Here is a 57,671-nt window from a genome sequence, read left to right as displayed (position 1 = left end):
CTTCCAAAGAGGGCTGTGCATCAATTCCGCCTCTTTTGGTGGTAGTAAGCGCGCCTGCTCCATTCGCAAAGCGAACCATCTGCTCCGCCTCCTCCAGCCGCAGCTGCTCCGGCGTTTGCCCACTCCTGATTAGCAAGGACAAAAAAGCCCCCATAAATGCATCGCCGGCACCCGTGGTATCAATGGCCTTTACTTCATAAGAAGGCATCGCAATCTGTCCGCCGGCATGGCCGACAATCGTTCCCTTTTCTCCCAAGGTAACCAAAACCAGATGAATCGTAGGAAATTCGTCCAACAGACGCACCATTCCCTGCTCAGGCTCTTGGCAGCCTGTAATAAACTCCAGCTCTTCTTCTGATACCTTCACCACATCCGCATAGGGAAGCGCCCTTACGATCTGCTCCTTCGCCGCTTCCTCCGAATCCCACAAATTTCTGCGCAGATTAGGATCAAAGGCAATTCTGACTCCCTTTGATTTAGCATACTCCATCATTTGAAAGCAGCTTTCTCTAGAGCTTCCCTCTGCCATCATCACAGAGCTCATAAATAAATAACTAGCATCTTGAATCAGCTCCAGCGCCTCTTTGCTGACCTCGAGCATTGTATCGGCGCCTCCATGCCGATAAAAGCTAAAGCTCCGTTCTCCATTTTCAGCCCAATGAACAAATGCCAGCGTTGTTGGATATTTCTCTGAAAACGAAAGTGCAGACACATCTACCCCTTCGCTTGCAAGCTTCGCCGCCAATTTCTTTCCAAAGGCATCCGCCCCCACCTGTCCGACAAAGGCTGTCTTCATCCCCAGTTTTGCCGCCATACACACCATATTGGCAGGGCCTCCGCCCGGATTGTACTGAAACCCATCCTGCTCCAGCGGTGTAAAATCAACTAACAGCTCCCCAACCGATACTAAATCTAATTTGCTCATCGTTTTCCCTTTCTCTTCGCATAACGCGGTGTATGTTTAACTTTTCTTTCCTCTCGAATCCCTTTTTCTTTTCTTTCTGCTTTCCTGCCGTCAGGCGGCACTAAGCACTTGGGACCTAGACCAATAAGGTCCTCTCGGTGCGCTATCCGCAGCGCCTTTCTTACGAGCTCGTGGTTCTGCGGATTTCGGTATTGCAGTAGCGCCCGCTGCATAGCCTTCTCTTCATAGGTTTTAGGTACATATACCTTTTTCATTGTCATAGGATCATAACCAGTATAATACATAGTTGTCGCTCTAGTTCCCGGCGTTGGGTAAAAATCCTGCACCTGCTCTGGATGGATGTGATGATCCCGCATGTATTCAGCCAAAAGGACCGCTTCTTTTAAAGTACTTCCAGGATGACTGGACATAAAATATGAAACCATGTACTGATCCTTGCCCAGTTTTTCATTTACTTGTTTAAACCGGTCTTCAAACGCAGAAAACACCTGACATTCCGGCTTTCCCATCAAATTCAGCACTGCCGGTGCAATATGCTCCGGTGCTACCCGCAGCTGGCCGCTGACATGATTTCGACATAGCTCCCAAATAAATCGATCAGAGGGATCCAATAGCGCATAATCAAAGCGCACGCCTGAACGCACAAATACCTTTTTAACGCCCGGCAGCTTACGCACGGCCTCCAGTGCCTGTAAATATTCTCTGTGATCCACCTTTAAATTAGGGCACGGCTTTGGCGATAAGCACCGTTTTCCTCGGCAGCTTCCCTGCGTCAGCTGCTTATCGCATGCCGGCCGCATAAAATTAGCCGTTGGTCCGCCAATATCATGAATATAGCCTTTAAAATCCGGCAGCTTTATCAGCTCTTTGGCCTCCTCCACGATGGATTCTACAGAACGTGACTGTACAATCTTGCCCTGATGAAAAGCCAATGCACAAAAGGCGCATTCTCCAAAGCAGCCGCGGTTGGCCGTGATAGAGAATTTGACCTCTGCAGCTGCTGCAATACCGCCAACCTCATCATAATCCGGGTGCCATGTCCGCATAAATTTCAGTTTTGCAAGCTCGTCCAGCTCCTGCCGGTTTAGCGGCATCGCCGGCTTTTCTACTATGACATATTTATCTCCGTGACGCTGTCCCAGACTTTTCCCCCGAATCGGATCCTGCTCTAAATATTGCATTGCAAAGCACTCTGCATAGATTTTTTTATCTGATGCTACTTCTTCATAAGAAGCGATCTCCGTTACATGCTCCGGAAGCTCATCCGTCATATAACAGGTTCCCGGCACGCCTCGTATCTCAGAAAGCCTCTCTCCTGCCCGCATCCGTGCGCATACTTCCTTTGTCGCCCGCTCTGCCATACCGTATATCAGCATATCCGCACCTGCATCCACCAGCATAGAACGACGCACCTTATCTTCCCAATAATCATAATGCGCAAACCGCCTTAGGCTAGCCTCCACGCCCGCAATAATAATGGGCACATGTGGAAAAGCTTCTCGCACACGATTGCAGTATACAATTGTCGCTCTATCGGGTCTATGTCCTGGCTCCTTGTTTGGCGCATAATAGTCCTGACGGCGGCGCTTTTTAGACACCGTATAATTGCTGACCATACTGTCCATGTTGCCTGCGGCAATCATAAATCCTAGCACAGGACGCCCTAAGCGCATAAAATCTGCTGTGGTATGATACTCAGGCTGTGCGATAATTCCGCAGCTATAGCCTAGCTTTTGCAAATACCGACCAATCAGCGCCGTGCCAAAGCTCGGATGATCCACGTAAGAATCTCCCGTTATTAAAATATAATCCAGCGGACCATCCAGATCCTCCGGCTGCGTGGGAATAAAATCACTTCTCATCCGCTACACTCCTTTATAAAATGCGTCTTTATGATTATAGTCGCCTTTTTTCATAATGTCAATTGACATCCCCTATGCCATTGCAGTAAGATAAAATAAAAACTTTAGGAGATTATGTATGCAGGATTTTAAAACCTTTCTTAAAGAGGCGGCCTCTGTACACCCCACTGAAAATCAGCTGCGCTGGTTCGATACTGAATTTTACGCTTTTGTGCACTTCAGTCCTAACACCTACACTGGCTTAGAATGGGGCACCGGCCAGGAAGACCCTGCTCTTTTTAACCCAACCGAGCTCGATTGTGATCAATGGGTACGTGCCATCCAAAGCGCTGGCATGAAGGGACTCATTTTAACGGCTAAGCATCATGATGGCTTTTGCCTCTGGCCTTCTGCCTATACTGAGCACAGTGTAAAAAACAGTCCTTGCCAAAAAGACGTCGTAAGGGAAGCCTCCGATGCTTGCCGGCGTGCCGGCTTAAAATTTGGGTTTTATCTTTCTCCTTGGGACCGGAACTCAAAGCTTTACGGCAGCCCCGCTTATAACGATTATTATTGCAACCAGCTTACTGAGCTGCTCACACAATACGGCGATATTTTCTGCGTGTGGTTTGATAATGCCTGCGGCGAAGGCCCTAATGGAAAAAAGCAGGAATACGATTTTGATCGCTATATCGCTCTTATCCGTCAGTATCAGCCTCAGGCCGTCATTTTCAATGACTATGGCCCCGATGTGCGCTGGTGCGGCAATGAAGCCGGCAACGCACGCTATGCGGAGTGGGCGGTGGTGCCTTCTGAGCTTTGTCACCGCAGCCCCATCCAAAGCGGCCCCGGTCCTTTAAGCGGAAGCTTACGCCATATGTATAATCCGGATCCTGATATTGGCTCCTTATCGAATATTTTGTATTCCAAAGGACTTGTATTTTGTCCGGCAGAGGTTGATATGTCGATCCGTCCCGGCTGGTTTTATCATCCGGAGGAGCAGCCCCATTCTTTGGACCGCCTTTTTCAGACCTATCTTCACACTGTGGGCGGCAATACCTGCTTTAATTTAAACATTCCGCCCATGCCTTCAGGGCTTTTTGCAGAAGAGGATGTTGTGCGCCTGCAGGAGCTCGGCTCTCAAATTCAAACTGCCTTTTCTCATGACTTAGCTCCTCTGGCAATTTCCAGCTATGAAAGACTGAGTGACACGCAGGCAATGTGGCATCTGGAATTCCCACACGAGTATGAATTTCATTATATAACGCTGATGGAAGACATCGCTCAAGGGCAGCGCACCGAGAGCTTTCAGCTTCGTATTTTGACTGATCAGGGAATCGATACTGTCATCTATCGCGGTACAACAATTGGTCACAAAAAAATTTGCTGTTTATCTAAGCCGGTAAAGGCGAAAAATTTAACGCTCCTGATTACCGGCGCGCGCGATCAGGTACAGCTTCGCTGTATACAAGTTTTTTAATCTATATATGAAAATCCGACAGCCAATCACTTCACTAGCTGCCGGATTTTTTTATTTCTGCTCTTTTAATTGCTTTATTTTTTCTTGCTTTACAATGCGGGACTGCGTGATGATCACTGCCGTACTGCTCACAATCAGCCCGCAATAATAATTAATGCCCCGTGTCAAAATCAGTGCGGGAATCAAACTGGCTCCGTAAATCGCTCGGTACAGCATTGTAAATATACCCTCCGTAGCCCCGATTCCTCCAGGAAGGGGCAAGGAATCAATCGCCATAGCAATCAGCGTCTGCAATGCCATCATATCATATAAATTATATTTTTGTCCTCCCATCGCCTTATAAATCCAATAGGAGATCGAAAACATAGCAATGCGCTGAACAAAAGTGATCACTAAAACCCTAGCTACTAAAAACCAGTGTGAACGAATGTACTCTGCTCCCGTTTCATATTCTTTTAACGATTTTGTAAGCCGCTGAATGGTCTCCTCTGGTTTTTTAACCATGTGAAGCTTTACTCCCAAATGAATGATTCCCATCGCAATTTTGTGAATCACTTTCTGAGAAAACATCGCCAGCAGGCAGACAATGATCACAATCACATTGATAATAAACCCTACGACAAATAAAAGCTTCACCGTCCAGTTTCCTTCTGCAAAAAATGACCATTTTGCCATAAGAGCCCAGATGCCTAATAGCAAGAGAATCAATTTATACACAACGGTATGCAGCAGCATCGCTAGCCCAGAAACCGACACCGGTATATGATCTTTACTCATATAATACAGGCATACAGGCTGACCGCCTGTGGCTGAGGGCGTAATGGCGCTAAAATAAAAATCTGTACAAGCATACACAAAGCCTCTCCGCCGTTTAACCGGATAGCCTAAGGATTTTGTGATAGAGCGAATCGCCTCTCCTTCTGCAGCCAGATATAGCAGCAGCATCATAAAGGCCAGCAGCATATATCCCGTATCCGCCTGTTCAACCGCCTTGATCAATCCCTTTATGCCAATATCTTTTAACAGAAACGCAAAGGTGCCTATGATCAAAACGATTAAGAATGCAAGACTGAGCGCATGTTTCTTTCCGCTCATTTTCCCTGCCTGACTCATACTCATCTCCATTCCGAAGCGTTACATTAGCTTCCTGCTTCCTTTCTCCCGATCAACTCTTCTATGCGTTCTGCGGCTTATAGGAGCTTTTAAGTGCCACAATTCGATTGACAACCAGATGTCCCGGCTTAGAATCTGAAGGATCTGTAATGAAATAGCCGTTACGGACAAACTGAAATCTCTGTCCCAGCTCTTCCTCTAAAATAGAGGGCTCAATCACAGCCTGTTCCATAATCTGAATAGAATCTGGATTAGGCACATAATCCTCCTGCTCTTCATCATACTGGAAAAGATGCTCATAAAGCCGCACTGTTGCCGGCACCCCTTTTTCTGCACTCACCCAATGAATGGTTCCCTTTACCTTCCGTCCATCCGGCGCGTTGCCGCCCTTGGTCTGCGGATCATACACACAATGAATCTCCGTAACATTTCCGTCAGCATCCTTAATCACTTCTTCACAGGTGACGAAATAGGCTCCCATCAAGCGTACTTCACGTCCGGGAGACATCCGGAAAAACTTTTTCTCCGGTTCCTCCATAAAATCACTGCGTTCAATATAAAGCTCACGGCTAAAAGGAACCTCGCGCGTTCCAAGCTCTGGGTTTTCCGGATTATTATCCACCGTAAAATATTCAATCTGCCCCTCCGGATAATTGGTCACCACTACCTTGATGGGGTCCAGCACCGCCATAATCCGCTTGTTATCCAGCTTCAGATCGTCACGAATACAGTATTCCAAATACTGATAATCAATTGTCGATCCGCGGGATTTAGAAACTCCCGTACTTGTAATAAAGTTCTTAATAGAGCTGGGCGTAAAGCCTCTCTTACGCAGGCCTGCCAGCGTAGGCATCCGCGGATCATCCCATCCTTCTACAATCCCGCCTTCCACAAGCGCCCGCAGCTTTCGCTTACTGGTTACTACATTTGTAATTTCCATGCGCGAAAATTCAATCTGACGCGGAGGATGATCAAATCCTCCCACCTGTTCAATAAACCAGTTGTAAAGCGGACGATGATCTTCAAACTCAAAGCTGCACAGAGAATAAGTAATCCCCTCCAGTGCATCAGAAAGCGGATGTGCAAAATCATACATCGGATAAATACACCACTTATTTCCCGTCCGATGATGATGTGCATACGTAATTCGGTACATCGCCGGATCTCTCATGTTGATATTCGGCGATGCCATATCGATTTTAGCCCGCAGAACCTTCTCGCCTTCTTTAAATTCTCCATTTTTCATACGCGTAAAGAGATCCAGATTTTCCTCCACGCTGCGGTCGCGATAGGGGCTGTTCTTGCCTGGCTCTGTCAGAGTTCCGCGATATTCACGCATCTCCTCCTGCGAAAGATCATCCACATATGCCACACCCTTTTTAATCAGCCTCACTGCAAACTCATACAGCTGATCATAGTATTCGGAAGCATAAAACATTTTATCCCACTGAAATCCCATCCAGCGGATATCATCCATAATGCCTTCCACATACTCGGTTTCTTCTTTAGAAGGATTGGTATCATCAAAGCGCAGATTGCACTTCCCCCCATATTTCTCCGCCGTGCCAAAATCCACACAGATTGCTTTAATATGTCCAATATGCATATATCCGTTTGGCTCGGGCGGAAACCGCGTATAGACCTCTGTGTTAATCCCCTTTTCCAAATCGCTGTTGATTTCACGTTCAATGAAATTTTCTGCTTCCGGTAATTCTCTTCTTATTTCTTCGCTCATCGTAATCTCCATTTCAATTATTTATTAAACTCCAATAATTTCAAATCGTCATTATGCTGATAGGCCCAGTCAATATTCCATTCATTTGCGAACAAAAGCAAATAATTTCCTTTTAAATCCTGCACGATCTTAGTGTCTGATGTCAGCGTTAAGGTCTGCGGATCCAGCTCCTTATTTTCAATCCAGCGAATATGCTCATAAGGCAGCATCTCCATTCGGATCTCGATATTATATTCATGATTGAGCCGATATTTCAAAACATCAAACTGCAGTGTTCCCACTACCCCGACAATGACCTCCTCCATGCCCTTGCCCGGCTCCTGGAAGATCTGGATAGCACCTTCCTGTGCAATTTGCGTTGTCCCTTTAATAAATTGCTTGCGCTTTAATGTGTCCACCTGCCGCAAGCGGCAAAAATGCTCAGGGGCAAAGGTGGGAATTCCCTGATATTCCACAATCTGTCTAGCATCACAGAGTGTATCTCCGATGGCAAAGATTCCCGGATCGAACACGCTGATAATATCCCCTGCCCAAGCTTTATCCACAATAGAACGATCCTGCGCCATCAGCTGCGTGGGCTGAGATATTTTGATCTTCTTTCCTTCTTGTACATGAAAGACTTCCATTCCCTTTTCAAAGGTGCCAGAACAAATTCTCATAAAAGCAACGCGGTCACGATGGGCTTTATTCATATTGGCCTGGATTTTAAACACAAAACCTGAAAAATGAGAATCAAATGGATCTACAACGCCATCCTTACTGGTTCGCGGCAGGGGCGAAGTTGTCATCTGCAAAAAATCCCTCAAAAAGGGCTCTACACCAAAATTGGTTAGCGCAGAACCGAAAAATACCGGTGATAATTCACCGCGGTTCACCATGTCCATATCCAGCTCATGACCAGCCCCATCCAGTAATTCCAGCTCTTCTAGCAGCTTTTCCAATGCGGCTTCTCCAATATGCGCCTTCAGGTCCGGATCGTCCAGACTCAGCTGAATCGCCTGCACTTCCTTATTGCCGTTTCCAGCTCCTTCCGCATTCATAAACTGAATGAGCTCGCCTCTTTGCCTATCATAAACCCCTTGGAATCCTTTTCCTGATCCAATAGGCCAGTTCACAGGGCAGGTTTCAATTCCTAGCTCTCCTTCGATGTCTGCCATCAAATCGAAGCTGTCCTTTGCCTCCCGGTCCATCTTATTGATAAAGGTAAAAATCGGGATGCCGCGCATACGACAAACCTTAAAAAGCTTCCTCGTCTGCGCCTCAACGCCTTTGGAGCCGTCAATCACCATCACGGCCGAATCTGCCGCCATCAGCGTCCGATACGTATCCTCTGAGAAATCCTGATGACCCGGCGTATCCAAAATATTGATACAATAGCCCTCATATCTAAACTGCATAACAGAGGAAGTCACCGAAATACCACGCTGCTTTTCAATCTCCATCCAGTCGGACACCGCATGGCGCATATTCTTTTTACCCTTTACCATTCCGGCTTCTGCGATAGCGCCTCCATACAGCAGCAGCTTTTCTGTCAGTGTCGTCTTGCCGGCATCCGGATGGGAGATGATTGCAAACGTCCTTCTTTTTTCAATCTCTTCCCTGTCTTTTTTAGAAACCAACTCTGCCATGAACTTAGTTTTCCTCCACTATCAAACATTAAAACGGAACAATACGACATCTCCGTCTTTTACTTCATATTCCTTTCCTTCTGAACGCACCAATCCTTTTTCCTTTGCCGCTGTATAGGATCCACAGGCAATCAGATCCTCATAAGCCACAACTTCGGCGCGAATAAACCCGCGCTCAAAATCTGAATGAATCTTTCCAGCCGCCTGCGGCGCAAGCGTCCCCCGCTCAATTGTCCATGCACGGCTTTCTGTCGGCCCTGCTGTCAGATAGCTAATCAACCCCAAGAGCCGGTAGCTGGCAACGATCAACCGATCCAGCCCTGACCTGCTGATTCCCAGTTCTTCTAAAAAGAGCTGTTTTTCCTCCTCATCAAGAGAGGAGATCTCTTCCTCGATCTTGGCACATACTACAAATACCTCTTCGCCCTGCTCCCGTGCATGAATGCGTACCTTTTCTACATTGGCATTAGAAGCGCCGTCATCCGCCAGATCATCCTCCAGGACATTCGCTGCATAAATCACCGGTTTAGCACTAAGCAGCTGGAAGCTGTCTAAAAGTGCTTTTTCTTCTTCCTCCAGCTCTATGTTTTTAGCGCGGACTCCCTGCTCCAGCGCTTCCTTCACCTTTTCAATTAGGTTCAGCTCTTGCAGCAAGCTTTTATCTCCCTTTGCCTGTTTCGCCACTTTAGCCTTACGCCGCTCCAGCATTTCAAGATCAGAGAAAATGAGCTCTAAATTGATTGTTTCAATATCCCGCAGCGGATCTACGGAGCCATCGACATGAATAATATCGTCATCCTCAAAACAGCGCACGACATGCACAATTGCGTCGACTTCACGAATATGTGATAAAAACTGGTTTCCAAGTCCTTCTCCCTTACTGGCTCCGCGCACCAGTCCGGCAATGTCGACAAATTCAATAATCGCCGGTGTTGTTTTCTCTGACTGGTACATCTTCGTGAGTACATTCAATCTTTCATCCGGCACAGCCGCCATGCCAACATTGGGGTCAATCGTACAAAACGGATAATTAGCGGCAGCCGCCGCTCCTGCTTTTGTCAAACAATTAAATAAGGTACTTTTTCCAACATTGGGAAGTCCTACGATTCCTAGTTTCATATATGTTTTATCCCTTTCCTAGAGTACGCCGCACAGCCATGCCTGCGATCATCCTTCAAATGAATGTTTACAAAAAATCTATTGGCATATTTCATTATTTGATGTATACTTGTAACATTGTATCATAAAAAATGGAAATTTCAAGTTCTTCCTGTCGGAGCAGGCTTTAAGTTTGCTTACTTTCAGATTAAAGTTTTTTTAAGTTCTTGTTATTTCTTGAATGGAGGATTATTATGCCCGATATTTGGTTTCCTTATTTAGGAATCGAAATTTCTCATTTAAGCAAGACCGCTTTCTCATTGTTTGGCCTTGATATTGCTTGGTACGGCATTATCATTATGCTTGGCGTTATTGCCGGACTTCTTTTGGCCAGGCGGTTAGCTAAAAAATCCGATCAGAATCCCGATTTATATTTAGATTTTCTGATTTATGCCCTGATCTTCGCTTTAATTGGCGCCAGACTTTATTATGTCATTTTCTCTTGGGATCAATACCAAAACGATCTCTGGAGTATTTTCAATCTTAGAAATGGCGGACTTGCTATATATGGCGGTTTTATCGGTGCCGTTCTCACTGCCGCCATCTTCTGCAAAATTAAAAAATATTCTCTTTTACAGCTTTGCGATACTGCCATGCCGGGCTTAATTTTAGGACAGGCAATCGGCCGCTGGGGGAACTTCTTTAACCAAGAGGCATTCGGCGGCTATACCGATACCTTTTTTGCCATGCGGCTTAATGTTGAGACAGCCGCCTACACAACAACTGAGCTTACCCAAAAGGCGATTAAGGCTGGCGGCGTTCGCTACATTCAGGTACATCCCACCTTTTTATATGAATCTCTTTGGTGTCTGCTGATTTTAGCCATCATGCTTCTGGTTTGGAAGCATCGTAAATTCAAAGGGCAGGTTGCCTTTACTTATTTAATCGGCTATGGACTTGGCCGCGCCTTCATCGAAACCCTGCGCACGGATCAGCTTTTGCTTTGGAATACCTCTGTACCGGTCTCGGTAGTCGTCTCTATCTGCCTCGTTTTCTTAGGTGTTTTGCTGATGATCATCTATTCCTTCCGATATCGAATTGAAAAACAAAAGCAGCAGCTATCAGAGGAAAAATTTGCTCCCGAGGTTGAGACAGAAGCTTCTCTTTTAGATGAACTCTCGTCTGTTTCTTCTTCCAATCCGGATTCAAAGGACGATCCCAAAGAGGAAGATGATGATTTATGGGACTAAGCAAAAAGCTCAGAAACAAGACTTCTTGTTTCTGAGCTTTTCTTTATCAATTTTTCTGGTCATCAAATTTCAATACACTCATAAATGCTGCCTGTGGCACCTCGACATTTCCCACCTGCCTCATTCTCTTTTTTCCTTCCTTCTGCTTTTCCAGAAGTTTTTTCTTACGACTGATATCGCCGCCGTAGCATTTTGCAAGCACATCTTTGCGCATCGCTTTAACAGTTTCACGCGCAATCACTTTTCCGCCTATGGCGGCCTGAATGGGAATTTCAAACAGATGCCTCGGAATCTCATCCTTCAGCTTCTCTGCAATCCGTCTTCCTCTTTCATACGCTTTGCTCTCATGTACAATAAAGGATAGCGCATCTACCATCTCCCGATTAATCAGCATATCCAGACGTACCAGCTCTGAACGTTCATATCCTAATAATTCATAATCAAAGGAGGCATATCCTCTGCTTCTGGACTTTAGGGCATCAAAAAAATCATAGATAATCTCGTTGAGCGGTAAATGATAGGTGAGCATTGCTCTTGTATCTTCAATGTATTCCATCTCCTGATATACTCCGCGGCGATCCTGACACAGATCCATAATCGTGCCGATATATTCTGTCGGCACCATGATCTCGGCCTTTACAATCGGCTCCTCCATATAATTAATCTCGGCGGGATCGGGCATATTGGAGGGATTGGAAAGAAGAATCAGCTCCCCGTCTGTTTTATGAACCTTATAAACAACCCCTGGCGCTGTTGTCACCAAATCAAGATTAAATTCTCTTTCTAGCCGCTCTTGAATGATCTCCATATGAAGAAGACCCAGAAAACCGCACCGAAAACCAAAGCCAAGCGCTATAGATGTTTCCGGCTCAAAAAAGAGCGACGCATCATTAAGCTGCAGCTTATCCAGTGCATCCCGAAGATCGGGATATTTAGCACCGTCTGCCGGATATAGACCGCAGTAAACCATAGGCTGAACCTGTTTATATCCGGGAAGCGCTTCTTTCGCGGGATTTTCAACACTTGTGACCGTATCGCCCACTCTTGTGTGACTTACTTCTTTAATGCTCGCTGTAAAGTATCCTACCTCCCCTACCGACAGCTCCTGTGCTGGAATCAGCGTACCGGCGCCCATATAGCCGACTTCGACAATCTCATATTCTTTATTCGTAGCCATCATCCGGACCTTCATGCCGGATTTCATATACCCCTCTTTAACCCGGCAAAAAACGATCACCCCCCGATATGAATCATACAGAGAGTCAAAGATCAGAGCCTGCAGCGGCGCCTCATGATCTCCCTGCGGCGGCGGAATGACTTCCACTATTTTTTCTAAAACTTCTTCTATGTTAAGCCCTGCTTTAGCAGAGATCAGAGGTGCATCCCCCGCCTCCAGTCCAATCACATCTTCGATCTCCTGCTTTACCCGCTCTGGCTCTGCGGCAGGCAGATCGATCTTATTGATTACAGGTAGAATCTCCAGATCATGCTCCAGCGCCAAGTAAACATTAGCCAGCGTCTGTGCCTCTACCCCCTGAGCAGCATCTACGACTAAAACAGCCCCTTCACAGGCAGCTAGGCTTCGTGAAACTTCATAGTTAAAGTCCACATGTCCTGGTGTATCAATTAGATTAAAAATATATTCTTCTCCATTTTGGGCTCTGTACACAAGCCGTACAGCCTGTGCTTTGATCGTAATGCCTCTTTCTCGTTCCAGATCCATATTATCCAGAACCTGATCCTGCATTTCACGTTCTGTCAGCAGTCCTGTTTTTTGTATGATTCGATCGGCCAATGTCGATTTACCATGATCAATATGCGCAATGATACTAAAGTTCCGTATCTTTTGTTGATTCGTCAAATCTATTTCCCCCTATACTCCGTGTGCTCTTTGTTATTTTTAATTATATTTATCGTTGTCACGCCTTTATTATAGCAAATCCCGGCAAATAAGCAACCAGCTTTTCAAACGGAATTTAAAAATGTTTCATCCTCTGTTTTAATTTCCACTATTCATTTCCTCATTATTTACAATACCTTTTATTTCATCAACGATTTGCTGAACACTTTTATGATCTGTATTGATAACATAATCACCTTCATATGGTTTCAGATGTAGCCAAAAAAAAGAGCACTCAGTTTCATCGCCCCGCTTTTTATGGCGTTCCTGCAAGGTTTCCTCTGAGCAGGTCAGAGTAATCCCAATAACAGCATATTCTTTTGCCGTTATATCTTTCAATATCGCTTCACGAATTGATTTATCAACAAGAACTACCGACGAAAAAAAGACATAATCAAAACCAGAGTTTAAATATGTAGATAACGCGAATGACATTGTTTTATCGCCATTTCTCAATCTCGGATCGTCAAGTGAAAATGGATTGACGCACCATGCCCAATCGCCATCAAAATAAGCACTGTTTTCATAGGAAGTAAAAAGCTTCTCTGTCACCGTCGTTTTCCCCACACAGGGAGAACCCGCTATCATGATCAATTTTTGCATCTATATGCCTCTCCTTCGTTCTTTAAAACCCCTACGGAATTCTTGTACAATATCGGACTTATAAGGCAGCTTAAGGACTTGATTAGCCAAAATATATCTGGCTGCGCTTAGTATACCACAAGTTCAGCTCGTTCCTCACTGAACTTGGCAAGGAATCCCTGCGGGATTCTTGCGGTCATTCTGTGTCTGTATTATACCATAAATTGCGGACATGGGCTAGCCAGAGTTTTTATATTCTCCCACATAAAAGGAAGCCATCCGGCTTATACAGCCAACCGATGACTTCCCAAACCTTTCATCAAATCATACTTTCGACTCCTTTATCCCTGATCTGATAAAACCGTAACTAAAGTACGTGCAAACGGAATCATAGCCGCTTTCGCCTCTTCTAATGTATTCGTCTGTGCCCCCACCTCCAGCAGCATAGACCTTGGTAGCATATAAGTGCTGTATCGCCAGCTGGAAAGATATAACTGACGCATAAATCCGGGATACAGCGTATCAGCCGCCATTTTTAGCTGAAAGCCTAATGACAGTACCGAATGCAAATTCTCATTTGGCAAATATTCAATCGGCTGCAAATCTCCATTTTCATCAAAGCTTCGGCTCACACCCGTCACCAGCATCACCTTTGCTACCTCCCGGCCATCCACATTACTGACAAGCCGCGTATTTTCTCCTACGCCATCCCGGTGCATATCAATGGCAATCTGAATCGAAGGATGCTCTGCCAGTATCTGCGGAATTTCCTCGCCCATCCGTGTATAAGCGCCATTCACGCCTCCCTCATCATAGATTCCTTTATGATGAAGCACCTGGATCCCGTAATTTTCCTCTAATATTTGTTCCAGATAATCTCCTACATCTAAAATCCCATACTCTTCTTTTCCAATATAGCCCTCATGGCCGTGGGTATGAAAAATCAAAACAGTCGGTTCATCCCCCAAATCCTGCAGATTCAAAGAAAGATCCTCCTGCATAAACGCCTCTCCATTGATAAACTCCGGACTTGGGCGCATGGACTCCGAGTCATAATTATACAAACTTACCGTTTTAGCATAATTTTGAATAAGCTCTTGATTGTACAAGCCTTTTAAGCTAGAAATACTCGTATCAATCTGTGGTTTTTCCTGTATGGTTACATAATAATCCGTTGGTATTCCTGTAAACTGGTTCTCTCTTGATATTGCTGCCGCATCCAGCACCGCTTCATCAAGCTCACTCGGCCAAGTCACCGGGTCCTCTTCCTCCTGCCCGTCCTTTCCTGTTCCAATCAGGCCTGCTTCCTCCCAAGGCAGGATCGCCTCCACCCAGTCTTCCAGCATTTCCTCTGACAAACCCTCTTTGGTAATCAGGCTCCGCGCCTGCTCAAAAGGATATGCCCTGTCCAGCATTGATATAAAAAAACCTCTCATAGAACCATCCTGCGTCATTGGCAAAGCAGCCAAAAACATGGTCATACACAGTCCCAAAATGACCTTTCGCATTACTTCACCGCCCTTCTGTACTCTTTACAGAATATGCGCAGTTAATATAAATATGCCTTTAGTTCTTCTGGTGATAAACGATGCAGCGCCCTATTCAGACTGCTGGCAATCATCAGACTAAGCCGTTTCATCACTACATCCATATCTTTCGGCGTCACATAGTAGGCATCCATATCTTCCTTTTCAGCAATATCTGATGCATCCACCACGGTAGGCACCCCCACCGCAAGCACCGGTACGCCTAAAGTCTTCTCCGACAGCTCACGTCTGCGGTTTCCCATCCCCGCTCCTGGCTGAATGCCTGTATCGCAGATCTGAATCGTATTCACCAGACGCTCTATAGAACCTGCCGCCAAAGCATCAATCGCAATCACAACATCCGGACTAATCGCCTTCACTAGCGCCTCAATGATCTCTCCCGTTTCTATTCCCGTCTGTCCCATCACACCCGGCGCCAGCGCCGAAACCACTCCCAAATTCCCCTTCCATTCCTTTGGCAGCTGCTCACGGATATGTCTGGTTGCCAGCACCTGATCCACAACCTGCGGACCCAGCGCATCGGCCGTCACCCTTCGGTTTCCCAGCCCTACCACCAAAATAGAATTTGCTTTAGAAAAGGTATCTAAAAAGTCCTTCCAAATCTTAGTCAGGCCCTCAATAATTCGTTCGTGGATTTCCAACGTATTCTCTCTCAAATAAGGACATTCCAGAGTAATATATTTTCCCATCGGTCGGCCTAAACGTTTTGCGCCCTCTGGCGTAGTAATCTTCACAGTGGACACAACGACCTTGTCTTCCCCGTTTTCCTGTGTCCACTCCGCCCCCGTTATTTCTTCCGCTGCGTTTAAACATGCTTCCAGCGCTATATCTGTTCTCATCGATCTAGCCTCTTTCCTTTCATATATATGTCTTCTATTCTTGACGAAATATAAAAAAATATACAAAAAACACCCTTTAAGCCTTTCGCTTAAAAGGTGCTCTTTAGCAGCTTTCACCGCTTCGTTTCTATTTTTACATAAAACTTAGGCGATTTTGTTAACCATCTTGGTTAAACGCGAAACTTTACGCGCTGCGTTATTTTTATGGTATACGCCCTTGCTCTTCGCCTTATCAATCGCAGAAATTGCCTGAGTAAGTGCTGCTTTAGCTGCTGCAGCATCCTTTGCCTCACAAGCAGCCGTTACTTTTTTAATAGCAGTCTTTACACTGGATTTGATCATTTTGTTACGAAGAGTTTTAGTACGAATAACCAGAATACGCTTTTTGGCAGATTTAATATTAGCCATTGTTTGATGAAACCTCCTGAGATTCTTATTGCACGCATATACATGATATGATATATGCATTGTAAAAATAGAATGGACAAACTAAGACACAATTGTCATTATAACTGTTTTTATGGGTTTCGTCAATCCATTTTAGGACTTTTAAAAAATTTTCTTATTACTGCACAGATGGCTTGGCATACTGCAGCATAATCAGATCGGCCGCTTCCTCTGCGCTCATCTCTCCTGTCTTGATCGCTACATCCATTTCCAACAGATGTCTCAGCAGCTCTTTTAAACGCACCTGACCAAACCTTTTAGCCTGTATCTGATAATTGCCTGCTGCAAATCCCGGTACCCCCAGCTCCTTCGCTACCGCAGCCGCATCTGCATTTTGCATCAAAGAAGCTCGGTACAGCAACCGAAACTGCCGAATAATCATATATAAAATACGCTGTACCGGCTCATTATCCTCAATCAATTGACGATAGATCTGATAGGCCGCTGCCGGTCTTTGACTGCCCAAATAATCGGTCAATTTAAAGATACTATTTTCAATCGTCGGGGTAATCATGGCGTCAATATCCTGTCGCTCGATCACTCCCTTTTCTTTAACATAACTCAGCAGCTTCTCCAGCTCTGTATAGATGTGTGTCATATCATTTCCTGTACAGCTTAAAAAATATGACGCTGTGCGCTGATCGATCTGCGTTTTTTTCTGCCGTGCTTCCTTTTCAATCCAAAGAAGCAGTTCCCGCTCTGTCAGACGTTTAAACTCAATCACACGGCCATATTTTTGTACAGCCTTGAAAAGCTTGGAGCGTTTATCGATTTTTGTCTCAATCCAAATCAGTACTGTCGTTTCCGGCAGCTGCCCTATTCTATCTGCTAGCTCTATCAGGCGTCCCCCTTTATCAAATGCTCCGCTTTCTTTTACAATCACAAGTCGTTTTTCTGCCATGAACGGAAGCGTCTCTATGCTCGCCTCTATCTGCATGAGGTCCTGCGGCGATTGCAAAACATCCAGATTCATCATTTCATCTTCTGGCTGCAGCAGGGCTCGTTTAATTCTTTTCTCATATATGTCAATTAAATATCGTTCCTCTCCGTAAAATAGATATAAATTGCCAATGTCCTTTTTCTGGATCTGTTCTTTTAACTGCTTCACTCTGTGCCTCCCTCTTTAAAGGTAGAATAACAAACCTTTCCCCATCGATTCTCAACCCAAACTGCTCCTGCATCATCCGTAACAACACATTCAATATTCTCTTTCTGCAGCCGCTCAAGCACTTCCGGATGCGGATGGCCATAGGCATGCTGACGTTCACAGCTGATTACGGCTAATCTAGGATCTACTTTAATTAAAAACTCTAAAGAAGAAGAGCTTCGGGAGCCATGGTGTGCCACTTTGAGAATCTGTACCTTTTCCCATAGACCAGCCTGATCTGCTTCTGTATATACATCTATATCACCTGTAAAAAGAAACTTTATATCTTCTATTTGAAACTGCACAACCAGAGAGCTTTGGTTGATATCAGGATATTCCTTAACCGGCGATATCGCTTTCCAGTGCATTCCGTTATAGGACAGCTGATATCCGGCCCTGATTTTTCTGATTTCTCCGCCTTGCCTGCTGATATTTTGCTCCAGCTGCTGCCGATATTCGGTCTCCTGTACTTTCTCCTGCGCTTCCCACAATCCTTTAATCTTAAAATTCGAATCCTCTGAGAGTGCAAGCAGCCCCTCTATATGATCCCAATCCGGATGCGACAAAATAATTCCCTCAATCTCTTTAATACCTCTTTGCAGCAAATATGGCTTTAAAACCGAATCATACTGCGGACCTGCATCGATAATCCACACCCTGTTCTTCCATTCTATCACAGCACAGTCTCCTTGTCCAACATCCAAATAGATAATGCGCCAAAAAGAAACCCGATAAAACAAAATAAACGTCAGTACGGATAGACATAGACCATACACCATCCTCTTGCCGTACGGGGATGGCTTTGAAAAATAATAAATCACACTGCCTAAAAGCAAATAATAGACGATCAGCTTGTACCATGACGGCTGTCCGCGCAGCATTCCTCCCGGTATTTGCAAAAAAAGTTCGCTTCCCTTTTGAAAACTCCATAAAATAAATCGTACCACTTCTGAAAAACCAGCCCCCAGCGCCGGATGAATTGCTCCCAGCATAAGAGAGGCCAGTCCTATTGGAATAACAGCCCCCATTGCCGGCAGCACCCAAAAGTTTAAAACAAATCCCCAAATAGAGCTCTGATAAAAAAACCATAATGAAATGGGGGTAACCATAAGACTTACCGCTAAGGATGCCGCTATTTTTCTCCTGATTCGATAAGGAAGAAAAGGCAATGACATAATCCATACTCTTCCATACCGGAGCGCCAGTACTGCTGAAAAAGACAGCCAAAACCCAGCCTCCAAAAGATATAATGGTTGTATCAGCAAAAGAATCCCTGCTGTTAAAGCAAGCGTGGTCGGCGTATCCTCCTCTCGGTTTAAAAGAGCTGCCAATGTTTGGATGGTAAACATCAACGCTGCCCTCAGCGTCGCTATGGCACCGCCTGTAAAGACCACATACAGCCATATTACAGCCATGGTTTCTGCTTGAGCCGTCCTAATCCTTTGAAATCGCTTTAAAAAACAGAATACGGCCTGCGACAGCACGGTTAGATGCAGCCCTGAAATGGCAATCACATGGGCAATCCCGGCCTGACTCCACGTATCCTTAATCAGTGGCTCTACTTCTCCTCTTTGCCCCAATAAAATGGATTTCATAATGCCGCTCCATGGCATGCTCCATTGTCTGTCAATACCATCCGAAAGCTGCTGCTTCCACAAAAAAAGCAACCTCTGCAAGCTTCTTTTTCCTTTTTCTATCACTTGTATCTGCTCGCCCTGCATATAAAAAGAAAAACGGTGTGTTCTTGCGTAAAGCTGACCATCCCACTCCCCGGGATTGGCAGGCGGCTCTGGCCATCGCACTTTTCCTTTTAGCTTAATCGTATCTCCGGGAAAGACCTGCTTTTCTATCGGCACTATTCCGATACAAATAGTCCCATCCTGCAGTCTGATTCTGATTTGATACTGCTGCTTTTTGATTTCTACCGATAAAACCTCTCCTTGTATTTCACCGGTATTCACATACCGCTTCTTTACCTCCTCTTCTGCTGCGCTCCATCTAAAAAGAGTCTCTCCCCATTCAGGCTTTACAAGTAAAATGATCAGCAAAAAAACAATATATCCAAAACATGTCCAGACAATAGGACGCTTCTTCATCTTTTTTCCTCAAATCATAAAGGCCTCCAATCCGTTTTACTTACCGGTTGGAAGCCTTTCTCACGACGGGTTCACTCCACCAATGTCATATCCCCTGTTAAGAACGTATCAATTTTCATATATGACTTATAGTATTCCAGTTTTCTCCCTTCGACCAAAAACTGCACATAATGAATCCCGCTAATGTCCTGCAAGGAGTTCACAATAGAATAAATCGTCAGCGTCTCTTCTAATTCTCCTCCCAAATGATTTTTTTGGAATTCAGCACTTAAGTCCACATAGCATACACTGTCTTTAATAAATACATCTTCTATCATTGTCCCCTGCGGAATCACAGAAGTCATTCCTTCTTCAACCGGCCCGGCAAGCAAGGCTTTCATAATTGCTGTTGGCAGAGGATCTGTCATCGTTAGCGTAAGCGTCCTCGTTTCTGCCTTAAGTGCTGTTTTGTCTGCATTTCCAAAATACAATGTTACATTGATATCATCTGTATAAAAATCCCGGCTATATTGATTGATAATGACTTTATCATCAGCGGACAGGGTATCCATGAGCTTCTCTCCGCCCCCTTCCTTTGAAATAGGGGCCCAAAATTCTATTTGATCTATAATGCCGGCAGAGAAAATACTTCGGCTTACTCCCGTCCTTAAAACAACCATTTCATTTAAGCTCATCTCATGATAGAGCTTGGTCATATGAAGCTCGACAATATTACATGTACTACCTTCCTCTTCTGCCATCTTTACCTTTTCTTCCGAGCGAACAACGATCTCATCCAGCACTCCCGAAGGAAAAATAGATTGCAGACTAGATTCTTTTAGGCTTTTATCCTCCAGTCCTTCTGCAGTCTCCAGATCATGCAAGATCGTCCAGACAATCTCTTCACTGCTCTTCTCAGAAAAATCATATCCCTTTTCTTCCTTATAAAGCGATGTGGCCGTAGGATTTGTGTAGTAAAGTATAATTTCTTCGTTCGCCACTTCTTCTGTGTTTTTAGCTGTTTTTTCTAAATAAGCAGATTCTGTCAGCTGCTCCTCGCTATTCATATCTTTCGTAGCGGATGTACAGCCCATAAGGAAAGCCAGCAACGCCAACAGCCCTATTCTCCCCCATTTTTTCATTCCTCTTCCTCCTGTTCAATCACTTGAATCAAGGGAAGCTTCACTAAAAAGCTCGTGCCCTCTCCTAATTCGCTTTCTACTGAAATGGTTCCCTTATGCAAAGTAATAATCTGCTTTACAATGGAAAGCCCCAATCCAGAACCGCCTGCTTCTCTATCTCTTGCCTTGTCTACGCGATAGAAACGCTGAAACAATTTATTAAAGTGCTCCTTCTCAATTCCAATTCCTGTATCGGTTACCGTAATTAACGCATTCAAATGATCACTGTCAATCACCACTTTGACCTGGCCGCCCTCTTTATTATATTTGACTCCATTTTGGATTAAATTAGAAAGCGCCAGCGTTAATTTTGTTTCATCAGCTTCCAGCTCTACTTCACGAATACTTTCAATCACAAGCTCTACATTCTTTCCCTGAGCAAGCGGTTTTAAACGCTTTAAAATATCCTCCGTCATGTCATTTAAGACAAAGGAACTGATATTGAGCGCATTCTCTCCTTCCTCCAAGCGCACTAAAGTAAGCAGATCATTGACAATCGTCGTCTGCCTGTCTATTTCACTGTTGATATCCTGTAAAAATTCTTTGTACATAGGCTCCGGAACACTTTCCTGCAGAAGCAGGGACTCCGTCAATACCTTAATTGAACTGAGCGGCGTTTTTAATTCGTGAGATACATTGGACACAAATTCCTTACGAGAACGATCAATCGCAATCAAATCATGCGTGACATCCTGTATGGCTTCCACCATCAATCCGTAATCATCCTGTCGCTGCAGATCAATCGGCGCCTCCGCATTTCCGTTTGATACCTGCCTTAGCCAATTTAAAATAGATTTAAAGGGTCTGGTAAAGACAGCAATCAAGGCATAGAATATAGCGCAGACCGCAACGCCAATCGCGAACTGAAGCAGCGTAATATTGCCTTGATTGATGGAAAGCGATTCCAAAAGCGTGTCCACGGAGAAAAAAACATATACCACACCATCGACCGTACTCCCTGAATAATCCGTCACCGGAATTGCCAGGCGAACAAAGGAATCCTCCTGAATATTCGCAATTTTACCGGATAGAGCCATCAAAACATCATCGTTTACAATATATCTTCCCATTTTTGTTTGAGAAGAATCCTGAATCACCATAGCCTTTTCATCTAAAATCATGACTCTTGCGTAGCTGTACAGACGGCTAAAGCTTTGAAGCTCGTGATTCAAATTCTGATCTGGATCTTCTTCTGATGTCAGCCGGTTGATTGCAATATCACTTGCCAGAAAGTTAGCATAGCGGCTGATTTCTGTGATCTTCTGATTCACCCAGTAATTTTCCCATACATGATACAATAGATTTCCAAAAATGACGGAGGATACGATGTATATGAGCGTTATGCAGGCAAACAGCTTGAACTGAACACTCCGATACCATGAAACTTTTTTTGATTGTATCATTCTCGTCAGCCCTTAAAATAATATCCCACGCCCCATTTGGTCTGAATATACAAGGGGTCTCCGGGGTTTGCTTCTATTTTTTCTCTCAATCGCCGAACATGCACATCCACCGTCCGCACTTCTCCTGGATAATCATATCCCCAAACTACATCCAAAAGCTTTTCTCGGCTGTAGACCTTTCCAACATTTTTAGACAATAGCTCTAGCAGATCAAATTCCTTGGCTGTTAAATCTGCTTCTCCTTTATCCTTAATAAATACCCGGCGGCTGTCATAATCAATCTTTAGATCGCGGAATTCCTGTACGCTGCTCTCCTTTTCCTCATGATGGCGGTAGCGCCGCAGGATCGCCTTAATCCTTGCTTTAAGCTCTAAAATATTAAATGGCTTTGTCATATAATCATCGGCTCCGTACTCAAGCCCTAATATTTTATCCATATCCTCACCCTTTGCTGTCAGCATCAGAATCGGAACCGCAGAAAATTCCCGTACCTGCTGGCACACCTGTACGCCATCCATCTTGGGCAGCATCACATCTAAAATAATGATATCATAATTTTTTTCCTGAATGAGATTATAGGCCTCCTCCCCGTCATAGGCGGCATCTACTTCCATCCCATCCTGTTCCAGACTAAATTTTATCCCTTTAACAATAAATTTCTCATCATCTACGACCAATACTTTTGTAGCCATCTTCATACCCCTTTACTCGACTGTAATTCTATCTTTTAACTCCGCGAATTTGCTCTCGCCGATTCCTCTCACCTTCATAATGTCCTCGATGGTTTTAAAAGGCCCGTGCTCTTCACGATAATCTAAGATTCTTTGCGCATAGGTCTCCCCTATTCCGGGTAAACTCAATAATTCTATTTTAGTTGCTAAGTTGATATTGGTCAAGAGGTTTTGAGGATTTTCCTCTGCGCTATTTTCACTCTCTTCCCATATCTCTCCTTGACGCGGTACGTAAATTCTTTGACCATCATGAATATAGCCTGCCAGATTGAGACGGCTTAAATCTGCTTCCTTTTGCGCTCCTCCTGCTGCGCCAATCGCATCGCCCACCCGTGCTCCTTCCTGCAGGTAATAAATCTGATCCGGGAAGCAAACGGCTCCTGTTACGTGCACCCCCAACCATGCCTCGCTCTGCTTTTCTTTTTCCTTTAAGGAATCCTCCTCTTCATTAAAGAGTATGGACCCTGGTTCTGTTTCTTCTTCAAAAGATATTTCTTCATTTTCTGAATGATTATACCAAATCATACCCATGCTAAGAATCAGGATCAGCAAAACTACTTTTTGAAGCCCCTTTTTTGAAATATATATCTTTTCCACACATGTTCCTTTCTTTTATTGTCTATTCCATTTACGGAGGTGTTGTTTATGAAAAAAAAGTGCCAGCTTATCTGCGCATTCTTATCCATTTTTTTCAGCTTCCTTTTTCCCTACTCTGTATCTGCCGATTTTCCCCCCTCTTCCTCCTCTGCCGTCATATTGGGCTGTCTGGAAAACGACCAAATTTTATACGAATTAAATAGTGATATTCAGATGTATCCTTCTGGCTTTATGAAGCTGCTGGCCGCCATTGTGATTGCAGAGCATACGGCGCCGCTTGAGCAGGTAACGGTAAGCGAAGCTGCGCTGCGTTTAAATGATTCTGCTCCTCGCATGTATCTCGAAATAGGCGAAACGCTTCCGGTTCAGGACTGCCTGGCGGCCATGCTGCTTTCTGATGCTGATGATGCGCTGCGTGCTTTAGCGCTCCATATTGCCTCCTCCTTTGAAGATTTCATCGCGTTAATGAATCAAAAAGCAGAAGCGCTTGGAGCCGTTCATACGCATATATCCTCTTTGGCTGCTTCCCCTTCTGCCTGCTCTACCACGCCCTCAGATCTTCTAAGGATTGCAAAGGCCTTTTGGCAAATCCCTTGTCTGCGTTCTATTTTACGGACACCTCAATATGAAATTCTTCCTACCAATCAAACTTCGGAATCCCGCTTTTATAATCGCACCCATCCCCTTACGCTTCCAGAAGAAGCTTCCTATATGCCCACCTGTTTAGGCGGCTATCTAAACAGCTCCTTTAAGGATGGTACCTTTTTGCTTTCCTATGATCAGCAGAAGGATCTTACCTTGATTGCCATCACAGTCAATCAAAAAACAATTTCTGAAAGCGCACAGGAGCATTCCCGACTTCTGCAATATGCTCATCAAAGCTTTTCCCCTGTTATTTACCCTATTAAAGGCACGTTAGTCAGCAAAATTCCGATCTATCAAAACGCTTCTAAATTAGGATATGCCGATATTCTCACGATGCAGGATCTTCTATATATCAGTCCTGATGCTTCCTCCCCCTCTGATCTTGAAATGCACCTGCTTCTCCCTGCCACCTTATCCTTGCCCCTTTTATCCCAGGAGCCCGTTGGCTATATTGAGTATTATCAAAAGCAGGAGCTCATTGCCTCCATTCCATGCAGGGCCTCTGTTTCTCCTCTGCTTTTCCAAATCGTACTGCATCGTCTTACTGCTCCTCTTCTTCAGATCACCTCCCTTTCAGCGGCTACCCCGCCCCTCTCTCATACGCATTTCTTTGATGCAGCTTTAGTGATGCTCCTCCCCATACTATTAGTATCGTACTTTTTTCGCCGAAAGCCTACTCTTTTCTAAATTTTGTTGAATCAGCCTGTATTTTGTGGTAATATAACGAGTGGAAATTTTGACTCATTTTGTATCGAATAATTAAGGAAGGTTTTTATGTTAGATCAAACAAAAATTCGTAATATTGCTATCATCGCTCATGTTGACCACGGCAAAACCACTTTAGTAGATGCATTATTGGCGCAGAGCGGTATCTTTCGCGAAAATCAGGAGGTTGTCGAACGCGTTATGGATTCCAATGATCTGGAACGCGAACGCGGCATCACAATTTTAGCTAAGAATACCTCCCTGCACTATGATGGCTTTAAAATCAACATCATTGACACGCCCGGCCATGCTGATTTTGGCGGTGAAGTCGAGCGTTCGCTAAAAATGGCCAACGGTGTCCTTTTGTTAGTTGACGCCTATGAAGGCTGCATGCCGCAGACTCGTTTTGTGCTGAAAAAGGCCTTGGATCTAAACCTGACGCCAATCATCGTCATCAACAAGGTAGACCGCCCTATGGCTCGTCCGGATGAAGTCGTAGACGAGGTCCTAGAGCTTTTACTGGATCTGGGGGCCTCCGACGAACAGCTGGATTCGCCTGTGATCTATGCCTCTGCTAAGGAAGGCTGGGCTTCTACTGACTATACACAGCCTGGTCAGGATATGAAACCCCTCTTTGATGCTATCATTCATACGATCCCTTCTCCGGAAGGACATATGGACGGTGATCTGCAGCTGCTTGTTTCCAATATTGATTATGATGCCTATACCGGCCGTATTGCCATCGGCCGTATTGACCGCGGACAGATCCATGTGGGTGATACAGCCGTCATCTGCCGCAAAAACGGTGTGTCGACCACCATCAAGCTCACCAATCTCTATGTATATAACGACATGCAGCGTGTACCGGTAGAGGAAGCCGGCGTTGGTGAAATTGTGGCCGTATCGGGCATTAAAGATATCAACATCGGCGAAACCATCTGCTGCCCTACTAATGTAGAGCCGCTTCCCTTTGTTGCCATTGATGAACCCGTTCTCTCTATGACCTTTACCGTTAATAAAAGCCCCTTTGCCGGCAAAGAAGGCGACTATGTGACATCCCGCCATTTAAGAGACCGGCTTTTCAAGGAGCTTGAATCCAATATCTCCCTGCGGGTAGAAGAAACGGATTCTCCGGATTCCTTTGTCGTTTCCGGCCGCGGTGAGCTGCATCTCTCTGTACTGGTTGAAAACATGCGGCGCCAGGGCTATGAATTTGCTGTTTCAAAACCGCAGGTCATTACAAAAATCGTCAATGGGCAGGTGTGGGAGCCCTATGAGGAATTAGTCGTAGATCTGCCCGATGAATACACCGGTGTTTTAATGGAGGGCGCCAGTCTGCGCAAGGCAGAGCTGCTCAATATGATGCCCACACAGGGCGGCTACAGTCGGCTGGAATTTTTAATTCCTTCCCGCGGCCTCATCGGATACCGCTCTCAGCTAATGACAGAAACGCGCGGTACTGCCGTCATCAACCATGTATTTCATAGCTTTAAACCCTTTAAAGGTGAAATTGCCCCCAGAACGCGCGGCTCTCTGATCGCCCATGAGCCGGGTGAAGCCGTTACCTACGGCCTGTTCAACGCTCAGGAACGCGGTTCTCTTTTTATCGGCCCCGGCGTTCAGGTTTATGAAGGCATGATCGTTGGCGAAAGCTCACGCGCCGATGATATTGTTGTCAACGTATGCAAGAAAAAACATGCAACCAATATGCGCTCCTCTTCCGCAGATGAATCTCTGCGTCTCACCCCTGCACGTGAGATGTCTCTGGAAGAATGCCTTGAATTCATCGCCGATGATGAGCTGGTGGAGATCACCCCCAAGAGCATTCGCATGCGTAAGCAAATTCTGGAAGCAGGGCTGCGCGCTAAGGCCCGCAATCATACAAATGCAAACAAATAAAATGAATTCATTTACCAAAAATATCACTACCATCAGCCGCTGTGCCATGCAGTTCCATACAGATCATCTGGCCGGCACAGGGCTGCGTGGAGGATGGCATTCGATCATTACCCATATATGCCGTACGCCTGGTATTTCGCAGGAGCAGCTTAGTAAGCTCATTTATATCAATAAAAGCAATATTGCCCGTCAGCTGGCCCATTTAGAAGAAAATGGCTTTGTCACCAGAGAATATTCAGCCACAGATAAGCGGGTTTTGCTGGTCTATCCCACGGAAAAGGCGCTGGCGCTTTTTCCTGTTATTCTGGATATTCATCAGTCCTGGCGAGAATACCTAACAGACGGATTCACCGAAGAGGAGCTCTCTCTTCTGTCCTCCTTATTAGACCGTGTGGCCAACCGCGCGAAAGAATATGTAGACAGCCGCGAATCCAAGTCTTCGCATGCTGCAGGTGATCCGTCATGTCAATAGATGAGCGCTTTTGCCGCTCCTCCTATCTGCTGGGTGAAGAGGCCCTTTCTTTACTGCAGACCAAGACCGTTATTCTTTTTGGGCTTGGCGGTGTCGGCTCTTATGTAGCGGAGGCGCTTGCTCGCACCGGTATCGGACGGCTCGTTTTAGTTGATCATGATCATATTGCCCGTTCCAATATCAACCGTCAGCTTTTCGCCCTTGAATCTACGGTTGGCCATCTCAAAACGGACGCTGCCAAAGCGCGCCTGCTGGATATTAACCCCCGGCTGCAGCTAGAGCTCTATCCTATCTTTTTTTCTGAAGAAACGGCTGCGCAGCTCCCTCTTGCAGAGGCCGATTATCTTGTGGACGCCATCGATACAGTAGCTGCTAAGCTGTTTTTAGCTGAATACGCCTATCACCATCAGATTCCCCTGCTTAGCGCCATGGGCGCCGGAAATAAGCTGGATCCTACTCAATTCAAAATAACAGATATCACCAAAACTTCTATGTGCCCCTTGGCCAAGGCGATGCGCACGGCCCTTCGCAAACGCGGCATTCCTCATCTAAAGGTTGTCTATTCGCCTGAGCCTCCTACGGCTCCCTTTTTGCCGGCTGACCCGGAAAAAAAAGGGACGCGTCCGGCCCCCGGCAGCTTAGCTTATGTTCCCTCGGTCATGGGCCTCATCATGGCCTCAGAAGTCATCCGTGATCTGTGTAATGGAGCGTAAATATGCATACCCATCCAAGAAAAGCAATTTTTTCTCGCGATACTCTTTTTCTTTTAGCGGCGCCGCTTGTCACCGCTTTATTTTTATTATTTTTTTACGCCGGTGCAGACTTCTATCCATTTGGCGAGCACACGATCTCCTGGTGCGATATGAATCAGCAGGTAGTCCCGCTCCTGCTGAATTTTAAGGATATCCTCTCCGGCCAGGGCAGCCTGCTCTACAGCTTTCAGAATGCCGGCGGCATGAACTTTTGGGGCGTTTTCTTCTTTTTCCTTGCCAGTCCGTTTTCTTTGCTGACGCTCTTTGTCCCCAAAAGCCATATGCTGCTTTTCATGAACATTCTCGCCTTGCTCAAGCTTTCTACCTGTGCGCTGACAGCTACCCTCTATTTCCTGCGCAGCCGCCATCGCATCTCCCCCTCGCTGGCCTTTCTTTTTGGCCTGTTCTACGCCTTTTGCGGATACGGCCTTTTATTTTATCAAAACATCATCTGGCTCGATATGATGTATCTCTTTCCGCTTCTTCTTCTTTCCTTCGAGCGCCTTGTCTATCAGAGGAAATGCCTGCCCTACATTGCCGCGCTCAGTGCTATGATGGTCGTCAATTACTATATCAGCTATATGATCGTCCTGTTCACGCTTCTTTATTTCGGCATTGTTTCCTTAGGGCTTACCGGCGAGCGCCGGAAAGAAACGGCGATCCGCTTCCTGTCCGCTTCGTTCATCGCCGCGCTGCTCACGTCCGTCGTCTGGCTGCCCTGCTTTTTGCAGTATCTTTCCTCCGGCCGTGATATCAATATGCTGACCTCTGTTGCGCAGGCCGGATTCTTTACACCGCTGGAAACGACGCTGCCCATTTTATTCCCCTCAGCCTGTGTCTTGACCATTATGTTCTATGGCCTGCTGCATGCGCCACTCAAGACCAGATTGCTGCGTAGCTACTTTTTGCTCTTCCTGTGTATGCTTCTCCCCATCCTGCTCGAACCTATCAATAAGATGTGGCATACCGGAAACTATCAGGCCTTTCCCGTACGCTACGGGTTTATCACCATTTTTATGGCAATGACAGTGGCTGCCTCCTTTTTGGATGACCTGCCCAAGTCAAAACCCTTATCCAAATCAAAATCTACAGCTTTATGTTTAAGTATTCTTTTTCTGATTGTCGGCTATGGTCTTTTTATCCATGCCTATCTAAACACGCATATGGATACGCTGGCTCACTATTCTCATACGCTCTGGGGCGATTCCGAATCCTTCAAAGGACTTTTAATTCTCTTTTTGCTTTCTGCTTTTCTCTACTTTTTGCTTTACCGAAGCCTCTATAAACGCTGGCTCACTGTGCGCCTGTTTACCATCCTCTGCACCGTCCTTTTCTTTATTGATGCCTACAGCGGTGTTTCCGTTTATATGCTTTCAGCAGACTATAGCGGACACCAGCAGACCTTCTCTAATATCATCGACTTAGCTAATTTTAAGCCCGAGAGGGAGCAGCAGGGTGAATTCTACCGCGTAAAGCTCCGCCAAAAATACTTTGACGTCAATTTAGTCGGCGCTCTTGGCTATCCCTCCTTTAGTCATTATACCTCTCTTACCTCACAGGACTACATGTTCGCCATGAAAAAGCTGGGCTATTCCTCTTATTGGATGGAGGTTGGCGGCTATGGCGGTACCCTGCTGTCTGATGCTGTCCTTTCGGCGGCCTACGAAATTCATTGGAATGACGCCGAGCCCTCTCTCTATCATAATCAAGCATACAGTATTTCTGCCCTTCCCGCTGCACTCTCGCTGGGAATTCCTACAACAGAATCCTTAGCGGACACGAATCAGCTGGATGACCTCACTCGCCTGGAAATTCAGGAATTATTATTTGCTAAGCTTTTCCCTTCGCTGTCTTCTCCTTTGATTTCTTATCCTTATGAAAGGGCTGAGCTGATCTCCTGCCGCATTAGCCAGGACCAATATCAGCAATATCAGCTGGAGAAAATCAGCTCTGAGCTTTCGGGGCATATCTATTATGAAATTCCGGTTGAGGAAGCTCAAACACTGTATTTTGACTGCTTTGACCGCCTCAGCAATCAGCTCACAGAACATATCAATGACAGCTTTCAGATCTCAGTCAATGGCACAATACTAGAGACCGATTACCCCTCCCGGCAAAATAATGGTCTGCTCTGCCTGGGTACATTTGAAAATGAAACGGTACTAATCGATATTGAGCTGCTTCAGAGCGTAACCTGCCGTTCCTTCGGCCTGTTCGGCATTCAGCAGGCGCCTCTGCTGGACGCCCTCTGCCAAAAGCAGTCTCTGCATTTAACCTCTGCTGATCGCTGCCTTTCAGGAGATACCCAGACCTCTGCCGATCAGACCATCTTCCTCTCCATTCCTTATGACAAAGGCTGGTCCCTGCAGATCGATGGAGAGAAAGCCGTGCTTTCTAAAGCCTTTATGGGCTTCTCCTCCTTCTTTCTTCCGGCTGGAGAACATCACATCGAAATGCGCTATACGCCGCCCGGCTTTACTCTCGGCCTTTTGGCAAGCATCCTGGGCCTCGTGCTCGCTCTCTTTTTCCTTTTTAGGCCTGCGGCTAAAGAGCAGCTTTTTTCTTCTGCTATTATGCAGAAAACGGCCGCCTATTGCGTCCGTCTTCTGTTCTTATTCGTGATTCTGTTTATCTATGTGCTGCCCCTGTTTTTAAATTTGCTGGAAAAGGTCTCATAAGATGCTCTGCTCGGTCACTCGGCCCTGCTTCCATGCAAAGCTGACCTGTTTACCGCCCGGAAGACACAGCCCGCTCACACGTCCCTCCTGCCAATCCGGCGGCAGACATGGCAGCAGATTGATCTCCCCCTCTTTTTCCTCTGCCAACATATGGGCAATCGCAGCCGTTACGCCAAAATTTCCATCAATTTGAAACGGCGGATGCTTGCTCCACAGATTGGGATAAGAGGATTTTTTTATCAGCTGCTCCAAATATCTCTGTACGCTCGAAGCATCCTTTAGCACCGTATATAAATTTAAAACCCAGGCCAGGCTCCATCCCGTATGACCGCTGCCGGCAGCCATACGCTTCTCCAGTGACTTTTGGGCCGCTTGCTTCATCCCTTCATCTTCCCGCCATAAATCCGCAGGAAAGAGCCCATACAGATGCGACAGATGCCTATGCCCCGGCTCTACCTCCGCCTTTTCCTCATACCATTCGCAGACAGAGCCGTCTGCATTTTTTTGTATGGGATATAAGCGCGCTTTTTTCTCTTCGATTTCCTTCAGCAGCTCTGTCTCTCCCAGCTCCTGAGAAGCTCTTGCAAAATTGCGAAAAAGCTCGCGGATTAGCGTCATATCCATAGTCGTTGCCAGAGATACGCTGATGCGCCCGCCCTCCGACCAGAACTGATTTTCCGGCGTTGTAGAGGGACAGGTCACATAATATCCCTCATATTCTGTCAGCCAGTCTAGGCAAAATAATACAGATTCTTTTAACAGAGGATATACCGTCTCTTTTAAATACCGCTGATCCGGATGATACCAATAGTATCTCCAGACCTCCTGATCCATCCATACCTGCGCCATCAGCCAGAAGGCCCACATCAGGCAGCCCTTTTCTCCTCCGGTCTCGCCTCTGGCGATCCCCACCGGATGCGTGGTGCCCCATCCGTCTGTATTATGCGCGCAGCAGGAGCCCCGGCAGCCAAAAGCGGCCGCCGTTTTTCTTCCTTCCATGCATAATCGGCGCACCATATCGATGTAAGGCTCATCGCATTCCTGCAGATTCACAGAAAGCGCCGGCCAATAATTCATTTCCAGATTGATATTGGTCGTCCAATTGCTACTCCACGGCGCCCTCATCTGCCAGCTCCAAATGCCCTGCAAATTAGCTGGCAGCCCTCCCTGTCTCGAAGAGCTGATCAACAGATAGCGGCCATATTGAAAATATAGGGCATACAGCCCGGCATCCGGCTGCGCCATCCATTCATCAGTGGGCAAGGCATCCTTCCCCGGCATCTCGAGCTCCATGCGGCGGTACAGCGCCTGATAATCCTCCAGATGTGCCCTTTCATAAGCCTCATAGCCCCCTGTGAGCGGTACAAATGAATCCAGAATCGAAACAGCAAATATGATTTTCTTTGTTTCCTCAAAAATCAACGTCTCATTTTCTGTATGCCAGCTGCCATCTGTCTCCAATACATGAATTTCCACCGGAAACTGCATGCCGCGGCTGCCCCATATAATGGCCTCTTCACGCTCGCCTAAATAATTGGGATCTACATGCTCCGGGCACTGCATGCCAAACGACATTCCCCATTCCTGCTCCTCAAAACATCGTTTTTTTAGTTCGCTTTGATAGCAGATCTCTATCCGGCTCACCGGCTTTTGAGCCTCAAGCCGTATGATCAGTGCCTTTTGCAGATAGCTTACAAAATACTGCTTTTGCACCGTATTTCCATCTGCCATATAGCTCACCCGAGCCTCTGCCGTATCCAGCACCAGCTCCCGCTGATACTGTTGGATCTCCTTTGCAGGAGGACAGTCAATCCAGAGCTCTCCGGCCGGCATATAGCTCTCCGTGTATTCTCCCAGAAAATACTGCTCCATGATCCGCTCCGCCTTCTCATACTGCTTTTCAAAGATAAGCCGTCTGACCTGCGGCAGATGGGCAGCCGCCTCCTTAGGCGTATGATCTGCATAATATCCGGACCAAAGGCGCTCCTGATTGAGCCCGATCCGCTCATGCTGCGGATCTCCCCAAACCATAGCGCCCAGGCTGCCGTTGCCCAGCGGCAATGTCTCCTCCCATGCCGCGGCCGGCTGACGGTACCACAATCGTTTCAAAAAAACACCTCCTCACAAGGATCATCTTCCATTTTTCAATTTCTGTGATATACTAGTAATATCTATCATTTTGTTAATCAGATTGGAGCTTTCTATGTTTTATCAGCTAAACCGACCATTTCAGGCTCATCCTATCTACTTTGACCTTCCGGACGATCTCCCGCTGGCGGCTCTGCTGCCCTCTTGGTTTGGTCCGGCATGGCAGCCGGCCGATCCTTCCTTGCGCGCCGGCGCGCAGCCGCTCCTGACCCTGCGCATGGACGATGAAAATCCTCTGGGGCAGATCCAAACCTTTGTGTACGAGCATACCACCTGTCGTGAGCCTTATTTTATCTTTCATGGCGGCGCAGTGGCGGATGCCTCGGGCGCCTATCTTTTTCTGGCGGCCACTACCACAGGAAAGACAACGCTCATTGCCTATTTGTCGCAGCTGGGGTATACCTATCTAAATGATGACTGCCTTTATCTGGATATGGATACGCTGCAGGTTATGCCCTACAGTGCTCCGATTCATCTGCGGGACGGCGGATATGATTATCTACAAGGGGTTTTCCCTGCTTCTATGCCGGCTTGCGTGCACATGGGACCTCGTCAAAGTCCGCGTCATGTCTTTTTTCCTGAGAAACGAATGCTTGCGCCCGCTTCTCCAAAGGCTATTTTCTTTTTAAACCGCACGGAGGACGCTGCTGTGGCAAATCGCTGCTGCCCGCTTTCGGCGCCTGAGGCGCTTAACCGCCTCTTCACCAGTGCTTTGATTCCCTATCATATGAGCGCGCGCTATATCCAGTTCTTTCAGAAATTAACGCCGCTTTGCTATGATCTGACGTATCATGATGCCGCTTATGTGCAGGCTTTGCTGCAGCAAAATTTCAAATAGGAGGAGTCCTGCCGTATATGGAACCATCTGTTAAAACACTTGCCTTACTTCGCAGCCTTCAGGGAAAGCCATTTCCCGTATCTGTACACGGTATCAGCATGAATCCTACGCTTTGGGAGGGCGATGAAGTGCTGGTGCAGCGCTCTCCTGCTTATACGCCCGGCGATATTCTGGTCTATGACTATGGCCACGGCGGCCTTTTGATTCACCGTTTTCTTTATTTTGAGCATGGCCTCTATCATTGCCGGGGAGATAATAGCGTGCGCATTGAACGCATTACTCATAAACGCATTATTGGAAAGGTCCTTTCCTTTTCAGATGGTCGTGCGCTTCCTCCCTGTCCGGAGCATATCTGGAAAAAACCAGAATAGCTCACAGGCGTCATCGTTGTATACGCTATTCACCACTGTTAGAGAAATTTAGAGAATAGCGTATAAATTTCTATCCCTTACAGGGTCTTTTAAAAAAATGACGGAATTTTTTCCGTCATTTTTTATTTAAGAATGTTCGCTAGCTGATAATCTGCGCTATTTTATTCAAGTTCAGCTATGCGCGGCTGAAAAAATTCAGCTATATCATCTATTTCCGCCATGGGCGGTGGAAAATGGCAAAAGACGAAAGAAACTGCACCCTCTGCCCTTAAGCTTCCTTCTCTGCCGCTGCGGCCATGAGCTCGGCTTCCTTTTGCTTCCATGGCTCCCTCCATTTGCCCTTGAAATAGTAAATAATATAGCATAGCGAGGAAAGCGTCCAAGTCATTGGATAGCAGACTAGAACCAGATAGTAGTTTTTCCAGATCGAAAGAATGATTGTCAGCCACAGGATTCGCACGATACACATATTAAAAATGGAAATTGTCATGGGCACAACTGCATTTCCGGCTCCGCGGATGACGCCGGCTAAAATATCATTAAACACGAAGGTAAAATAGGTGCCGCCCAGTACGAGCACGGAACGGATTCCATAATACAGCACCTCTTCTTTATCCGTAAATAAGCCAACCAATGGTCTTGCCAGCAATGCAGCGCTCCATCCGAGCGCGATAGTAGAGATCAGTCCCAGCAGCATCGCGGTTTTTGTACCGCGGTGAACGCGGTCAAACTTGCCTGCCCCCAGGTTCTGCGCGGTAAAGGTGGTCATTGCCAAAGAAAAGGCATTCAGCGGCATATACACAAAGCCATCAATACGCTGCGCCGCAGCCTGTCCGGCCATCGCATCGGAACCGAAAATATTGATTTTAGACTGAATCACAATATTAGAAAGTGAAATCACCATGGACTGTACGCCAGCAGGGATTCCAATTTTAGCGATCTTAAGCAAAATTTCTTTATGAAAACGAATCTTGCGAAGCTCCAGCCGATAGGATTCCTGCGTTCTCATCAGATCCCGCACGACCAAAACAGAAGACAGCAGCTGAGAGGCAATGGTTGCCAGCGCCACTCCGGCTACGCCCAAATGGAAAACAATGACAAAAACCAGATTTAAAACTACGTTGGTAATGCCGGAAATCACCAGATAATATAAGGGTCTTTTCGAATCCCCTACTGCGCGCATGATACCGCTGCCGATGTTGTAGACCGTCAGCGTAATCACGCCGCCAAAATAGATTCTCAGATAGAGCACGGCCTGATCCATTACATCATCCGGCGTGTTCATCAGCTTCAAGAGCCCTGGTGCAATCAAAATTCCAACCACACCTAAAACAATGCCAAAAAATATCGCCAGCGCCATAGCGGTATGTACACTTTTTGAAACCTCCTCCGGCTCCTTAGCGCCATAATGCTGGGCAATAATCACGCCCGATCCTGTTCCGAAGCCCATAAAAAAGCCAATCACCAGAAAGCTTAAAGAACCCGTAGAGCCAACTGCGGCCAGCGCTGTACTGCCGACAAACTGCCCCACCACCAGAGAATCCATCGTATTATAAAACTGCTGAAACAGATTGCTGGCCATCAGCGGAAGCGAAAATAATATCAATCCCTTCCAAATAGAGCCCTCAATCAAATTAACCGTTCTTGCCTTACCCCTCATCGAATAAACTCCTCTCCTGAATACACTCTTTTTAAACTTATTTTAAAAACAATATCTAGTATATCATTGGAGTTCACTCTAAGTCAAGCGTTTTTCCGGAAACAAATTTAAGAATTTTTTTCGGCAGAAAACTTTTCTGTCTCCTCCTGAATCGGCGTTTGCAGCAGCCGCTCGCCTTCGTTTCCGTTCCACGCCTCCAGTGTCTGCGCCATAAGCCTTTCAGCCGCCTCCACCTCCTCCTGAAACTCGCGGGCCGAAATGCGAAAAGCGCCGTGCCCCAGCACAATCATCTGCTCCGCATGGTCAGAGGTAGCCACCCGCACTCTATGCTTCTTCCCCATCTCATAAGTCGCCCGCTCAATATAGGTATCCGCTGTTTCGGCTTGCTTAGTATAGACAACATAAATATTATGATAGGAAAGCGTCTCCGCGATATCCCGCGCTATGCGGTAGGCATCAAACACCAAAATGCACACGCATCTTTTAATGCTCTGATACGCGCATAGCCTGTCCATCAGCATTTGCCGCGCCAGATCCATATTCTCCTTGGCGGCCCTTTTCAAATCCTCCCATGCATAAATGATATTATAGCCGTCCACCAGCAGATATTCCTCCTCCGGCTCCTGCTCCTGCATCACAAGCCTGTCCGTCTGCGCGCTCGGCTGAAACAGCTCCCGGCTCCGCCGGATATCCTGCTGCTTAATCGGCCCATAGGTCCGTTCAAAAATGGCCATCAGCTCCGCATCCTCCGCTTGTGAGAGCCTGCGCTCGCGCACCGGCAAGTCTGCAGTCCGTTCCGGCGGCTTTTGCAGCTGCAGATGACTGCTTACATGCATATAGGCATCCGCCTCATTCCACTTGACCGTAAAGCCGGCGCCATGGGCGCAAAACACAGAATCTCCCGGATTGTCCAGGTCCTTCTCGGCATTATAGGCGATCTTCGCTATGACCTCGTCTGCATTATGACAGGGCGCATAGCCCTCCGGCAGGCAGATCAGACGACCCAGTCCCTTTGTGTAAGCAGCGACCTCCAGCGCATAGCCCTGCAGCTTGGCTACCGGCGCTGTGCCACTGATAAGCGCTGCATTCTGGTGCGTCTCCGGCTGCTCAAACTCTGCGCTCATACGCTGCAGGTCCGCTAGCGCGCGCCCTACCTGCTGACTGGGAATCTCCAGCTGAAACGCATACCACGGCTCAAGCAGCACACTTCTGGCCTTTAAAAGCCCCTGCCGCACAGCGCGGTAAGTAGCCTGCCGGAAATCTCCGCCCTCGGTATGCTTGACATGGGCTCTGCCGGTCAGAAGCGTAATCTTCATATCCGTAATCGGCGAACCGGTAAGCACGCCCGGATAGCTGCGCTCAGCCAAATGTGTCAGGATCAGCCTCTGCCAGTTCTTTTCAAGCACATCCTCGCTGCAGTCCGTTGCAAACACCAGTCCGCTGCCCCGCCTGCCGGGTTCCAGCAGCAAATGCACCTCCGCATAATGCCGCAATGGCTCAAAATGCCCCATGCCCTCAACCGGCTCTTCAATCGTTTCCCGGTACACAATATTGCCGGGCCCAAAGTGAATCGCAAGGCCAAAGCGGTCCTGTACCAATCTCTGCAGCACCTGCAGCTGGATCTCGCCCATCAGCTGCACATGCAGCTCCTTGAGCTGCGCATTCCAAATCACATGAAGCTGAGGATCCTCTTCTTCCAGCATCCGAAAATACTGCATCGCCGTATGCGGCTCACAGCCTTCGGGCAAAATAACCTGATAGGTAAGAAAGCTATCCAGCAAAGGGGCCTGCGAATCCTTCTCCGCTCCCAGCCCTTCCCCGGGATAGGTTTTGCTTAAGCCCGTCACCGCGCATACAGCTCCGGCAGCCGCTGCCTCTGCCGTTTCATATTTGCTGCCCGAATACAGCCGGATCTGATTGACCTTCTCCTCGCCGCCGGCTGATAAAATACTGTCCCTTACTTTTAATATGCCGCCTGTTACCTTCAGGTAGGTCAGCCTTGTGCCCTGAGGGTCATAGGCAATTTTATACACCTTAGCGCCAAAGGTCTCCGGATATTGTCTGCTTTTCGTATACAGCTGCAGCCCTTCTAAAAATTCTCCAACTGCCTGCAGCTTTAATGCGGAGCCATAATAACAGGGAAACAGCCTGCGCCTCTGAATGAGCTCCTGAACCTGCGACACTTCGAGCCTGCCGGTCTCTATATACTCACCGAGAGCTGTCTCATCGCACATGGCGACGCTCTCCCAAAAGGCCTCGCCCTGCGCCTGTGAAAAGCAAACGCAGCCCTCGCTTAGCTGCTCCTGCAGCTCCTTTTGCACCGCTTCCTGACTGCTGCCGGCAAGATCCATTTTGTTAACAAATAAAAAGGTAGGGATCTGATACCGCTCCAATAGCTTCCACAAGGTCCGCGTATGGCTCTGCACGCCGTCTAAGCTGCTGATGACCAATATGGCATAATCCATCACCTGCAGGGTGCGCTCCATCTCACTGGAAAAATCAACATGACCAGGCGTATCCAGCAGTGTGATTTCCGTTTGCCCCAGCGGCAGGATGGCCTGTTTGGAAAAAATCGTAATCCCGCGCTCCCGCTCCTGCGCGTCATGATCTAAAAAAGCGTCCTGATGATCGACACGGCCCAATCTTCTCAAACGCCCGCTTTCAAATAGCATTCCTTCTGATAAAGTTGTCTTGCCCGCATCCACATGCGCCAAGATTCCAACCACTAGCTTCTTCATTCATCCACCCATTTTCAAATCTAACTTGCTTTCCTACGTTTTATTATACTGTAGAGAATATCGAGAGTCAATCCGAATTAGCTGTGCAAATACTGCAACAAAAAACTTGCATTTTGACTGACACTGTGATAGAATAATTATAGTTAGACATATTTCGGATGCTTAGCTCAGCTGGTCAGAGCGCTGCGTTCACATCGCAGAGGTCACAGGTTCGAACCCTGTAGCATCCATTCCATCATCTCCGTGATTTTCTTCACGGAGATTTTTTAACGGAGGATCTCTTATGAAGTCTTTTCAGTTTATTACGAAGGAGCCTGTTTGCAAGGGCTGGTCCGGTGATCAGAAATATCGCGTTGCCACAGCAGACGGCGCCCAGTATCTTCTGCGCATAGCGCCAAAAGCTAAGGGCAGCCGCCTATCCGACATGTTCCGCGTGCAGCAGCAATTAGCGCCGCTGGGAATTCCCATGTGCCAGCCGGTGGCAATAGAGGAGCATCCTGACGGCACTTATCTTCTGCAAACCTGGATTGAAGGATGCGATGCTGAGGATGTGATTCCTTCTCTTTCCGATGCAGAGCAATATGCCTATGGCCTCACCGCCGGTCAGATTCTGCAAAAAATCCACTCGCTTCCGGCGCCTGCTTCTTTACCCGACTGGGCAACGCGGTTTAATGCTAAAATAGACCGCAAGATTAAGCTGTATCAGGCATGCCCCATTGAGTTTGAAGGAGCGCCCCAGCTCCTTTCCTACATTCAGGCTAACCGCCCGCTTCTGTCCGGTCGCCCGCAGTGCCTGCAGCACGGTGATTATCACATCGGCAATATGATGATCGAAAACCATCAGCTGATCATCATCGACTTTGACCGTTTTGATTTTGGCGATCCCTGGGAAGAGTTTAATCGCATTGTCTGGAGCGCGCAGGCTGCGCCCTCCTTTGCTTCCGGCATGGTAGACGGATATTTTGCTGGGCCGGTTCCTTTGCTCTTTTGGCAGCTGCTGGCTCTTTATATCAGCAGCAATACGCTCTCCTCTATCGCCTGGGCCGTTTCCTACGGCGATCAGGAAATTGCCACCATGCGCAAACAGGCGCATGATGTCTTAAGCTGGTATCACGATATGCAAACGCCCATCCCTTCTTGGTACCGCCCGCGTACCACCTGACTCAGCACATGCCCATGCAAAACAAAATCCGGTACTCGTCTTGCTGATGAGTACCGGATTTTCTATGCTCTCACATGCTTATTCAATTGGCTCAAAATCAGCTGCGCCATGCTTGCACAGCGGGCAGATAAAGTCCTCGGGCAGTACATCGCCCTCATAAATATATCCGCAGATTTTGCAGACAAAGCCTTTTTTTCCTTCTGTCTGTGGTTTTGGCTTCACATGATTCTGATAATAGGTGTAGGTCATCGTCTCGATATCCGAAATCACCCTTGCCTCTGTGATGGAACAGATGAACATGCCATGCGTCCCCAGATCCACATATTGCTCTACCTTCAGCGACATAAAGGAATTGATATAGCGCGGTAAAAACGCCAGTCCGTTATCGCTGCGCAGCACTTCCTCATAATTTGCAAACTTGTCTACCGTGCGCCCGCTTTGGAACCCAAAATTCTCAAATACCGAGAACGGCGCTTCTGTCGACAGGCAGTTGATGTTCATCATTCCCGTCTGTTTAATGACATGATGAGAATAATTTTCCTTATTGATGGCTACGGCAATCTGATTGGGCGTATTCGTCACCTGTGTAACCGTGTTCACAATCAAGCCGTTATCGCGCTTTCCATCATTGGATGTGACCACATATAATCCATATCCAATATTAAACAGCGCGGACATATCATTTTTATTGGCCGTTTCTGCATGCTGCGCAATATAATCGCGGCAAAGCTCTGCGGCCAGCTCTTCCAGCTGCTGAGTGCTTTCTTCATTTAAAGCAGATTTAATCTGTACCACCGTATCGGCGACCGTCAGCTTTTTGCTCTCTGAAAGCATTTGCTTCATCACCTTTGCCGCCAGCGGCGCCCAGCTGCCATTTTCTATGAAGGCAACCGTTCTGTTCTGATAATTGCGCTCTGTCAGGTGATCAATGAATTCGCGCATAAAAGGAAAGATTCCTGCATTATAGGTCGTGGTTGCCAGCACCAGCTTGCTGTAGCGGAAAGCGTCGGCCACTGCCTGCGCCATATCACAGCGCGCTAAATCATGCAGTACAACCTTGGGGCAGCCCTTTTCCTGCAGCTTCTGCGCCAGCAGCTCTACCGCCTTTCTTGTATTGCCATAGATGGACGTATAGGCAATGACAATGCCCTCTGTCTCCACGGCATAGGAGGACCAAGTGTTATACAGATTCAGATAATGGCCCAGATTTTCTTTGAGTACAGGGCCGTGCAGCGGACATATCATCTGAATATCCAGTCCAGCCGCTTTTTTAAGCAGATTCTGCACCTGCATGCCGTATTTGCCTACGATGCCGATATAATACCGGCGCGCCTCATCATCCCATTCTTCCGTCACATCCAGTGCTCCGAATTTGCCAAAGCCATCGGCGGAAAACAGTACCTTATCCGTCTGATCATAGGTCACGATCACCTCCGGCCAGTGCACCATCGGCGCCGCAACAAAGCTCAGTACATGACTGCCGAGCTCCAGCGTATCGCCCTCTTTGACCACAATGCGCCGGTCTGCGAAATCGGTGCCGAAAAACTGCTGCATCATAGCAAAGGCCTTCGCTGAGGAAACAATCTGCGTCTGCGGATATACCTTCATAAAATTCGCAATATTAGCCGAGTGATCCGGCTCCATATGCTGCACAATTAAGTAATCTGGCTGCCTTTTCTCCAGCAGATTCTGAATATTGTCCAGCCATTCATGGCCAAAATGAATATCAACCGTATCCATCACGGCAATCTTTTCATCCATGATCACATACGAATTATAGGACATGCCGTTTTTAACCGTGTACTGTCCCTCAAACAGATCCACAGCATGATCATTGACGCCTACATATTGAATGCTTTTTGTAATTTCCATAAGATCCTCCCTGTGCATATTCATAAGGCGGCATATTCTGCCGCCTTTATTTTACCACAAACTGGTTAGAATTTAAACTTATTGTTTCCAAAAAGCATTCGAATTATCACATTTTGTTGACCATTTCCGGCGTAACAATGCCTTCAATTTCCATCGCATCCGGCTTTAAGGAAAGACAGTGTGCCAGATTTTCCTCATCTGTGGCTGTCCAGAGTCCAATCGAACCATACGCACGGCAAAGTGCAATTGTCTCCTCATCAGCCGGGGGATATGTCAGCCATGATTTTTTCTGCGCCGGCAGCCAGATGGTAAGCAGCTGCTTTGCTTTTAGACTGCCTAGCTGCTTTAAGATGTCCTGATCCACCGGTCCGTCATAATGCAGCTCAGAGTCCGGGAACTGGGCCGCCGCTCTCTGGGCAAATTCAATGGATTTGGCAACGAAGCCTACATAGGCCTGTGCCTGCTCGTCCTTTACGATTTGAAAGGCTTGTTGCTGCTGCTCCTCAGAAAACCGCTCCAGCACATTATCCACCTTGATATGCGCCTGATGCTCACGGGCAAACCGCACGGCTTCTCTAAAAAGCGGAATCTTCGTACCGGCAAATTCTTGAGAAAACCAGATGCCAAAATCCAGCTCTAAAAGCTCTTCATAGGTCAGTTCCTCTGCACGAATCTCTTTTTCTAAAATGCTGCCATCCTTTTTTCTCCCTGTCCGGTTGATGGTAAAGTCGTGCAGCATCACACACTGATTATCCTTGGTGAACTTGGTATCCAGCTCAATAATCTGATAATTTTCCCGGATCGCTCCCTCATAAGCAATGATGGTATTTTCCGGATAGTGACGGCTTGCTCCTCTGTGTGCCTGTAAACGTATCATCCTGTTTTCATCCTCTCTTATCCTAATTTAATTTCATCTATAATGCCCAGATCCCAAGCCAGCCGCGAAGCAATATACTTATCGCGGATATCCTTGGTCGCCTGAAAAACCTGCGGCAAAAGCGCTTCTTCCTGTCCTACCTCTCCTGCCGACAAAGGCCCGTGAATTGTTTTCAGGACCTTCTCTATCTCCTGACTGGAGGGCACCTCTTCCTCTATGATCTGCAGAATCTCCGGCCATAGCCTGATGATTTTCTTAAGGCGCTGCGCATGCTTCTGCCGGTCATATTTGCCTTCCTTTACCTCGAGGGCTATCATGCTTTTAGCGCCTTTTCCTACTAAAGTGCCCAGTACTTCCTGCCATGCCGCTGTATCAAAGTGCTCCACATAGGCCAGCGCCCTTTGCTCATCCGGCTTAACCTGCTTAAGCTGCTCATAGATCCTTGCCGAGAGCAGCGTTCCTACTGCACACTGCAGGCCATGAAGCGCGACCGGTGTATGAAAGGCCAGCCCTCTCATATCCCAAATATGAGAAAAATAATGCTCTATGCCGGATGCCGGCCGTGATAATCCGGCATACATCATAGCCTCGCCTCCTTTGACTAAGCCTTCAAACACAGCTGCGATCGCTTCGTCCTCTCTTTTTAACAGGCCGCCCGCATTCTGTACACATTTGGCAAGAGCTTCTCGAATCATCTGTGCAATGGTCTCACAATAATATTCCCCCACCAGCAGATGCGCAATCCTCCACTCACAGATGCTGATATATTTGGCTAGCATATCGCCGAGACCCGCAATAAGCATCTGATCCGGAGCCGTTTTTAAAAAATCAATATCGCCGATAATCACATTCGCACATTTAGAAGGCAGCGAGACCTTAAGGCCATCCAATGACATCGACGATGTGGCCGAGGCATAGCCATCCATCGAGGGCGCGGTTCCGACGATCATGTAGGGAAGATCCGCCATGCTGCTGACAATCTTTCCAATATCATTGATTACCCCAGACCCAATGCCTATCACAAGATCGCAGCTTTGATCAAAATGCATCACGGCGCTGCCCACGGCCGCCTCATCAGGCTCCAAATGGCTCTCTTCAAATACATATTGTGAGTAAGCGATCTGCGCTTCGCTCAGCAAAGCGGCCACGCGCTCTCCTGCCGCCTTATAGGTATTCAGATCCGCAAGCAAAAATACCCGTTTAGCCTGATACCGCTTTACGATCTCCGGAAGCTGACCGATCACGCCCTTCCCTACCAGCACCTGATCCACTAAGGATACATGTGTTTTTCCACAGGTACAGACAAATGAACTTCCCATCGGATTCCTCCTTTTCTTTCATTGACTTGTCGATTTCCTCATGCTACAATTATAAAACCCGATCAACTATTGTCAATATCCCTGTAAAATATTGGATAATCAATCAGCAATTGATCGTATTTTAGATTTTATTTTGATTTTTTGAACAAGGAGGATCTGTCCATGCCTTTTTATGAAAGAGAACAGCAGCTACTCACGCTCATTATGCAAAACGGCCGTATCAGCGTCGATGAATTATCTCAACGGCTCTTTATCAGCAAGCCCACCGTCCGCCGCGACCTATTAAAGCTTGAAAAAAAGGGGCTCATACTCCGCACGCACGGCGGAGCTGAGCTCCTAAAAAAATCTGCTGATGAAACGATTCCCTTTTTTCTGAGAGAACAGGAACAAAATGAAGCCAAGCAGCAAATGGCCGCCAAAGCAGCCAAACTCATTTCAGATGGCGATACGCTCATGCTCGACGGCACCACCAGCGCCTACTGCCTCATTCCCTATCTGAGCGGCTTCCAGAATCTAATTGTCATTACCAGCGGTCTAAAAGCCGCCTATCTGCTCAGCAGCCTGAATATCAAGACCATCTGTACCGGCGGCGAGGTTTTAAGCCGTTCCTTTTCCCTCATTGGCCCTGAAGCACTGCGCACAATTCGGCATTATAACGCTGATCTCTGCTTTTTTTCCTGCCGCGGCTTATCCCATGATGGTCTTCTGACTGATAATTCTATCGAAGAAAATGAAATCCGCAAGGCTATGCTATCCCGCAGTCAAAAGAAAATTTTGCTTTGTGACCGCAGCAAAACCGGCCATACCTTTTTAAACACCCTGTGCACACTTGATGACATCGACACCGTCATTACCGAGGATTAATCCTCTATTTCCTCCCGAATCTCCGGCGTTGTCAGCACTCCTTCCTCACAGATCTGATAATCATAGCACCAAAGATCTCCTTCCGTGCGCCAGGCAATCGGCCCGATCCACCGTGCCTTCAGATCTGTCAAATGCACCGGTCCAAAGGCATTGCGCCTATGGCCATACAGCGTCAGCTCTATCCGGTGCTCTCCGGCTGGCGGCGCCCCCAAGTCGACTGTATACGGCGAATAAATCACGGATACTTCCTCACCGCCGTCCAGCGCTGCCTTTTGCAGCACGCCTCTATACTGCGAGGAACGCAGCGTCAGCCTTCCGCCATGCGTTGTAACCGGAATCCGGTAGGTCACATTGCCTCCATAAAACGGAAATCCCTGCCGCGTAATATCTCCAAAACACAGCTTTTCCGGCAGCGGCTGAATGCATGTATAGCGCCCGCTAGCCTGCACGCCAAAGTTTCCCAGCACATACATCCATTCCAAATTGGTCCGGCGGCCAAACGGCAACACCGCCTCCAGCACATTTTCTCCCTTAACGATCCCCGGCAGGCGCACCGTGCGAATGGCCTTATCCGCGTACCATCCCGTAATCTGCTTATCTACCGGCTCTCCATTGAGCGTCAGCTCTGCCTGCTCCGCATCCTCCAAAGCCAGACAGGCCTCCGTCACCTCCATCTGCGAATCAAACCGAAAACGCAGCCGCACACGGTGTACAGGCGGCTCCGGCGGCACGACCCAAGGCTGCGCGACCGCCTCCTTTCTGGTTGGCCACCCCAGCCGCTCACGGCACACGTTATCCAGACGCAAAATTTCCTCTCTGCTCTCCCATGCACCATCATCCAGCGCATATTCCGCCTGATCCAGCAGCAGCACATTCGGCTCATCCAGCGTATACGCTACCCGCACCGGCACAGCCACAGAAGCGCTGTGCTTTTTTTCTGCTTTCGGCGCTGCATAGCTCTCCTGCCCGCAGGGCTCCAAAAAAAGCAGCAGACTATCATATTCATACATCCGGCAGCTGATGATCGTCTCGTCGCCCCTTGCCTCAAAGTCAATTCTTTCCGTAGTCCCATCCAGCGTTTGATAGACAAGCGGTCTCCACTGCCCCCGCAGCCGAATCCGCAGATCCTGAACCTGCGGTGCATCCGGATTATACGGCTCCTTGCCATGCGCAATAAACAGCCAGCGGCCTGTCTGATCCTGCCGCAGTTGATGCAACAGATTCCTCGTAAGCTTTCCGGCTCCGTCCCGGATCTCCACCATCCGCACCGGCTCCAGCGCCTGCAGCAGCGCCCCTTCGCTCAGCGCTGCCTTCTCGCAGGTCTCTGCCAGCTCTGCGACTCTCCTGCTCGGTCTCGCATCCACCAGAGCCGGAATGCGGCCGGCAAAAATTAACTTTCCGCCCGCGGCGGCAAATGCTTCCAGTCGTTCTACGGTTGATGTGCGCAGGGTCTCGCAGCCGGGCACCACTATGACGTCATAGTTCATCTGCCCTACGGCAAGAGGCGCACCGCCGTGCGCGCACAGCTGCTGCAGCAGAGACTCGCTGATGAAGTCAAAATCGATGCCGCCAAAGAGCAGCCACTGCGTCATATTTTGAAAGCTTTGATCCAGTTCATCTCGCACCATGGCTGTCTGCTCTGAGGGGCCCCAGTGCAGCCAGTAGCTTTCGATGGGATGAATGACGCCTACGCGCACTATGGCCTTGCCGCGCGTCATGGCCGTATTGACGCGGGCAAAATGATCTTCCACCAGCGCATACTGCTGATGCCAGGGTGACTGATAGTTGATCGAGGCGGGATAATCGCGCTTGGCCTCGCCGGCCATGGATACCCACGAAAGATGCGGCACGCGAATCGTCACTCCCAGCGCTGCCTGCCAGTCGCCGTGCAGCTTATGTCCGCGAAAATCAAAATCCCAGTTGGTCACGCCATATAACTCGCTGGTCATCCCTTCATAGCCAAACTGATGCACTGCCGACTGTGTCTGCTTGGCCGTCGTGTACTCAAAGCGGGCGCAGAGCATGTCGATGCCCGGCAGATCAAAGCCGCGGTAGGACCGCATGGCCTCACCCAGCGCTGCTGTCTGACTTTCCAGCGTGGGCTCCTCCATCATGTGCCCTGTAAGCGCCAGCCCATGGGCGCGGCACCATGCGCCGCACTGATCGGCGAATGCCTGTGCAAACCGCTCACAGATATGATCATGATAGTGATAGCGCGTAACTGACGGCGCTTCTCCTGCCTTTTCCCAGATGAGCTCCGGGATCCCTGCGATCAGATCCTCATCATAGGCCGCAGCAAAGGTGCTTGGCAGATCCTCTGTCCACGGCAGAAATACGTCGCTTTGATCCGCTGCAAAATGCAGCGTCGATTTTCGAGAAAACTGCGGTTCATCGGTAAAGATAGCCGGCACGGTCTGATCAAATTCACTGCCAATCGTTTTTTCATAGCTTTGATAGGTGATTTCAATAAACCGCTGTATGGCTTTCTGATTTAAGGTATCTACATAGGTCTGATTGTTATACCAGCCGCTTTCCGAGTTTTGCTCTACATAGGCATACCACTTGTGATGCGCCGCTTTCTCATTCTCTTCGATCTGTCTGGCCCCGGCCAGATATCCATCTGCTGTGAGCTCTACATCAAAGCAGGCCAGCAGATATCCCTTTTCCGTACGGCCGGCCGCAGCCGACGAACTCTCCACCTGCCGTGCGCCGGATCCATCCTTTGAATACGGCCTGGGGGTAAACAGCAGATGCCTTGCGCGGTATTGCTGCTCCTTCGTCACCAGGCCTCCCGCAGCGCCCGAAGGCCAGCGGTCCTCATCATACAGCCAGGCCAGCATCCCCTCGCTTTTAGCCTTTTCTACGCAGGCCTTGATCAGCGCCATGTATTCCTCGCTCAAATAGGGAGTAGCCATACCCGTACGCACATGCATATGGGCGCCGCCAAACCCCATCCTTTTGAGCACCTCCAGCTGCCATTTCAGCTCCTCCTCATGCAGCTCGCAGTTCCACGCCCAAAAGGGCGTTCCTCGGTATTCAGCCGTCGGATTCTGAAACAACTCCCTCTCCAGCCTTGGCGCTACATTTTTCTTGTACAGCATCTGTTTGCCCTCCTCCTTAGCTTAAATCTGTGATATGTTTTTGCACGCCGCCGCTTACACGCTTTTGCCCCTTCTGATCCAAAACCGCCGCTCCGTACACCTCCGGCGACTTTAAAATCCCGGCTGGCTTAAACTGATATTCATAGCTCCACAGATCGCCTGCGCTGCGCCACGAATTGGGACTCTGATAAAAATACACGCCCTGCGTATGATGCAGCTGTGCAAACCCATTTTGACGCGTGCCATAAAGCCGCAGCTGCACCGTATGCACGCCTTTTGCCGCCCTGACTTTCAGCTGATACGGCGAGAAAACAATGCTGCCGGCCTCCTTTCCATCCACCAGTACCTTCACCAGTCCGCCCCGGTACTGCGGTACCCGAAGCGTAAAATCTCCCTCCGCTTCTACCTTAAATGTGTAGAGCAAATTGCCGGTATAAAACGGAAGCCCCTGCCCTACGATATCGCCGAAGCCCAGTCTTTTAACCGGCGGCGTAAGCATCTTTTTCACTCCATTTATCCGGACGCCAAAATCTCCCAGCAGATAAAAGGCCTCCAGATTTGTACGCCGCCCGATAGGCACCTCGATCTCTAAGCAATTCTCTCCTGCTGCAATCGTCGGCAGCGCAAACGTCTTGATACAATGATCCACATACCATCCATCCGGCTTCGTCTGCACACGCTCTCCGTTCAGCCATATAGCAGCCGCTTCCGGATCCTCCATGCCTAGCTTCGCGCCGTTTACGGCTCCCTCGCTTTCAATCCAGAACCGCAGCCGCAGCCGGTCCTTCGCCTCCTCCGGCTCAATCAGATACGGCTGCAGCACCTCCTTGCGCCGCAGCGGAATATGCAGCTTGGTCCGCGCTATCGTATCGATCCTCAGAATCTCCTCTTCCGAATAATACGCTCCGCCATTGATCGCATACTCCGCCATGTCCAGCAGCAGCATATTGGGCTCTTCCAAGGCCACTTCCACCGGCCTTAAAATCACATCCGCCTGCTCCTCCTCCGCCTGAGGCTCTCTCTCTGCGATCTCTCCCCGTCCCGGCGTGAGATGCAGCAGCAGACTATCATGCATATGCCACTGTCTTTCAAACACCGTTTTACCATCTTCATAGGCGGCCTGCATCGGCACAATCATTCCGCTCATCGTATCCAGCCACTCCAGCACATACTCCCCATCCAAACTAAATCTGAGCCGCGGCGCCGGATCCACATCCGGACTGACGGGATTCTTGCCATTACAGATGAACAGCCACTTTTGCTCATCCTCCTCTCGCAGCTGGTAAAGAAGGCTGCCGGCTCGTCCTCCTTCCGCCGTGCGGATATCTAGAAAGCGCTCGGGCTCCAGTGCCTCCAAAATGGCGGCCTCATCAAAGCTCACATGCTGAGCCGCCTGATACAGCTGAACCGCCGCTTCGGGCCTTCTTTCTGCATCCACATAATCCGGGCACGGCCCTAAGAAGATCACGCGGCCGCCTTCCCTTTGAAAGGCTTCCAGACGCGCCAGCGTGGTGCTGCGGATCGTGCGCAGCGGCGGAACGATGACCGTCTCATAGGCCATCTGCCCCACCTGCAGCGGATACCCACCCTGCTTGCATTGCTCCGGCAGACGCGCTTCGCATACATAATCAAAATCAATACTGCCAAATAAGAGGATCTCGGCCAGATGCCTGAATTCCTCTTCCATCTGGCGGCGCAGCCCTGCTGTCTGATCTGCGGGCCCCCAATACATCCAAAATGACTCAATCGGATGCACGACTGCGACCTTCACTTTAGTTTTGCCGCGGGTCATGGCCGTGTTTACACGGGCAAAATGATCCTCTATCAGCGAAAACTCCTGATACCACGGCGATTGATAGCTGATCGAGGCCGGATAGTCCCGCTTGGCTTCGCCCTTCATGGTCATCCACGCCAGATGAGGCACGCGCACTGTCACGCCAAGTGCCGCCTGCCAGTCTCCCTGCAGCTTATAGCCGCGAAAATCATAGTCCCAGCCCGTTACGCCATACAGCTCCGACAGCATGCCCTCCGCACCGCTCTGATGCACCATAGACTGCGTCTGCTTGGCCGTTGTATATTCATGAAAATCACACAGCATATCGATGCCCGGCAGGCCAAACTCCGGATAGCAGCGCATCGCATCTCCCACCGCCTGCGTCTGGCTTTCGAGCGTGGGCTCCCCCATCACATGTCCTGTCAGTAAAAGCTTGTTTTGCCGGCACCATGTCCCGATCGGCCTGCAATATGACTCAATAAAAAGATCCGTCAACAAATTCTGGAAACGCCAGCGCGCCCGGGACAGACGTCCGGCCGGAAGCTCCCACAAAAGCTCGGGAATTTTATCCAGCAAATCCTCATGATACCGCGCCTGATACAGCTGCGGCAGCTGCGTTGTCCAGGAAAGAAAAACATCCTTCTTTTCTTTGGCAAAACGCAGCGTATCCTTAGGCGCAAACTGGGGCTCATCCGTAAAAATCGCCGGAACTGTGCTGCCAAACTCCTCGCTCAGTCCTTGTTTATATCGTTCATGCGTCATTTCAATAAACATCTGGATCGCCTGCGGATTCAATGTATCCACATAGGCCTGATTATTAAACCAAGGATCTGCTGCTGCATGCTCCTCATAGGCATACCACTTTGTGCCTTCCGCCTGCGCCTCCTCTGCAATACGACGCGCAGAGCGCAAACACCCCTCATCGTCCAATATCACGTCATACACGGCAAGCAGGGTCCCATTATCCTGCCGCATGCTTTCTTGGCCGCGGCCCGGCTCCGGCTCTGTGCTTTGATGCGGCCTGCCCTCTTCATAGGGCTTTGTCGTGAGAAGCAGTGTCTTTCTGGCATTTTCTGGCTTACCAGCTGTGACCCGGCCGCCGGCTGTTCCGGAAGGCCAGCGATCCTCATCATACAGCCAAGCCAGCATCTTTTTCTTCTTTGCCGTTTGCACGCAAAATGCAGCAAAATCCATAAACTCTTTGCTCAGATAGGGCGTATCCATCCCTGTTCGGACATGCATATGAAAACCGCCAAATCCCATCTGCTCGAAAATATCAATCTGCTCTGCTAATGTTTCTTCCGAAAGCCTTCCGTTCCATGCCCAAAATGGAGTTCCCCGGTATTCGCTGGTAGGATTTTGAAATAGCTCCCTGCTCAGGGTTTTACTTTTATTTTTAGGATATAACATGCCCATTTCCTCTGCTTCCTTATGATAAGTTCCTCCATTATAGATGCTAAAAACGGAAAAAGCAACTGAAAATCAATTCATTTGCAAAAGAAAAAGGCCATCGCCCGATCTGATGATCCTGGCGATAGCCTTTGCTGAATACATTATGCCTTTTTCTTAGCAAGCCTCTTCATAACACAAAGTAAGATAAGCGAAAGACTCAGCATCAGCATCCATACTGCTGCATTCTCTGCGTCTCCCGTTGCCGGTCTTCCTGATGATGGATCAGACGGATCAGATGGATCATTGGGATTCTTCGGCTGTTCCATGGAAGAGTCGGGATCCGATTCCTCCCCATCCTTCCTCTCATTGTAGAATAGCGCTGTAATCGTTTCATCCTTTATGATCGTCCCCCGGTCATTTTCTGCCGTAAGCACATATCCTGCTACTTTCTCTTCGGTAATGATATACTGCGTATATGCCGGAAGTCCAATGATCTCAATGGTTTCATTATGATGAAGCGTCACCGTATCTCCGCTTCTCAGCTCACCTCTTTTATCTCCCTCATATCGGTAGCTCCCTGTCAGCTCATTGCCCTGCTCATCCTGCAGGGTAATAATGAAGGAAAAGTCTCTGTCTGGCTCTGCTCCTTCTCCTGAAACCAGCTTGCGGATTTTCAGATTTCCCATCTCTGCTTCCATATTGGTGTTGATAAACGCGGCAATAGAAGTCTGATCTTCCTCAATTGTCCCCTCAATCACACCCGTGCTTGCAGAGACATACCAATCCTTCACCTGCGTTTCACTCACAGCCCATTTTGTTCCTTCTGGTAATCCAAGAATCGTAATACTTTCATCATGATGCAGAAAAACTGCGCCGCCGTCCCGGATATAACCGGAGCGGTTAGTCCCATAGAAATAGTACTCGCCAGGAAGAGCGTTTCCTTCTGCATCTTTCAAAGATACCTCAAATTCAAAATTTCTGGTATAATCCGCTTCCTCTAGCTGACTTCCTTGTATCGTTTTGCTGATTAAAAGCTTTCCAGTTGGTTCACTGTTATCTTTCTGATCTGTAACAACCACGATGTTTAACAAGCTAAATAAGCTAGTAATATCCTGTCCGCTGATATCATCTTTTTGCGCATAATTAGGGCGATCCTTGGCATATGGACTGCGCACTGTCAGGGCAGCATAATTTTGTTCCACGCGTGCCCGTAAAAATCCTGAATCGGTAACAAAGAAGGGATACATGGTCTGCCCGCCGTCCTCATCATGCAGACCATAGCTAATCATCGCATTGGCTCCATAATGCAAATTCAGATACCGCTTTACCTCTGTTCCTTCCAGCTTCATATCCTCCCAGCCTTCCAGATCAAAGCTTCCACTAGCCTGCTGCTGCGCATAAGCAGTAATATCCCGCAACGTGATATTCACATTTTCATCCGCCGCATATTTAACCATGGTTTGAACCAATTTACCAACGCCAGCCATGACCGTAACGCCATTATCCGGCGTCCCGGCATCTGCATAAATCGAATACCGCCCTACGATAACCGGAATCTTCGTACTATTTAGATCATATCCCTCCGGCGCATTGGTCTCTTTTAAATAATACCGATCACATTCCTCCTGTACCCATGAGGTCCATGCATATCCGTCCGGTGCGGTATCTGCTAAATGCCCCTCTTCTGTCTTGACCGGTGGCCTAAAGACCAGAACGCCATCTAAGCCATCTACATTTGCTGTAATGCCTCTTGCCGCTACCGTATCCCGAATGGGATTTCCCTCTTCATCTGTACCGTCAATATCTCGATATAAGGTAAATTCTACACCGTTTACCCCTTTGCCATTTTGATCAACCTTCCAGACTCTCAGCTCTCTTTGCTCATTAGGAATATATAGTAAAGAACGGAAATTGCGGATAAACTGATCGGTATTCAAAAAGCTAAAGCCTCTGCTTTGATATGCTCCGTCCATTTCATATGCCCCGCCGTCGGCTGGTGTCATATAGATCTGTTCGCCAATCTCTTCAATTGCCGCCTCTGTCAGCTCCTTGCTTGTCTTTCCTTCTCCCTTATGCTCGTCCAGATATCTCTGTACTGCATTTTGTACATATTCTGCAAAAGCCTGATATCTCGCTTGAGAACTTTCTCCTGTAATCCCTAGCTTCTCAAAAACAGCCGGCTCAATGATCGCATATACCATCTTCATATCGCTATCCAAATCTTCTATAAGTTGGTATCGATCTGCTCGTCCCGGTAGGTCAGAAAGCGTTCCTTCCAGCCGCTTCGTATCGGTATTCCACTCCAAATACCATCCGGGAGTATCTGCATCTAAAGCCTGATACAGCGCCGAATGCAAAATTGCCTTGCGCCATGCAAACGCCGTTCGCGTTTCTGGAATTATGGTACTCAGTCCTTTGGTATTGCTGCCATACAACGCAACCCATTTTCCATCTCCGGTCTCCGCGCTCATGCCATCCTGGCGCAGCATGGGTACTGCAAGAATCAAGCCTTCCTTCTGTGCCTGCTCGCTGATCGCCGTACTGCTTGGCTCAATTTGGCCAGTGGCGGGACTGAAGCTACCATAGGTAACATGACTATTTCCTATGATATTGGAAATAAAACTGGCGTATGCGCCTGTCAAATATCGATTGGCTACAATCAACATCGTTGTTTCGTTATTATACTGTAGCACAACGTCATTTGGCAGAGCCCGATATCCTTCTGCCGGCTTGGTTTCTTTTAGAATATAGTATTCAATATTCTGATTGGTATAGCGGTCTGCAAAATTGAACGGCCGCATGACCGGTGTACCATCCTCTTGATACTCCTGTACCTCTTCAAAAACAGCAATTCCATCTTTCCCTGTTTTTAAAGAAGCCAATGCTTCTCCTACTGCTTCATACGTCTCTCCGGTTTTTTTAGCCTCGTATAAATCAAACTCAACATTCTCAATAGGATCCCCATTTTGATCTACTTTTTTGATCTGCTGATATAAACGTGGCTGCAGGTTAAAATACATTGCTAAACTAGAATCGTAATTGCCCCGCTCCAGATAATACATATTCAATTTATGGTCCGTGTTGCTGGCAAAGGTATTGTCTCTCCATGCCGAGGTATTGGTATCCACGCCGGCAGCTTCAAATAATGCCTTCAGCGTTGTCCGTGTCACCAAATGGTCCGGCGTATTATAAGAGCCATCTGCTTGCAGATCATATTCAGGAATCCCTTTAGAATCAAAGCTCTGACCAATAAAGACATCACCTGTCGCAAAGTCAATCAGTCCATAGATCTCACTATGCACTCCGCCAAGATCCAGCACTAGGACATCATCAATATAAACCCAAACATCATCATCTCCGGAAAACTCAAAGGTCATATGCTTGTTGCCGGCCGTTCCCATATTAATCAAACCATTTAAGGGCTGACGAAAATCTACATCCACTGTCATGCCGAAATGATGATTCATTTCATTGCCTGCCTGGTTGACTGAACTGGTCAATTTTCCCTGTGCATCCACTCCGTCAAAGACCTGCTGCGCAGTATTAAAAGGAAAGAAATTTCCGACACTTTTTTCTGCGTCTGTACGCACCGTTGCCGGCGCATCATATAAAATAAAGTTTCCATCACTGTGCTGCTCAACTTTTCCGCTTGGCTCTTCACTCACTACTGTTGTCTCATTTTTGCAAAATTCCGCGAAATTTTCACGCATATTATAATAATAATAACCTTCATCGTTGAGCTGAAATAGTCCCCGGACATTTTGATAGGATTTCTTATAGTCATGAGAAATACTAGGATCAAACAGATAATTCAATGACTCTATTCCGTTTTCAATTGTCTGACCCGTGGCATTTTCCCATTTCTGAATCAAAGTATTACTAAAATTCTGAACATCCTTACTGTCATACGTATAAACCCCAGGACTGTCCAAAGTATCTATATGGTCTCCCGTTAGCATACAATCGCTAACTAATTTCCAGTTTCTTACTGTTTCATCACCTGTCAGTCGCTGCCGTGCTGCCTCAATGTTCACGCTGGGATATCCGTTTATCAGTACCGGTTTAACAATTCCTTCCATACCGGCATACTGCTTGCCATAGTCTGAAGTCTCTCCTGCCCCTTTGTTCCAAAGGCCAGCATGAATCACACCATCTCCAAAAAGCAACAAGTGGTTTTCATTAATTCCCCGCCACCAGTCATTTTCACTGGAATAAGCAGAGCTGTTTCCCCATGCACTTGGCTTTTCACGCACATGTGAATGATCCTTTGTAAGCAAATCTCCCTTAGGCGTTGTACCTCCATTGGGAACCTCTCCGGTATCATTTACCCAGTAATCAAATAAATTCACAATCGCCCCCTGGGGATCTGAAACCTTATCTGTTACAATATGACTTTCCAGCGTTTCAGAAGGGACGGAACGCGCCATATCATTAAGCGGCTGCAGCTCCTGCTCCTCCTGTGATTTTTTGTTTGCTTCACAGACTTCACAAATATAATGACAGACAGTCCCTTCTTCTTCATTATATCCGCAAGTCTCATCATGCTCTGTATGATGCTCGCATAAACCGTTTGCCTCCTCAGAAACGTTGTTATCTAATGTACTTTCTTCTGCAAAAGTAACTTGCGGCATCATTAAAAATAACAGTGTACTGCAGAGCAGGAGGCTCAAAATTCTTTTTATTCTTTGCATTTTACCGTTTCCTTTCCGTATTGCTAGATTTGGCTCAACACAAAAAGGGCATTCTCTTCCATAAATAAGCAATAGAATACAAATCATATCTTTATAACATTATCTTTTGCTAAAATAAAAGAAAAAATGACCCTTAACGGTTAGAGGTGAGACTTCTTCTTCTCATTTTGCCAAAACTTTTAATTACGTTATTTTCTTTAGAATGGTAACATAAAACCATCTCTTTTTCAACATTAACATTAAAAATTATCTTTGGTAAAAGATACCTTTTATATCTTATTCTAGGAATGAAAACATTGTTTATTAAAAGAAATTACTTAAACCTTATTTTCATTGGCTTTTTCTATCATTTATTCAAATACTCTTTCCAGTGAGTCTATTGCATTTTGATAAGCATTTTCCATAGAATCTATATCGCCATATATGTATCGTGCTATTTCATTCTGAACCATTTGTTGTGGTATTGCCTGTGGTAATATTGCGATTCCAACCTTATCTATCATATTCTGCAAATAAAGGCTGGTTTGTTCCGACATTGGTTGTATAGTATATGACTCTCCTAACCAGTCTTGCCCTTCTGGAACATCATCCGGTGGAAATTGCCCTTGTGCTGGATAAAAATCAAATTGCGTATTAGTAACCTCACTAAAGGTCTCCATAATTTGCTCTTTATTAACAGACAAATCCATATACATAAAATGTGAAGAATCTGCTAAATGCTTTAAAAAATTATACCCTTCCTTAGCATGCTGTGAATGATTTAATACTGCTCCAAAAGTTGTGACTACTGCTGTATATTCGTTTTGACTTTCTTTCATCGGAATTCCAATACACAAAAATTCTTCATTTTTTTCTTTAAAGCGAGATTCATAATAATTCGCTTGTGCTGCAAAGGAATGTAGAGAAAAACCCTGCATTCCTCCATCTGAAATATAAATAGCATGATCATGTATATAATCAAAACCATCCAAAATTTCTTCTGTAACCAAACCAATCACCTTTTCATATTTTGAGTGTTTATAACTTAGTTCTTGATTATTTCTTGCTGCGCTTTCTTTCAACTCTTTTTGACTCATAGTAAAATCATTACACAAGTATGCTTCATAAATTTTAGCTAATTGAAAAAAATATTTCTTATCTAAAGTTACCCTTTGTGTTTCTAAATCTAAATAAGTAACCCCACTCGCTGCATCAAAAAGGCTATATGGATATGTATTCCACATATCCGTAAACTGTATCAAAGGCATCTCATCATTTTCCCGCTTTGGATTAGACCACTCTTCTATAAATACATTAACTATTTCATCATAGGAATAATCTTTCAAGATAGGAAAATTATGTTCTTTTAGAACTTCCTTGGATGACATCAAAATATTCATATTAAAAGTCAAAGGAAACAATACCTGTCTTCCATTAATATTTCCAGCTTCGATCACTTTTGAAACATAATTTCCTCCAGATATAATTTCATCCTCTTCAAAAAAAGGAGTCAAATCATAAAACCAATCATTTAACAAAAACGGAATTAAATTATACTTTTCACTTGTGTAACTTCCTACAATAACATCTGGTAACTTATTTTGCTTTGCATCCTCCTTTAACTGCTCTAAAATTTCATAAGTAGTTCCAAAATAAGAAACTCTCACTTCAAGAGAAGTATTCTTTTTAAATTCCTCAATCGCGGAATAATATAAATGTCCCTCATTTCCCCATATTTGTGATCGTTCTGTAAACTCTCCAAGTGTATAACAAGATGGATTTAATTTCTCACCCGTTTCTCCATTAATGACTACATCACTAAACATATAGATATTTATATAATCAGATGATTCCTCTACATTTACTATAGAAGTATCCGTTTGTTTTCTTGCCTTCATGCAGAAAGATATAATCATCAAAACACAAACTATACTAATCATAGTTCCCAAAGATATCAAAAATTTCTTTATCATTTAAAATCACCTTCCTTTTTTTATTATCGATATAAAAAGAAATATGTTTCTTCTAAAGAAAAACTATTAGCTACATCACTCTATCAAAAAAGGAGCAGACATATCTGCTCCTCATTCTCTCCATTCAAAAACCGGCAACCTCCTACTCTCCCAGGCGGTCCCCCACCAAGTACCATCGGCCGCCTATGCCTTAACCTTCGTGTTCGGCATGGTTACGGGTGTTTCCCATAGGCGTATCGTCA

General features: G+C 47.1%; 38 protein-coding genes, 1 tRNA gene and 1 rRNA gene (1 of these 40 running past the window's edge). 12 read left to right on the top strand and 28 right to left on the bottom strand.

The genetic code is table 11. From position 1 onward, the window contains the following. Nucleotides 1-925, bottom strand: the 5' portion of a protein-coding gene (locus HFE64_08035; protein MCI8633409.1) for a carbohydrate kinase. It extends 17 nt beyond the left edge of the window; only the first 925 of its 942 coding nucleotides appear in the window; it begins with the start codon at nucleotides 923-925; the stop codon falls past the left edge of the window. Further along, a complete protein-coding gene (locus tag HFE64_08030; protein MCI8633408.1) occupies nucleotides 922-2,787 on the bottom strand; it encodes a YgiQ family radical SAM protein in 1,866 nt (621 codons plus the stop codon). The genes HFE64_08035 and HFE64_08030 overlap by 4 nt, the downstream gene beginning before the upstream one ends. 118 nt (nucleotides 2,788-2,905) lie before the next feature. Between HFE64_08030 and HFE64_08025 the strand changes: the two genes are divergently transcribed. Beyond that, the gene (locus tag HFE64_08025; protein MCI8633407.1) at nucleotides 2,906-4,246 is read left to right on the top strand and encodes an alpha-L-fucosidase; all 1,341 of its coding nucleotides are present in this window, start codon (nucleotides 2,906-2,908) and stop codon (nucleotides 4,244-4,246) included. Between the two features lie 51 nt (nucleotides 4,247-4,297). Here the strand turns inward: HFE64_08025 and HFE64_08020 are convergent, their stop codons facing one another. The 4 genes from HFE64_08020 to ychF all read right to left on the bottom strand — a co-directional run bounded on the left by HFE64_08020 (nucleotide 4,298) and on the right by ychF (nucleotide 9,841). Next, nucleotides 4,298-5,359, bottom strand: coding sequence for a flippase-like domain-containing protein (locus tag HFE64_08020; GenBank protein MCI8633406.1), 1,062 nt, complete (start codon nucleotides 5,357-5,359; stop codon nucleotides 4,298-4,300). A gap of 61 nt (nucleotides 5,360-5,420) precedes the next feature. Continuing rightward, entirely contained in the window at nucleotides 5,421-7,094 is a 1,674-nt protein-coding gene (locus HFE64_08015; protein MCI8633405.1) for a glutamine--tRNA ligase/YqeY domain fusion protein, read from the bottom strand. A 17-nt stretch (nucleotides 7,095-7,111) separates the two neighbouring features. Continuing rightward, complete coding sequence (locus HFE64_08010) at nucleotides 7,112-8,722, bottom strand: peptide chain release factor 3 (protein MCI8633404.1); 1,611 nt, start codon at nucleotides 8,720-8,722, stop codon at nucleotides 7,112-7,114. Between the two features lie 21 nt (nucleotides 8,723-8,743). Beyond that, nucleotides 8,744-9,841: a redox-regulated ATPase YchF gene (gene ychF, locus HFE64_08005; GenBank protein ID MCI8633403.1), complete on the bottom strand. Its 1,098-nt coding sequence runs from the start codon at nucleotides 9,839-9,841 to the stop codon at nucleotides 8,744-8,746. A gap of 233 nt (nucleotides 9,842-10,074) precedes the next feature. Between ychF and HFE64_08000 the strand changes: the two genes are divergently transcribed. Continuing rightward, complete coding sequence (locus HFE64_08000; GenBank protein ID MCI8633402.1) at nucleotides 10,075-11,070, top strand: prolipoprotein diacylglyceryl transferase; 996 nt, start codon at nucleotides 10,075-10,077, stop codon at nucleotides 11,068-11,070. Between the two features lie 46 nt (nucleotides 11,071-11,116). Here the strand turns inward: HFE64_08000 and lepA are convergent, their stop codons facing one another. From lepA to HFE64_07945, 11 genes are all read right to left on the bottom strand, one after another. After that, nucleotides 11,117-12,937: an elongation factor 4 gene (gene lepA, locus HFE64_07995; protein ID MCI8633401.1), complete on the bottom strand. Its 1,821-nt coding sequence runs from the start codon at nucleotides 12,935-12,937 to the stop codon at nucleotides 11,117-11,119. A 132-nt stretch (nucleotides 12,938-13,069) separates the two neighbouring features. Then, on the bottom strand, nucleotides 13,070-13,573 hold the full coding sequence (locus HFE64_07990; protein MCI8633400.1) for an AAA family ATPase: 504 nt from the start codon (nucleotides 13,571-13,573) through the stop codon (nucleotides 13,070-13,072). Between the two features lie 320 nt (nucleotides 13,574-13,893). Further along, nucleotides 13,894-15,060, bottom strand: coding sequence for a hypothetical protein (locus tag HFE64_07985; protein ID MCI8633399.1), 1,167 nt, complete (start codon nucleotides 15,058-15,060; stop codon nucleotides 13,894-13,896). A 41-nt stretch (nucleotides 15,061-15,101) separates the two neighbouring features. Then, a complete protein-coding gene (locus HFE64_07980) occupies nucleotides 15,102-15,938 on the bottom strand; it encodes a GPR endopeptidase (GenBank protein MCI8633398.1) in 837 nt (278 codons plus the stop codon). Nucleotides 15,939-16,082: 144 nt separating this feature from the next. Continuing rightward, a complete protein-coding gene (gene rpsT / locus HFE64_07975) occupies nucleotides 16,083-16,346 on the bottom strand; it encodes a 30S ribosomal protein S20 (protein MCI8633397.1) in 264 nt (87 codons plus the stop codon). Between the two features lie 157 nt (nucleotides 16,347-16,503). Continuing rightward, on the bottom strand, nucleotides 16,504-17,493 hold the full coding sequence (gene holA, locus HFE64_07970) for a DNA polymerase III subunit delta (protein ID MCI8633396.1): 990 nt from the start codon (nucleotides 17,491-17,493) through the stop codon (nucleotides 16,504-16,506). After that, complete coding sequence (locus HFE64_07965; protein ID MCI8633395.1) at nucleotides 17,490-19,628, bottom strand: DNA internalization-related competence protein ComEC/Rec2; 2,139 nt, start codon at nucleotides 19,626-19,628, stop codon at nucleotides 17,490-17,492. The genes holA and HFE64_07965 overlap by 4 nt, the downstream gene beginning before the upstream one ends. A gap of 71 nt (nucleotides 19,629-19,699) precedes the next feature. Beyond that, the gene (locus HFE64_07960) at nucleotides 19,700-20,749 is read right to left on the bottom strand and encodes a GerMN domain-containing protein (GenBank protein MCI8633394.1); all 1,050 of its coding nucleotides are present in this window, start codon (nucleotides 20,747-20,749) and stop codon (nucleotides 19,700-19,702) included. After that, nucleotides 20,746-22,059 (bottom strand): histidine kinase, encoded by a 1,314-nt coding sequence (locus HFE64_07955; protein MCI8633393.1) that lies wholly within the window; start codon nucleotides 22,057-22,059, stop codon nucleotides 20,746-20,748. The genes HFE64_07960 and HFE64_07955 overlap by 4 nt, the downstream gene beginning before the upstream one ends. A gap of 137 nt (nucleotides 22,060-22,196) precedes the next feature. Further along, entirely contained in the window at nucleotides 22,197-22,883 is a 687-nt protein-coding gene (locus HFE64_07950) for a response regulator transcription factor (protein ID MCI8633392.1), read from the bottom strand. Between the two features lie 12 nt (nucleotides 22,884-22,895). Beyond that, nucleotides 22,896-23,447 carry a hypothetical protein gene (locus HFE64_07945; protein MCI8633391.1) on the bottom strand — a complete coding sequence of 184 codons (552 nt, stop codon included), beginning with the start codon at nucleotides 23,445-23,447 and terminating at the stop codon, nucleotides 22,896-22,898. A gap of 120 nt (nucleotides 23,448-23,567) precedes the next feature. Here HFE64_07945 and HFE64_07940 point away from each other — a divergent pair, with 120 nt between their 5' ends. The 5 genes from HFE64_07940 (at nucleotide 23,568) to HFE64_07920 (ending at nucleotide 30,670) form a co-directional block, all read left to right on the top strand. Next, a complete protein-coding gene (locus HFE64_07940; protein ID MCI8633390.1) occupies nucleotides 23,568-24,851 on the top strand; it encodes a D-alanyl-D-alanine carboxypeptidase in 1,284 nt (427 codons plus the stop codon). An 87-nt stretch (nucleotides 24,852-24,938) separates the two neighbouring features. Further along, the gene (typA, locus tag HFE64_07935; GenBank protein MCI8633389.1) at nucleotides 24,939-26,768 is read left to right on the top strand and encodes a translational GTPase TypA; all 1,830 of its coding nucleotides are present in this window, start codon (nucleotides 24,939-24,941) and stop codon (nucleotides 26,766-26,768) included. Nucleotide 26,769: 1 nt separating this feature from the next. Further along, complete coding sequence (locus HFE64_07930; GenBank protein MCI8633388.1) at nucleotides 26,770-27,240, top strand: MarR family transcriptional regulator; 471 nt, start codon at nucleotides 26,770-26,772, stop codon at nucleotides 27,238-27,240. Next, nucleotides 27,237-27,953, top strand: a complete 717-nt coding sequence (locus tag HFE64_07925) for a tRNA threonylcarbamoyladenosine dehydratase (protein MCI8633387.1) — start codon at nucleotides 27,237-27,239, stop codon at nucleotides 27,951-27,953. Before HFE64_07930 ends, HFE64_07925 begins: the two co-directional genes overlap by 4 nt. 2 nt (nucleotides 27,954-27,955) lie before the next feature. Continuing rightward, complete coding sequence (locus tag HFE64_07920) at nucleotides 27,956-30,670, top strand: YfhO family protein (GenBank protein ID MCI8633386.1); 2,715 nt, start codon at nucleotides 27,956-27,958, stop codon at nucleotides 30,668-30,670. On the opposite strand, the gene HFE64_07915 is transcribed toward HFE64_07920, so the two are convergent. Beyond that, nucleotides 30,665-32,779: a glycoside hydrolase family 95 protein gene (locus tag HFE64_07915; protein ID MCI8633385.1), complete on the bottom strand. Its 2,115-nt coding sequence runs from the start codon at nucleotides 32,777-32,779 to the stop codon at nucleotides 30,665-30,667. The genes HFE64_07920 and HFE64_07915 overlap by 6 nt on opposite strands. Before the next feature lie 94 nt (nucleotides 32,780-32,873). Here HFE64_07915 and HFE64_07910 point away from each other — a divergent pair, with 94 nt between their 5' ends. Both HFE64_07910 and HFE64_07905 read left to right on the top strand, forming a co-directional pair. Then, nucleotides 32,874-33,656 (top strand): hypothetical protein, encoded by a 783-nt coding sequence (locus tag HFE64_07910; GenBank protein ID MCI8633384.1) that lies wholly within the window; start codon nucleotides 32,874-32,876, stop codon nucleotides 33,654-33,656. A 17-nt stretch (nucleotides 33,657-33,673) separates the two neighbouring features. Next, a complete protein-coding gene (locus HFE64_07905) occupies nucleotides 33,674-34,027 on the top strand; it encodes a hypothetical protein (protein ID MCI8633383.1) in 354 nt (117 codons plus the stop codon). Nucleotides 34,028-34,295: 268 nt separating this feature from the next. On the opposite strand, the gene HFE64_07900 is transcribed toward HFE64_07905, so the two are convergent. Further along, nucleotides 34,296-35,687 (bottom strand): MATE family efflux transporter, encoded by a 1,392-nt coding sequence (locus tag HFE64_07900; protein ID MCI8633382.1) that lies wholly within the window; start codon nucleotides 35,685-35,687, stop codon nucleotides 34,296-34,298. Nucleotides 35,688-35,794: 107 nt separating this feature from the next. Beyond that, the gene (locus HFE64_07895; GenBank protein ID MCI8633381.1) at nucleotides 35,795-38,425 is read right to left on the bottom strand and encodes a GTP-binding protein; all 2,631 of its coding nucleotides are present in this window, start codon (nucleotides 38,423-38,425) and stop codon (nucleotides 35,795-35,797) included. 156 nt (nucleotides 38,426-38,581) lie between these two features. Between HFE64_07895 and HFE64_07890 the strand changes: the two genes are divergently transcribed. Together HFE64_07890 and HFE64_07885 are read left to right on the top strand one after the other, a co-directional pair. Further along, a tRNA-Val gene (locus HFE64_07890) sits at nucleotides 38,582-38,655 on the top strand. Between the two features lie 53 nt (nucleotides 38,656-38,708). Beyond that, nucleotides 38,709-39,587, top strand: coding sequence for a phosphotransferase (locus tag HFE64_07885; protein MCI8633380.1), 879 nt, complete (start codon nucleotides 38,709-38,711; stop codon nucleotides 39,585-39,587). Nucleotides 39,588-39,665: 78 nt separating this feature from the next. On the opposite strand, the gene HFE64_07880 is transcribed toward HFE64_07885, so the two are convergent. The 3 genes from HFE64_07880 to HFE64_07870 form a co-directional block, all read right to left on the bottom strand. Then, nucleotides 39,666-41,459: an MBL fold metallo-hydrolase gene (locus HFE64_07880; protein MCI8633379.1), complete on the bottom strand. Its 1,794-nt coding sequence runs from the start codon at nucleotides 41,457-41,459 to the stop codon at nucleotides 39,666-39,668. A 106-nt stretch (nucleotides 41,460-41,565) separates the two neighbouring features. Further along, a complete protein-coding gene (locus tag HFE64_07875) occupies nucleotides 41,566-42,336 on the bottom strand; it encodes a hypothetical protein (protein ID MCI8633378.1) in 771 nt (256 codons plus the stop codon). A 17-nt stretch (nucleotides 42,337-42,353) separates the two neighbouring features. Continuing rightward, nucleotides 42,354-43,655 (bottom strand): sn-glycerol-1-phosphate dehydrogenase, encoded by a 1,302-nt coding sequence (locus tag HFE64_07870; protein ID MCI8633377.1) that lies wholly within the window; start codon nucleotides 43,653-43,655, stop codon nucleotides 42,354-42,356. Between the two features lie 162 nt (nucleotides 43,656-43,817). On the opposite strand from HFE64_07870, the gene HFE64_07865 reads away from it, so the two are divergent. Further along, the gene (locus tag HFE64_07865) at nucleotides 43,818-44,519 is read left to right on the top strand and encodes a DeoR/GlpR transcriptional regulator (protein MCI8633376.1); all 702 of its coding nucleotides are present in this window, start codon (nucleotides 43,818-43,820) and stop codon (nucleotides 44,517-44,519) included. On the opposite strand, the gene HFE64_07860 is transcribed toward HFE64_07865, so the two are convergent. From HFE64_07860 to rrf, 5 genes are all read right to left on the bottom strand, one after another. Next, nucleotides 44,516-47,620, bottom strand: coding sequence for a hypothetical protein (locus HFE64_07860; GenBank protein ID MCI8633375.1), 3,105 nt, complete (start codon nucleotides 47,618-47,620; stop codon nucleotides 44,516-44,518). The two genes, HFE64_07865 and HFE64_07860, sit on opposite strands and share 4 nt — an antisense overlap. A gap of 16 nt (nucleotides 47,621-47,636) precedes the next feature. Further along, nucleotides 47,637-50,810: a hypothetical protein gene (locus tag HFE64_07855; GenBank protein MCI8633374.1), complete on the bottom strand. Its 3,174-nt coding sequence runs from the start codon at nucleotides 50,808-50,810 to the stop codon at nucleotides 47,637-47,639. Between the two features lie 137 nt (nucleotides 50,811-50,947). Next, nucleotides 50,948-55,477, bottom strand: coding sequence for a fibro-slime domain-containing protein (locus HFE64_07850; GenBank protein MCI8633373.1), 4,530 nt, complete (start codon nucleotides 55,475-55,477; stop codon nucleotides 50,948-50,950). Nucleotides 55,478-55,827: 350 nt separating this feature from the next. Beyond that, nucleotides 55,828-57,429, bottom strand: coding sequence for a hypothetical protein (locus tag HFE64_07845; GenBank protein ID MCI8633372.1), 1,602 nt, complete (start codon nucleotides 57,427-57,429; stop codon nucleotides 55,828-55,830). Nucleotides 57,430-57,558: 129 nt separating this feature from the next. After that, a 5S ribosomal RNA gene (gene rrf / locus HFE64_07840) occupies nucleotides 57,559-57,671 on the bottom strand; the annotation flags it as partial.

The organism is Lachnospiraceae bacterium (genome assembly GCA_022794035.1).
Classification (GTDB): Bacteria; Bacillota; Clostridia; order Lachnospirales; family Bianqueaceae; genus CALWPV01.
The sequence above is the reverse complement of the archived record's forward strand: the minus strand, read 5'-3'. Positions and strand labels throughout refer to the sequence as shown.

Coding starts and splice junctions, on each gene's coding strand:
- HFE64_08030 (MCI8633408.1), bottom strand. CDS start 2,787: ATGAGAAGTGATTTTATTCCCACGCAGCCGGAGGATCTGGATGGTCCG.
- HFE64_08025 (MCI8633407.1), top strand. CDS start 2,906: ATGCAGGATTTTAAAACCTTTCTTAAAGAGGCGGCCTCTGTACACCCC.
- HFE64_08020 (MCI8633406.1), bottom strand. CDS start 5,359: ATGAGTCAGGCAGGGAAAATGAGCGGAAAGAAACATGCGCTCAGTCTT.
- HFE64_08015 (MCI8633405.1), bottom strand. CDS start 7,094: ATGAGCGAAGAAATAAGAAGAGAATTACCGGAAGCAGAAAATTTCATT.
- HFE64_08010 (MCI8633404.1), bottom strand. CDS start 8,722: ATGGCAGAGTTGGTTTCTAAAAAAGACAGGGAAGAGATTGAAAAAAGA.
- ychF (MCI8633403.1), bottom strand. CDS start 9,841: ATGAAACTAGGAATCGTAGGACTTCCCAATGTTGGAAAAAGTACCTTA.
- HFE64_08000 (MCI8633402.1), top strand. CDS start 10,075: ATGCCCGATATTTGGTTTCCTTATTTAGGAATCGAAATTTCTCATTTA.
- HFE64_07990 (MCI8633400.1), bottom strand. CDS start 13,573: ATGCAAAAATTGATCATGATAGCGGGTTCTCCCTGTGTGGGGAAAACG.
- HFE64_07985 (MCI8633399.1), bottom strand. CDS start 15,060: ATGCGAAAGGTCATTTTGGGACTGTGTATGACCATGTTTTTGGCTGCT.
- HFE64_07980 (MCI8633398.1), bottom strand. CDS start 15,938: ATGAGAACAGATATAGCGCTGGAAGCATGTTTAAACGCAGCGGAAGAA.
- rpsT (MCI8633397.1), bottom strand. CDS start 16,346: ATGGCTAATATTAAATCTGCCAAAAAGCGTATTCTGGTTATTCGTACT.
- HFE64_07965 (MCI8633395.1), bottom strand. CDS start 19,628: ATGAAGAAGCGTCCTATTGTCTGGACATGTTTTGGATATATTGTTTTT.
- HFE64_07960 (MCI8633394.1), bottom strand. CDS start 20,749: ATGAAAAAATGGGGGAGAATAGGGCTGTTGGCGTTGCTGGCTTTCCTT.
- HFE64_07950 (MCI8633392.1), bottom strand. CDS start 22,883: ATGGCTACAAAAGTATTGGTCGTAGATGATGAGAAATTTATTGTTAAA.
- HFE64_07945 (MCI8633391.1), bottom strand. CDS start 23,447: ATGATTTGGTATAATCATTCAGAAAATGAAGAAATATCTTTTGAAGAA.
- HFE64_07940 (MCI8633390.1), top strand. CDS start 23,568: ATGAAAAAAAAGTGCCAGCTTATCTGCGCATTCTTATCCATTTTTTTC.
- typA (MCI8633389.1), top strand. CDS start 24,939: ATGTTAGATCAAACAAAAATTCGTAATATTGCTATCATCGCTCATGTT.
- HFE64_07930 (MCI8633388.1), top strand. CDS start 26,770: ATGAATTCATTTACCAAAAATATCACTACCATCAGCCGCTGTGCCATG.
- HFE64_07920 (MCI8633386.1), top strand. CDS start 27,956: ATGCATACCCATCCAAGAAAAGCAATTTTTTCTCGCGATACTCTTTTT.
- HFE64_07910 (MCI8633384.1), top strand. CDS start 32,874: ATGTTTTATCAGCTAAACCGACCATTTCAGGCTCATCCTATCTACTTT.
- HFE64_07905 (MCI8633383.1), top strand. CDS start 33,674: ATGGAACCATCTGTTAAAACACTTGCCTTACTTCGCAGCCTTCAGGGA.
- HFE64_07900 (MCI8633382.1), bottom strand. CDS start 35,687: ATGAGGGGTAAGGCAAGAACGGTTAATTTGATTGAGGGCTCTATTTGG.
- HFE64_07895 (MCI8633381.1), bottom strand. CDS start 38,425: ATGAAGAAGCTAGTGGTTGGAATCTTGGCGCATGTGGATGCGGGCAAG.
- HFE64_07885 (MCI8633380.1), top strand. CDS start 38,709: ATGAAGTCTTTTCAGTTTATTACGAAGGAGCCTGTTTGCAAGGGCTGG.
- HFE64_07880 (MCI8633379.1), bottom strand. CDS start 41,459: ATGGAAATTACAAAAAGCATTCAATATGTAGGCGTCAATGATCATGCT.
- HFE64_07875 (MCI8633378.1), bottom strand. CDS start 42,336: ATGATACGTTTACAGGCACACAGAGGAGCAAGCCGTCACTATCCGGAA.
- HFE64_07870 (MCI8633377.1), bottom strand. CDS start 43,655: ATGGGAAGTTCATTTGTCTGTACCTGTGGAAAAACACATGTATCCTTA.
- HFE64_07865 (MCI8633376.1), top strand. CDS start 43,818: ATGCCTTTTTATGAAAGAGAACAGCAGCTACTCACGCTCATTATGCAA.
- HFE64_07860 (MCI8633375.1), bottom strand. CDS start 47,620: ATGCTGTACAAGAAAAATGTAGCGCCAAGGCTGGAGAGGGAGTTGTTT.
- HFE64_07855 (MCI8633374.1), bottom strand. CDS start 50,810: ATGGGCATGTTATATCCTAAAAATAAAAGTAAAACCCTGAGCAGGGAG.
- HFE64_07850 (MCI8633373.1), bottom strand. CDS start 55,477: ATGCAAAGAATAAAAAGAATTTTGAGCCTCCTGCTCTGCAGTACACTG.
- HFE64_07845 (MCI8633372.1), bottom strand. CDS start 57,429: ATGATAAAGAAATTTTTGATATCTTTGGGAACTATGATTAGTATAGTT.